A 54624-nucleotide genomic window follows, 5' to 3' on the forward strand; every position below is an offset into this window, starting at 1 on the left:
GGGAGCCGGGCTGCTGCAGCAGGGCCACCAGCCGCTGCAGTGCGGTCAGCGTCTCCCGTCCGGTGCGGGCCGCGAAGTCCCGGGCCTCGGCGACGAGCTCCGGCCGGGCGGCGCCGACCCGCTGCGCGGCCGAGGCGATGACCACGATCGAGGTCAGGTGGTGGGCGGTGACGTCGTGCAGCTCCCGGGCGAGCCGGTGACGTTCGGTGTCGGCGGCCCGCGCCCGGCGTTCCTCGGCCTCGGCGAGCCGGGTGGCCGCGTCGGCGCGGTCGGCGTACCAGCGGTGCCGCGCGCGTCCCAGCGCCACCACCGCCACGTAGAACACCACCATGACGGCGAGCGCGGCCGGATAGTCGCCGTCGAGCTCGTCGTCGTTGAGGACCAGCCCGGACTGCCAGACGATCAGCGCGGCGGCCGCGATCAGCGCGGTGCGCTGCGGGCGGCGTACGGCGACGCCGTACAGCATGACGATGTCGGCGACGGTGATCGCGGTGAGCGCGTCGGGCGGCAGCCCCAGCTCGGCGACGGTCAGCGCGGCGACCACCACCCCGGTCGCCGCGATCGGCGCGGTACGCCGCCACAACAGCGCCACCGCCACGGTCACGGTCACCGCCACCGCCGTGGCGGCCGCCGTCGCGGTCACGTGCTCGCCGGTCGCGTACGGCGCGCCGGGCCACGCCGCCAGCTGCAGGACGGCGAGCGCGGCGGGCAGCAGCCAGACCGGTGTGCGTTCCATGACGCCCCAGACCCTAGGGGGCGCGCGCATCCCCGCACATCCGCCCGGAGGTCGGCCGGAGCCTCTATCGCAGGTTGGAGCCGCGCGCAGGCGATCTCGGTAATTCTCAGCTTCGACCCGCCCGCGCCGACTGGAATTCCGCCAGGACCGTACAGATATCTCGGGCAAGGACCACGCCACCATGACCGCACCAGCCACGCGGGTCGGCCGCCGGCGAGCACAGAAGCAGGCCCGCCCGGGCCCGCTTCCGCTCGCCGCGGCGGTGCTCGCCGTGCTGGGGGTGCTCGGGTGGCTGTTGGCGCAGGAGGGAAGCTCACTCCGGCCCGGGTACGCCGGCGGCCCGCTCGCCATGCTCGGCGCGTTCCTCGCCTGCCGCCGCATCGGGGGCCTGATCGTGGTGGCGCGCCCGGTGCGAGCCTTCTGGCGGTGGTTCGCCAACGCGGCCATCTGCCTGGGCCTCGGCGCCGCCGTCAGCTTCGGGCTCGCCAACAACCAGCCCGGCATCTCGCCGTACGTGGCCGCGCTGATCCTGCTCGGCGTGGCCATGGCGATGATCGGCTTCATCCAGCTGCCCCGCGAACGCCGGTCGGCGCTGCGGTGGACGCAACTCGTCCTCGACGGCGCCACCGTGGCCGTCTCCGGCGCCCTGATCTTCTGGTACGTCGTCTTCCAGCTCGCCGACGACGCCACCTCGCCGGCCACGCTGCAGGGGGCCGCGGTGGTGGGCGTCGGCGGGTTGATCGCGCTCGTCGTCATCGGGCGCGCGGCGATGAGCCCGGCCAGCGCCGTGGACTCCATGTCGCTGCGGATGCTCGCGATGGCGCCGCTGACCGGCGTGGTGGCCTCGGTGCTGCTGATCGCGGGCGGTGCCACCGCGCGACTGTGGCTGTCGGTGCTCGCCGTACCGCTGGTCGGGCTGGCGATGTGCCTGGCCGCGTACCGTCAGCAGCTGGTCCTGAGCCGGCCGGCCGCGGCGGCGAAGGCGCCCGCGCGCCGCAGCGTCTACAACGCCCTTCCGCTGCTCTCGGTGATCGCGACCGCGGCGCTGGTGATCACCGTGTCGGCCCGCCAGCTCGACTCGCACCAGCGCGTCGTCATCGTCGGCGCGGTGCTCATCGCCGCGTTCGTGGTCGCCCGGCAGCTGCTGGGCCTGCGCGCCAACGAACGGATGCTCGGCGGGATCCGCCGCCAGCAGGCCGAGCTGGAGCGGCTGGCGATGCACGACCCGCTGACCGGGCTGGCCAACCGGGCCCGGTTCGGCACCGTCCTCGGCGAGCGCCTGGACGCCCACCGCGCGGCCAGCGTCCTGCTCGTGGACATCGACGACTTCAAGATGGTCAACGACACGATGGGGCACGCGGTCGGCGACCAGCTGCTCTACGAGGTGGCGCAGCGGCTGCGGCACCACAGCGCGGTCACCCACCTGCCGGCCCGCCTGGGCGGCGACGAGTTCGCGGTCCTGCTGGACACCGACCAGCCGGTGCAGGCCGAGGCCGCCGCCGCGCGCATCCTGGCCGCGCTCGCGGTGCCGTTCCGCGTCGGCGAGCACCAGCTGCTCGCCCACGCCAGCATCGGCGTCGCCCTGGCCGGCCCCGGCGACAGCGCCGACGAGATGCTGCGCAACGCCGACATCGCCATGTACGCCGCCAAGGCCGCCGGCAAGGCGTCCTGGGCGCGGTTCGAGCCGCGGATGCGCAACGAGGTCGTCAACCACGCCCGCCTCGGCAGCGAGCTGCACAACGCGATCATCCGGCACGAGCTGTACCTGATGTACCAGCCGGTCTTCGACATCACGACCGGCCGCATGTCCGGGGCGGAGGCGCTGGTGCGCTGGCGGCACCCGGTGCGCGGCAACGTGTCGCCGGGCGACTTCATCCCGGTGGCCGAGCGCTCCGGCCTGATCGTGCCGCTCGGCTCATGGGTGCTGCGCGAGGCGTGCGAGCAGCTCGCCCGCTGGCACGCCGAGTACGGCCCCGCCGCCATCCGTTCCGTCAACGTCAACGTGGCGGCCCGCCAGCTGCGCGAGTCCGGCTTCGTCAACGAGGTCGCGGCCGTGCTCAGCGACACCGGTCTGGTCCCGGCGAACCTGGTGCTGGAGGTGACCGAGTCCTCCGTGGTCGACGGCCGGCAGGTGCGCGACACCCTCGAGGCGCTGCACGAGCTGGGCGTACGCCTGGCCCTCGACGACTTCGGCACCGGCCAGTCCAGCCTCAGCCTGCTGCGGGCGTTCCCGGTGGACGTGCTGAAGCTGGACAAGTCCTTCGTCGACGGCATCTGCGACGGCGAGGACCGCGGCCGGCTGGCGGTCGCCGCGGCCGTTGCGCAGCTCGCCGAGTACCTCGACCTGTACGCCGTGGCCGAGGGGATAGAGACCGCCGCGCAGCTGGACCGGCTGCGGCAGATGGGTTACCGGCTCGGCCAGGGCTACTACATGGCCAAGCCGCTCCCGCCGGCGGAGATGGCGGCCCTGATGGTCCGGACCGCCACCGCCGTTCCGGTCTAGGCCGACACCTCGTTGCGCTCGGCGCCCCACATCGTGTGGAACGAGCCCTCCTTGTCGACCCGCTGGTACGTGTGCGCGCCGAAGAAGTCGCGCTGGCCCTGGATCAGGGCGGCCGGGAGGCGTTCGGCGCGCAGCCCGTCGTAGTACGCGAGCGCGGACGCGAAGCCCGGCGCCGGGATGCCCTGGGCCGCGGCGAGCGCGACGACCCGCCGCCACGCGTCCTGCGCGCCGCTGACGGCCTCGAGGAAGTAGTCGTCGACGAGCAGGGTCTGCAGGTTCGCGTCCTTGTCGTACGCCTGCTTGATGTAGTCGAGGAACTTGGCCCGGATGATGCAGCCGGCCCGCCAGATCTTCGCCATCGCGCCCGGGTCGATGCTCCAGCCGTACTCGGCGCTGGCCGCCTGGATCTGCTGGAAGCCCTGCGCGTACGCCACGATCTTGGAGGCGAACAGCGCCTGCTCGACGTCGGCCTGCAGGTCCGCGCCGCCCGCACCGGCGGCGGCCGACGGGCCGGGCAGCTTGCCCGCGGCGGCCGCGCGCACGTCCGCGCCGCCGGACAGGGCCCGGGCGAACACCGCCTCGGCGATGCCGCTGACCGGGACGCCGAGGTCGAGCGCCGACTGCACGGTCCAGCGGCCGGTGCCCTTCTGCTCCGCGCGGTCCACCACCACGTCGACGAACGGCTTGCCGCTCTCCGCGTCGACCTGCTTGAGCACCTCGGCGGTGATCTCGATGAGGTACGAGCCGAGCCGTCCCTCGTTCCAGCCCTTGAAGATCTCCGCGATCTCGGCCGGCGAGTGGCCCCCGGCCTGCCGGAGCAGGTCGTACGCCTCGGCGATCAGCTGCATGTCGGCGTACTCGATGCCGTTGTGCACCATCTTGACGAAGTGTCCGGCGCCGTCCGGGCCGACGTGCACGCAGCACGGCTCCCCGTCCACCTTCGCCGAGATGTCCTCCAGCAGCGGGCCGAGCGACTCGTACGACTCTGGCGAGCCGCCGGGCATGATGCTCGGGCCGTGCAGGGCGCCCTCCTCGCCGCCGGACACGCCGGTGCCGACGAAGTGCAGGCCCATCTCCTTGAGGGCCGCCTCGCGCCGCCGGGTGTCGGCGAAGTGCGCGTTGCCGGCGTCGATGAGCATGTCGCCCGGCTCGAGCAGCGGGGCGAACTCGTCGATGACCGCGTCGGTGGCCTTGCCGGCCTTGACCATGATCACCACGCGGCGGGGCCGTTCGAGGCTCGCCACGAAGTCCTCGGCGCTCTCCGACGGGATGAACGTGCCCTCGTGCCCGAACTCCTCGACGAGCTCCTTCGTCCGGCCGTAACTGCGGTTGTGCACCGCGACCGTGTGCCCGTGGCGGGCGAAGTTACGGGCGAGGTTGCGCCCCATCACCGCCAAACCGGTCACGCCGATCTGAGCCTTCTGCGTCATGAACGTCCTTCCTCCACGCGAGAGGGGCGGGGTGCATCCCGTCCGTCGCAAGCCGTCACGGCCATTGTTACGGATCGGCAACGCCGGGGGTTCGACCGGTCGCGAACCAGGTTCACCCTGCGGGACGCGGCGCGCCGGACGCGCGCGCCCGGGAAGATCCGGCCGACGGTACGCTCGGCGCGTGAAGCGCGGCGAGATCTGGACCATCGGCAGCCGCACCGACCTGCGCTACCGGGTCCTCGTGCTCTCGGCCGACAGCTACAACGAGCGGTCGAACGCGTCCCCGTTCTGCGCACCCATCGTGCGCCAGCGCGGCGTGACCGAGCTGCCGCCGTACGCGGTGGCCCTCACCGAGCAGGATCCGATCACCGGCGTCGTGGTGATCAACCGGATGCGCCGGCTGCCCGCCGCCGTCGGCGCGGAACGCATCGGCATGGCGACGGGCGCCAGCATGGCCCGGGTCACCGAGGCCATGCGCGGCCTCTTCGAGCTCTGACCGGCGGCGCCCGCACGATCGCGGTAGCCCGTCCGGGTGACCCGGGCCGCCTCGCACCGCAGGTGGGATGGGGGTGGGGGTGTTCGGGGGATGACGATCTCGGCCGCGCTGGCGTATTCAGGAGGGCATCGAAGTCCGGCGTGGAAGGGGCAGTGACCTGGATGGGCGGCCGTCAGGCGTACGTGGAGGCGGTGGACGGCCTGCGCCCGTCCCACCATCCCGGCGCTGACCGGGCCGCGGACGACGCCGGGCGCGCGCTCGTCGACCGGGCCGTCGGGCTGCTCGCCGGGCGTACCCGCTGCCGGCTGGCCGACGCGCACCGGCACCTGCTGCAGATGGCCGCCGACCAGGGCCGCGACCTCGTCGACGTGGCCGCCGGGGTGATCACGCTGTTCGACGTCGCCGACCCGCCGGCCGGGAACCCCCGGCTCCCGGGCAGACATCCGCGCCTGCCCGCGGTCGGCGTCGCGCCGGTCCGGCGCCCCGAGCACTCGCTGGGCATCGCACAGGCGCTCCTGGACGGCATTCCGGGCCACGCCGCGCTGTTCGTGCCGATCCGCGACGGCGGCCGCCTCGTCGACCTGGAGTTCGCCGCGGTCACCCCGCAGGCGGAGGTCGCCGAGGGCCTGCACGGCCGGACGCTGATCGGCACCCGGCTCGGCGAGCACCTGCCGGAGAGCCTGCTCAGCGACCGTTGGCAGCACTACGAGCGGGTCCTGGAGACCGGCCGGCCCGCCGAGGTCGGCCCGTTCGTGCTCGGCGGCGAGCGGTACACCGTACGGGCCCACCGGGTCGGCTCGGAGCTGCTGATGACTTGGGAACGGCACGGCCGCACCCCGGGGGAGAGCGAGCGCATCGCCGGCACCGAGCGGCTGGGCAACCTCGGCTGGGGCGAGTGGGACCTGGTCAGCGGGGAGGTGCGCTGGTCGGCGCAGATCTTCCGGATCTACGAACGCGATCCCGCGCTGGGGCCGATGTCGCGCGAGGAGAGCGAAGCGCTGACCCTGCCCGAGGACCTGCCGCTGCTCCTGGCGGCCGTGGAGGCGTTCCAGCGCGGCGAGCAGATCGACGTGACCCTGCGTGTACGGCTCAACAACCGGATCAAGTACCTGCGGACGGTCGCCGACGCGATCCGGGACGCGTCCGGGGCGCCGTTGCGGGTCTACGGGATCGTGCAGGACGTCACCGCGCGCGAGGCCAGCGCCCAGCGGCTGGCCGAGGTCGAGCACCAGCTCGCCGAGCAGCGCCGCTCGCTGGCCGCCGAGCACGCTCTGGCGGCCGAGCTGCAACGGGCCATCCTGCCGATCCCCGAGGGCCCGCTGGTGCTGCCCGGCCTCAAGGTCGCCGTCCGTTACCTGCCGGCCGGGCAGGAGGGCATGGTCGGCGGCGACTGGTATCACGCGACGACGCTGTCCGACGGGTCGGTCCTGCTCGCGGTCGGCGACGTGGCGGGGCACGGCACCCAGGCGGCCACCACCATGGCCCAGCTGCGCCACTCGCTGCGGGCGCTGGCCGTCACGACCTGCGACCCGGCCGAGCTGCTGGGCCACCTCAACCGGCTCACCTGCGACCTCGACGCGGAGAACCCGGAGATCGCCGCGACCGCCGTCGTGGCCCGGTTCGACCCCGCCCGGCGGCGGCTCACCTGGGCGCAGGCCGGGCACCCCCCGCCGCTGCTGTCGCGCGGCGGGCGTACCGCGCCGCTGCCGCGCCCGTCGGGGCCGATGCTCGGTGTCGTCGACGACGCGGTGTACGAGTGCGCGGTGCTGGACATGGCGGTCGGCGACCTGCTGCTGTGCTACACCGACGGGCTGGTCGAGCACCGCCACCGCAGCCTCGACGACGGCCTCGAGGCCGTCATCCGCGCGGTCGACGAGTCGGTGCGCGCCTCGCCCCGCCAGCCCCTCGGGGAGCTCCTGGCCCGGCTGCGCCAGGCCAACCCGGACGACGACACGTGCATCCTCGCCGCGCGCCCGATCACCGGGGAGACCCAGGACCTGCGCCGTTACCTCGCCGGGCGGTGACTTCCGCCGCCGCCCGGGTACCCGTGAGGTCGTGGATCTCAGCCGGCCCCTCGCCCCGGACGTGCCCGCGGCGCCGCACAGCGCCGGCGGCGAACGCGTCGCCCTGCACGACCTGGCCGGTGTCGCGCCGCCCGGGCGCCCAGCTCAGCGGTGGACCCGCGCCGGCACCGCTCGCGTCGCGCGGGTGCAGGTGCACCGCTCCGGCCGCCACCGCGGCGGCGGCCGCGGCGGCCAGCTGGCCGGGCGTCACGGGCACGCCCTCGTGTTCCTCCGGCCGCCGGCCGCCGTTCAGACACACCTTGATCCGCCTGATCACGCCCCACCCTGACACGGCGGGCATGATGACGCCATGACACGAGAACCCCGGGTGTCCTGTGTGTTCGTCTGCCACGACGGCAACGGCAGGATCCTGCTCGCGAAACGCTCGGCCGCCGCCCGCGACGAACCGGGAGCCTGGGACACCGGCGCGGGCGCGCTCGAGTTCGGCGAGACCTTCGACGAGGCGGTCACCCGCGAGGTCCGCGAGGAGTACACCGCCGCGCCGCAGGAGATCACGATGCTGGGCGTGCGCAACGTGGTCCGGCCGGGGTCGCACTGGGTCGCGCTCGTCTTCGCCGTACGCGTGGATCCCGCGGCCGTGCGGATCGGCGAGCCGCACAAGTTCGACGACCTGGCCTGGTTCGCCCCGCACGCCCTCCCGCAGCCGCTGCACTCGCAGCTGCCGGCCACCCTCGACCTGTTCGCCACGGAAACCGCCCAGGGTCTGTCCTAGCCTTCGCGCAGCGCCGAGGCGGCGTCGCGGGTGAGCGGGTGCTCCTCCCCGAGCACGCGCCGGCGGTCGGCGGCGACGTGAGCGAACAGATCGGTCGCCTCGCCGACCCAACCCCGGTCGAGTTCGTCACGGTGACGGTGAACGTGTCACCGCGCACCGGCGCGGCCGCGACCATCGCCGCGATCTCCCCGGTCAGCTCGGGATCCTCCGCCAGCGCGCGCTTGACCGAGCTCGCCCACCTCGATCATCGTCACGCCCTCCTCGCCGGCCGCGACGTCACATAGACCAGACAGTCACCACTCGGGGCCGGGTCGTGCCACGGCGGCCGCCGGCACGGGATGCGGCACCGGCGAGAGGGAGCCGACGACGCGGGCGGCCTCGAGCGTGAGGAACTCGTCGACGACGTGGGCGGGGAACTGCACGCCACGGCAGCGGCGCAGCTCGGCGCGGGCCCGGTCGACCGGCAGCGCGAGCCCGTCGGCGCCGTCCGCGCGCATGAAGGCCCAGGCGGCGCAGACACCTTCCACCGCGCCGGCCGGGACCGGTACGGCGTCGGGGCGCCGGTGCGCGGCCCGGCCGAGGACCCTGGCCCACTCGCCGATCTGCTGGTCGGCCCGGGTGAGCTCGTCCGGGACCGTGTCGGTCATCGGCGGCCCTGGGCGGTCCGCGGGATCGGTGATCACCACGCGGTCGCGGCCGGCGCGCTTGGCCGCGTACAGGGCCGCGTCGGCGACCTTGACCAGGGTGTCCGGGGTCACCTGGTGCGGCGGCACGGCGGCGGTGCCGCCCACCGAGATGGTGACCGTGACCGGCGTACGGCCGTCGACCAGCACCGGCTCCTCGCTCATCCGGGTGCGGATGCGCTCGGCCAGCCCGGCCAGATCCTGCGGACCGGTCGCGCCGGCGAGGACCGCGAACTCCTCGCCACCGAAGCGGGCCACCACGTCCCCCGCGCGGCAGGTGCCGCGCAGCCGCCGGGCCACCTCCACGAGGACCTGGTCACCTGCCGGATGGCCGTACGTGTCGTTGACGTTCTTGAAGTGGTCGACGTCGATGAGTAGCAGCGCGAACGGATCGCCGTGCCGGACCGCCCGCTCGCTCTCCATCCGCAGCTGTTCCGTCAGGAACCGGCGGGTGTGCAGACCGGTGAGGGCGTCGGTGATGGCCAGCCGCCGCTGCGCCGCCGTGAGCCCGGCCATCCGCACCAGGACGAGCAGGAACAGCACGGCCGACGCGCCGACCACGACGAGATCGGAGCTTCCTTCGCCGCGCAGGCTCTGCACCACCAGGACCGCCGGGGCCATCGCGGTGGCGAAACCGAGCAGCAGCAACCGGTACGGGGTGGCGCCCGACCTCGGCTCGGCCGGGTCGGCGATGCGCCGCATCGACGGGTGCAGCCCGGCCGCCCCGAGCGCCACATAGCTGAGCAGCCAGACCGCGTCCGGCCAGCCGCCGTCGGCGAACGAGCCGTTGAGGGTCAGCAGGCCGTACGTGGTGTCGCCGAGCAGGGTGAGGCCGAGGAACGCCAGCAGCAGGTGGTACGCCGGCTGCCGGGCCCCGCCGCTGAGCATCAGGCGGACGGCCACGGTCAGCACGCACAGGTCCATCACCGGGTAGGCGGTGGCCGCTACGCGGTCCAGCGCGTCGATGCCGGGGGTGGTGACCGTCGGCAGGATGAGGAACACCCACCACAGCACGGCGGCGCCCACCGCGAGGATCGCGGTGTCGACCAGCGCGGCGGTGTTGCGTTGCGGGGTGCGCCGCAGGGTGAGCCGCACCAGCGCCGCGGCGACGAGGATGTACTGGGTCAGGTAGAGGACGTTCGCCAGCGGCGGATAGCTCGCGTCGTCCTGCGAGGCGAAATAGTAGGTGAGGTCCCCGCCGGTGTACATCACCTGGCCGGCGGCGAACAGCCACCAGACCGACGCGAGCTGCGGCCGGTGCCGGCGGATGCCCACCACCAGCGCGATCGACGTGGCGCCGCTGAGCAGGCAGTAGAGGACCGTCTGGATCCCGGCCGAGCCGAGGACGGCCGGGAGCACGAAGTAGCCGGCAAGCGGCAGCAGCGCGCCGATCGACCACACGATCCACGCCCGCTCCCGCGGGCGCGCCGCGGTCATAGATGTCACCCGTCCATGAGAGCCCCGTCCGGTTCACCGGCCGGGTGTATCCCGGTTGCCCGACAGGAGCCGCCCGTCAGCTCCGCAGGCCGTCGAGATCCCAGCGGGGGACCGGCAGGCCGGCCGGCACCCGCGCCTCCCGCGGCGAGTACGCCATGACCTCATCGGTCGCCCACCGCATGTACGCCGCCAGCGCACTCCGCACGGCGGGATCGGGCGCGATCCCCGCCCCGTCCACCGCGGCCACGAAACAGGCGACGAACCGGTCCCCGAGGTCGTCCTCGGCGCCCTGGTTGGCATGGATGCCGAGCATCGCCGAGTGCCCGCCGTAGGAGCCGGAGTAGACCGCGGGCCCGCCGAACACCTCGCCCCAGTAGTCGGCGAGGCGTTGCACGTGCTCGGGGTTGCCGGTGTGCGAGAAGGGATGCTCGAGGACGGGATCGGCCAGGCAGCGCGCATGGAAATCCGCGGCGAGGGCCAGGAGCGAGGGCGCCCCGCCGACGGCCTCGTAAAGGGTCACGCCCCCACGATGCCAGAGCCGCGGCGCCGCCGGGACGCCCTCGCGGTCGTCCCGGCGGGGACCGATCAGCCGCAGTTCGCCCACGAGCTGGTGTAGTTGCTGCCTCCGGAGTAGCCGAAGTAGCGGACACACTTGCCCTTGCTCCGCTGCTTCACCGGCCCGGCGTAGTACCGGTAGGCGCCGGTGTCGTACGCCCACGAGCCGCCCTGCACCCGCAGGCCGGCGGTGACCTTCGTGGCCTTGTTCAGCGCGGTCGTCTTCAGGGTCACCACGCAGGTCGTCGTGCCGTTGTAGAGCTGGTAGACGGTCGCTCCGGGCAACTTGTGCGAGCGCTGGACGGCGTAGCCGCTGCCGCACACGCCCTTCGCGGTGTAGGGATTCGCGGCGTAGGCCGGCGCGGACACTCCCGCGACCACCGTGGTGCCGGCGGCAACGACGGCGGCCGCGCCGAAGACCCGGCGGGACCGCAGAAGGTTCGAAATGGTGCGCATGTCTTCCTCTCGCATACGGCGTCGGACGGGGAGACACTACCCCTAACGTCCGATTTGTATCCCTATGCGCAGGAGATGCAGAAGCGGGCGAAGGGCCGCGCGGTGAGCCGTTCCTCGGCGATCGACCGTCCGCACTTCTCGCAGACGCCGTACGTCCCCGCCTCCACCCGGTTCAGCGCGTCGTCGACCTCGGCGACCCGCTTGCGCGCGGCGCCCAGTAGCGCGGTCAGCTGGGCGCGCTCGAAGCCGATGGTGGCACCCTCGGGATCGTGCTCGTCGTCGGCGTTGGAGTCGCGGGAGGCGGCGAACAGGGCGTCCAGGTCGCGGGCCAGGGTCGTGGCCTCGGCTTCCGCGCCCGCGCGCAGCCGCAGCAGCTCATCGCGGACCATCCCCGCAGCCTACCGACCGGTGCCCGGCCCGGCCGCCCGCGCCGCCTGTTCGATCGTCGCCCGGTACGCCGCGCGGGCCGCGGCGTCGTTGTCCTCCTCGTACTCCGCCGTCACGCCGGTGCGGCCGTCGAGCTGCTCGCGCAGGATGTCGGCGTGACCGGCATGCCGGGTGGTGTCCTGCAGGACGTGGACCATGACGGTGAACAGCTTGACCTCGGGCCGCGGCCACCATGGCACGTGGCCGGGCGCGTCGAGGGGCAGCTCGGTGATCGTCGCGTCCGCGTGCTCCCCCGCGCGGCGGTAGAAGTCCGTGATCTCGTCGCGGGTCTCCTCCGCGCTCGCCCACAGGTCGCTGTTGTCCGCGTCCCGCCAGTCCGGCAGCGGCTGCGGGAACGGGCGGCCGAAGACGTCACCGAAATACCAGGCCTCGCAGGTCGCCATGTGCTTCACCAGGCCCAAGAGGTTGGTGCCGGTCGGGGTCAGGGGGCGCCGGACGTCGTACTCGGGCAGCCCGTCGAGCTTCCAGACCAGCGCCTCCCGGATAACCCGGAGCTGCCGGTGCAGGACGCCCTTGGCCAGATCGTCGATCACGCTCACGAGCCTGCCACGCGGCAGCAAGGCGGCCCGGTGATGAGTTCTCGCGCCCGTGGCCGTCTCACCTGTGACGGGCCACGACGAGGCGGAAGGATGACGGGATGAGGACGGACACGCGGCTGGAGGACCTGGGCGTGAGTGGTCTGGCGGACATCGGCGAGCCGGAGTTCGAGAGCCTGGCGCAGCGTCACCGGCGGGAGCTGCATGTGCACTGCTACCGGATGCTCGGCTCGTTCGAGGATGCCGAGGACACGGTGCAGGAGACGTTCCTGCGGGCCTGGCGGCGGCGGGAGACGTACGAGGGCCGGTCCTCGTTCCGGGCGTGGCTGTACCGGATCGCCACCAACGCCTGCCTCGACCTGCTGGCCAAGCGGCGCCCCGAGCCTGCCACGGGTGGCGAGGTGCGGTGGCTGCAGCCGTACCCGGATCGGTTCCTGGACGAGCTGCCCGCCGGCGACGCCGACGGGCCGGAGGCTGTCGCGGTCGCCCGGGAGACGATCGAGCTGGCGTACCTGGTGGCGGTCCAGCATCTCGCGCCGCGGCCGCGGGCCGTGCTGATCCTGCGGGACGTGCTCGGGTGGCCGGCGAAGGACGTCGCGGAGCTGCTCGGGGATTCCGTGAACTCGGTGAACAGCGCGTTGCAGCGGGCCCGCGCCGGGATGCGGGATCATCTGCCGGCGCAGCGGCAGGACTGGACCGGTGGCGAGGAGGACGCCGGGACGCGGGAGCTGGTACGCCGCTTCACCGAGGCCAGCGTGGCCAAGGACCTCGACGCGGTCGCGGCGATGCTGCGCGAGGACGTGCGGTCCTCGATGCCGCCCACGCCGGGGCTGAGCATCGGCCGCGACGCGGTGGTGAGCGATTGGGCCGCGGACGGTTTCGAGAGCCTCGGGCGTCTGCGAGCCGTCTCGGCCTCTGTGAACCGTCAGCCGGCCGTCGGCTTCTACCTGTGGAACGAGGAGGCGGGCGCGTACCTGCCGCTGACGATCGACGTCCTGCGGATCAGTGGCGGGGCGGTCACCGAGGTCGTCATCTTCCACGCCGATCAGTTTCCGCGGCTGGGGCTGCCCGCGAGCCTGTCCGCCGGGGAGACGGCATGAGCCGCCGGTTCCGCGGGCTCGTCGTCGCCGCGCCCGTCGCGGTGGCGGTCACCACTCTCGCCGCCGCGCTCGCCCGGGCCGTCGGCGTCGACTTCGAGATTCCCGACGGCGGGGAGGTGATCCCGTTGTCCGGCTTCGCGGTGGTGACCGGGTTCTTCTCCGTCGTGGGCGTCGTCATCGCCGCCGTCCTGCTCCGGTGGAGCGCGCGTCCCGCCGAGCGCTTCCTGTGGACCGCGGTGGCGCTGACCGCGCTCTCGCTGGTCCCGCCGTTCCTCACCGGGGCGAACGCCGCCACCGTCGTCGCCCTGGTCGGGCTGCATCTCGTCGCGGCGGCGGTGATGATTCCCGGCGTGGCGCGGGCACTCTCACCGTCCCGGCAGGACGGCGTCGACGAGGTCCCGCGCGGCGGCATCCACGCCGTCGGCGTCCAGCGGCGTCGTGGCGTTGGCCCCGGCGATGTTGTCGAAGAGGATGCCGTCGATGCAGGCGACCAGCCAGCGGGCCTGGCGGGGCGGGTCGCCTGCGCCGAGCCCGGCGAGAACCGCGGCGATGCGTTCGCGTAGGGCGCTGCCGGAGCGGTGGAGCTGCGCGGCCACCTCGGGCCGGCGTACGGATTCCAGGGTGAGCTCGTAGCGGGCCAGGTGGCGTTGCCGGCCGGTGGTCAGCCAGCGGTGCAGGATCTCGGCGAGGGACCGGGCCAGGGTGGTCCGGTCCGTCGCCGTGATCAGGGGCGTCAGGGCGTCGAGCTCGCTGTGGTCGTCCTCCACCAGGCGCTGGACGCACGCACTCAGCAGGGCCGCGCGGGACCGGTAGTAGTACGACGTGGAGCCGGCCGGGAGGCCGGCGGCGGTGTCCACCGCGCGATGCGTCAGGCCCCGGGAACCGTCGCGGGCCAGCACGTCGAGGGCGGCGTCGGCGAGCAGTCGGTGCCGCGCAGAGATCATGACCACACTCTACCGACGTAGAGCCTCTACAGCTGTAGTGTCGCCTCTATGGATGTAGAGGAACGATCGGCCGTCGTGGTCGGGGCCGGCATCGGCGGGCTCGCCGCGGCCCTGGCCCTGCGGCGCGCCGGCTGGACGGTCGTGGTCCACGAGCGGTCCCCGGGCCGGGAGAAGACCGGCGCGGCACTGACCCTGTGGCCGAACGCGGTGCGAGCCCTGCACGCCCTGGGACTCGCCGACGGGTTGCGGGCGCGGGCGTCGGCGCTCGATGGTTCGGGCGTACGCCGCCCCGACGGACGGTGGCTGTCGCGGACGAGCGGCGAGCAGGTGATCGCCCGCCACGGCCTCCCGCAGGTGGCGATCGTCCGGGCGGACCTGATCGACCTGCTCGCCTCCGCCCTGCCGTCCGGTTGCGTACGGTGGGGCGCGGCCGTCACCGACGTCGACCCCGGCGGCCCCGACCGGCGGGCCGGCGTCCGCTGCGGCGACCGGCTCGCCGAAGCCGATCTCGTCGTCGCGGCCGACGGCGTCCATTCCCGCGTACGCCGGACGCTCTGGCCGGACCACCCACCGGCGGAGCGCCGCGGGTACGTCGCGTGGCGCGCCCTGGTCCACGCCTCGACCGGCCCGGCCAGTGAGACGTGGGGGCGAGGGGAGCGCTTCGGCATCGTGCCGGTCGGCGAGAACCTCGTGTACGTCTACGCGACCGCGAACACCGCGGCGCTCGAGCCGAGCGTGGACGAACTGCGCAGCCGGTTCGGCAACTGGCACGCCCCGATCCCGGCGCTGCTCGACGCCATCACGCCCGGGGACCTGATGCGCCACGACATCATGGCGCTGCACCCGCCGCTGCGGCGCCTTTTCCACGGCCGGGTGACGTTGCTCGGCGATGCCGCGCACGCCATGGAACCCAATCTCGGTCAGGGCGCCGGCCTGGCGGTCGAGGACGCGGTGGTCCTGGCGTACGCGGTGACCGGCGCGTCGTCCGTCGCCGCCGGCCTCGCCGCCTACGACCGGGCCCGGGCCGTACGCGTCGCCCGGCTCGCCCGGCAGTCGCGCCTGCTGGGCCGGCTCACGCAGAGCCCTTCCGCAGCCGTCACGACGCTGCGCGACGCCACCACCCGGCTGATCCCGGACCGCTTCGCGCTGCGCGGCTTCGACGCCGCCGCCGGCTGGCATCCCCCCGTACCCGTCCTACAGGAGCCCCGATGAACCCCCGAGCCTGCGCCGTCGGCGCCTGGTCCTTGATCGTCACCGGCGCTGCCCATGCCGCGGCGATGGCGGCGGGCGCCGCCACGTCCCCGCCGCCGGCCGAAGAGGCCGCCCGCCGCACGATGGCCGCCACCCACGTCACCATCGCGGGACTCGACCGGACCCTGTGGCAACTGTTCACCGGCTTCAGCCTGGCGATGGCACTCTTCATCGCCGGCCTCGGAGCCCTCAACCTGCTCGCGCTGAGGCGGGCACCGGAACTCTTCCTCCGGAGCCGGGCTGCGGGCGTGCTCAACCTGTGTGTCGTGCTCCCGGCTCTCGCCCTGTCGGTGCTGCTCTTCCCGCCGCCACCGATCCTCTTCCTCGGCGTCAGCTGCGCGGCCTTCGGCTACGCGCTGACCCGCCCGGCCTCGCGGACGCCTTGCAGCGATGGTTGATCATTGATCGGTGACGACGTTCTCGCTGGCGACTCCGCCGCTGTTCGCGACCCTGGCCCCGGCCCGCAGCGTCCTGATCGCCGGCGCCGGCGGCGGTTTCGACGTGTACGCCGGCCTGCCGCTGGCCGTCTCCCTGTGGCGCAGCGGCGTCCAGGTGCATCTGGCCAGCCTCTCGTTCTCCGAGCTCGTGCTCATCGACCGCGCATCCTGGGTGGCGGAGCACGTCGTCGAGGTGACACCGGCGACGGCGACCACCGACTGGTACTTCCCGGAGGGTGCGCTCGCCCGGTGGCTGGCGGCGCACGACCTGCCGTCGACCGTGTACGCCTTCCCACCTCTGGGCGTACAGCTGTTGCGCGAGGCCTACCGGTACGTCGTCGACCGCCACCGCATCGACGCGGTGGTGCTGGTCGACGGGGGCACGGACATCCTGCTGCGCGGCGACGAGAGCAACCTCGGCACGCCGGTGGAGGACATCACCAGCCTCGGCGCCGTCGCCGGCCTCGACGTGCCGGTGAAGCTGGTCAGCTCGCTCGGCTTCGGCATCGACGCGTACGACGGGGTCAACCACGTAGAGGTGCTGGAGAATCTCGCCGCGCTCGACCGCGAGGGTGGTTACCTCGGCGCGCTGTCCATCCCGGGCTCCAGCGAGGAGGCCGCCCTCTATCGCGACGCGGTCGCCGCGGCCCAGGCCGCCACTCCCGACCGGCCGAGCATCGTGCACGGCCAGATCGCCGCCGCCACCCGCGGCGCGTTCGGCGACGTCCAGTTCACCCGGCGTACGACGGGCAGCCCGCTGTTCGTGAATCCCTTGATGGCGATGTACTTCACGGTCGACCTCGACAAGCTCGCCGCCCGGTGCCTGTACCTGGACCGTATCGAGCACACCCTGGGCAGGCGCCAGGTGACCAGCCGGATCGAGGCGTTCCGCGACGAGGTCTCGCCCCGCATTCCGCGCGCGTTCCCGCACTGACGGCGAGCCCCGGGGGGCTACCTTGTCTCGCATGCATCTGGCACCACCCGTGCCGCCGAGGTCGCCGGCCGGCGTACGGTTCTCGTCCGCGCTGCTGTTCGGCGTCGGAGGGCTCTCCCTGCTGTCCGCCGTCGTCGAGCTGGTTTTCGTCAACACCGATCTGAGCGTCTATCGCGACGCGTACACCGGCGGCACCGGCTCGGGCTTCGGAAGCCTGGTCAGCGCGACCTTCGACATCCTCTTCGCCGGAGGCGCCGCGGTCCTGGCCGTGCTCAACGGGCTGGGCCGCAAGAACGCCCGGGTGACGACGTACGTGCTCGGCGGCATCTTCCTCGTCTGCGGCGGCCTCGGCACGCTGCGGGACCCCTTCCACCGGCCGGCCGCGCCCGCCGGCGGCGGGGCGTTCGAGCACGCCATGCCCTTCGTGTACGGCATCAGCACGGGCGCCCTCGACGCGCTGACGGTCCTGGCCGCGCTGGTCGCCCTGGTGCTGCTCGCGGTGCCCTCCGCGAACCGGTTCTTCGAGCTCTGCCACCGCAACCGGTACGTCCTCATCGCGGCACCGCCACCGGCACCGCACCCCTCCTTCGGCGTCCCGGCGCAGCGCGAGCAGCCGCCCCCGCACACGACCAGCATCCCGGCGATCGACCCCTGGGCCGGGCGGGAGGGCGATTAGCCGGGGCGCTCGAGCATGGTGCGGCGCTCGGCGCTCTCCGCGCTCGCTCGGCGCATGAGCGCCAGTTCCTCCGGGGGGTCGATGGCGTTCAGGCCGTAGGCGAGCTTCGGCCGGGGCCCCGGGATGTCGGTCACCGCGCGGTCGCCCGTACCCGCGAGAATGCCGGCGGCGCGCATGCCGGCCTGCCCGGCCAGGGGTGGGGCGACCATTCCGGCCGCCAGGAAACCGAGGAAAACCGCGCCCGCGGCCGGCACTTTCCACGCCATTTCCCGGTAGTAGGCGGTCTTGTCGGCCTTGTGGGCTTTCAGCGAGGCGTCGTGGGACGCGCGAATGGTTTCCCGGCGGGCGCGCCGGGCGACCATGGCCCGCCCCGTCGCGCTGTAGTCGCGGGAGAACAATTCCGGCGGGAACAACTGCACCCCGAGCGCCGGGAATCGCTCGGTGCACAGATAGGCTTCCCGCAATGCCAGGCGGGTCTCGCCGTTCATCATGAAATAGCTGAAGTTGCCGGCGTGACCGATGGCGGCCACCTGCTCCGCGGTCAGGTCCTGCTCACCCGGGCGGGACATCGACGCGGCCGGCCGCTTGGTCATCTCCACGAATTTGCCGCGCGCGAGGCTGAGCTCGTGGCGGCGGAAATCAGCGTTCACCGCCCGGTCGGCGGTGGCCAGATGTTCGAAGGCAGCCATCACGCTGATGTCGAGGATCCGGTCGATCCGCGCGCCGAGGGCCTCGACCGTCGACTCGATCCGGGCGATCTGATCGCGTACCTGTTTGTCGTCGTAGGCCCTCTTCATCGCGCCGAGGGCGCTCAACGCCGTCGTCAAAGGTTCCACGATGGTGAAGTCTTCGCCCCTGCCACCGCGGTGACAGCGCAATGTCCAAGGTCTTACATCGCGGAGTTGCCTCAACGTCGGCTACCTGCTCCGCGTTTCCCCAGTCGACAAGGTCGGTGCGGCCTTCGATTTCGCGGCTAATCATCGGACGTATGCCGGGCCGTGCGGCGGGTATGCGGGCACGCATGTCACGCTACGGCGACGAGGTCGCCTCGCTGGCCGTCGAGCTCGCCGGCCCCGGCGACCTGGACGCGCTGATCGACCGGGCCTCGGCGGCGCGGGTGGTCATGCTCGGCGAGGCGAGCCACGGTACGCACGAGTTCTACGCCTGGCGCGCCGCCGTCACCCGGCGGCTGATCGAGGAGCTCGGGTTCTCCTTCGTGGCCGTCGAGGGGGACTGGCCGGACTGCGAGCGGGTGGACGGCAGCGTGCGAGGGCTGCCCGGCGCGCCGGAGGACCCGCGGGACGCGCTGGACGCGTACGACCGGTGGCCGACGTGGATGTGGGCGAACGAGGAGGTCGTCGACTTCTGCCGGTGGCTGCGCGGGTACAACTCGGCGCACGAGGCGAGGGTCGGCTTCCACGGGCTCGACGTGTACTCGCTGTGGGAGTCGTTACGGGAGATCCTCGTGTATCTGCGCGAGCACGACCCCGATCAGGTGCCCGGCGCGCTGGCCGCGTACCGGTGCTTCGAGCCGTACGCGGAAGACCCGCAGTCCTATGCCTGGGCGACCCGTTTCGTGCATGCGACCTGCGAGCCGCAGGTGGTCGCCCTGCTCGCGGACCTGCGGGCGCGCGCCGCCGGCCGGGCCGGCGAGTTCGCCGCCTGGCAGAACGCCGAGGTGGTGGCCGGCGCGGAGCACTATTACCGGGCGATGGTGCACGGCGGTCCGGGGTCGTGGAACGTCCGCGACCGGCACATGGACGAGACACTCGCCCGGCTGCTCGACCATTACGGCAGCGGCGCCAAGGCCGTGGTGTGGGCACACAACACGCATGTCGGGGACGCCCGGGCGACCGATCAGTCGGCGCACGGCGAGGTGACGATCGGCGAGCTGGCACGCGAACGGTACGGCGACGACCGGGTGGTGCTCGTGGGCTTCGGCTCGCATCGCGGCACCGTCGTGGCCGGGCCGGTCTGGGGCGCCCGGATGGAGGTCATGCGGGTGCCGCCGGGCCGCCCCGACTCGCTGGAGGACGTGCTGCACGCGACCGCGCCGCCGCAGGCGCTGTTCGTGTTCCCCGTGCGCGGGGCGCGGCCGCCGCTGCTGGACGACGTCGTGGCACATCGGGCCATCGGGGTCGTCTACCGGCCCGAGCGGGAGCGCTGGGCCAACTACGTGCCCACGGTGCTCGGGGACCGCTACGACGCCTTCCTCTGGTTCGACGACACGCAGGCCGTGCGCCCGCTGCACGAGGCGTCCGGCCATAGACGAGAGGCGTTCCCTTCCAATGTCTGAGCACTGCTTCACCGACCGCGAGGCGGCGGGACGGCGGCTGGGCGTGATGGTGGCCCGGCACCTCGGCAATTACCGGGTGGACGGTCGTCCGCTCGTGCTCGCCCTGCCGCGCGGCGGCGTGCCGGTGGCGGCGAAGGTCGCCGGCGTGATCGACGGGGACCTGGACGTGGTGATCGCCCGCAAGATCGGCGCGCCGGGCCGGCCGGAGCTGGGCGTCGGCGCGGTCGCGGAGGACGGCGAGCCGGTGTTCGACCCGTTCCTGCCGGCCGACCTCGGAATAAGCCCGGAGGATCTGGCCGGTGCCGTGACTCGGGAGCGCGCCGAGCTGGCGCGGCGGATACGTGCGTACCGCGGTGACCGGCCGGCGCCGGAGGTGACCGGCCGGCTGGTGGTGCTGGTCGACGACGGCGTGGCCACCGGCGTCACGGCCCGGGCGGCGCTGCGCTCGTTGCGGGCCCGGGGCGCGCGGCCGCTCGTGCTGGCCGCGCCGGTGTGCTCGCGCGAGGCCGACCGTTTCCTGGGCGCCGAGGCGGACCTCGTGATCTGTCTGGAGCGGCCGGTGCGGTTCCGCGCGGTCGGCCGGTACTACGAGGACTTCGCCCAGCTCAGCGACGAGGACGTGCGTCGGGCCCTCGACCCCGGGCGGTCGCCGGCGGCGCTGCACCGGCCGGTCGGATGACGGCACACCGGCACGGCACGGCACGCCGTGCGGCGGCCCGGGAGGTGGTCTAGTGTCGATCACATGGGCGTCCGTACCTGGATCAACCACTGGCCGGTGTACCGGCAGCTGACCGGCACCGATCCGCTGGGCCGGGGCGAGGCGGCGAAGTCGCAGCGCTCGCGTGAGCTCACTGCGCGGACCGAGACGGCCGACTCGGTGGCCCGGTCCGTGTGCCCGTACTGCGCGGTCGGGTGCGGCCAGCGGATCTTCGTCAAGGACGGCGAGGTCGTCCAGATCGAGGGCGACCCGGACAGCCCGATCTCGAAGGGCCGGCTGTGCCCGAAGGGGTCGGCGAGCAAGAGCCTGGTCACCAGCGACCGGCGCCAGCAGAAGGTCCTCTACCGCCGCCCGTACGGCACGCGGTGGGAGGAGCTCGACCTCGACACGGCGATGAGCATGATCGCCGACCGGGTGCTCGCGGCGCGCGACGAGACGTGGGAGGACGCCGACGAGGACGGGCGGCCGCTCAACCGGACGCTCGGCATCTCCAGCCTGGGCGGCGCGACGCTGGACAACGAAGAGAACTACCTGATCAAGAAGCTTTTCACCGCCGTCGGGGCCATTCAGATCGAGAACCAGGCGCGTATTTGACACTCCGCCACCGTCCCCGGTCTGGGGACCAGCTTCGGCCGTGGCGGGGCCACCGGATTCCTCCAGGATCTGGCGAACGCCGACTGCATCATCATCCAGGGCTCCAACATGGCGGAGGCCCACCCGGTGGGCTTCCAGTACGTGGTGGAGGCGAAGAACCGCGGCGCCAAGGTGATCCACATCGACCCCCGGTTCACCCGGACCAGCGCGCTGGCGCACACCTACGTGCCCGTGCGCGCCGGGGCCGACATCGCGTTCCTGGGTGGAGTGATCAACTACATCCTCGGCAACGAGAAGGACTTCCGGGAGTACGTGCTCGCGTACACCAACGCGTCCATGCTCGTCAGTGAGGACTTCAAGGACACCGAGGAGCTCGGCGGGCTGTTCTCCGGCTACGACCCCGAGACCAACGCGTACGACCAGAGCACCTGGCAGTACGCCGGTCAGCAGGAGCACGGCCAGGAGGAGGGCGGCTCGCACGTCGACCGGGAGACCGCCTCCGGGCTGGAGCAGGAGTCGCACGGCCCGCCGGTGCCCGCCGACGTGCCCCGCGACCCGACGCTGCAGGACCCGCGCTGCGTCTACCAGGTCCTCAAGCGGCACTACGCCCGCTACACGCCGGAGGTCGTCGAGCGGCTGTGCGGCGTGCCGCAGGACAAGTTCCTCGAGGTCTGCGAGGCGTGGACGGCCAACTCCGGCCGCGAGCGCACCACCGCGCTCGTCTACTCGGTGGGCTGGACCCAGCACAGCGTCGGCGTGCAGTACATCCGCGCCGGCGCGATCATCCAGCTGCTGCTGGGCAACATGGGCCGGCCGGGTGGCGGCGTGATGGCGCTGCGCGGGCACGCCAGCATCCAGGGCTCCACCGACATCCCGACGCTGTTCAACCTGCTGCCCGGCTACCTGCCGATGCCGCACCACAGCCGGCACGAGACGTACCGGCAGTGGATCGACGCCATCCGGCACCCGGAACAGCAGGGCTTCTGGGCGAACGCGGAGTCGTACGCGGTCAGCCTGCTCAAGTCCTACTACGGCGACAACGCGACGAAGGACAACGACTTCGGGTACGGCTGGCTGCCCCGCCTCACCGGCGACCACGGCACGTACCAGCAGGTCCTGAACATGATCGACGGCAAGGTCAAGGGCTACTTCCTGCTCGGGCAGAACCCGGCGGTGGGCTCGGCGCACGGCCGCGCCCAGCGGCTGGGCATGGCCAACCTGGACTGGCTCGTGGTCCGCGACCTGTTCATGATCGAGAGCGCCACGTTCTGGAAGGACGGCCCCGAGGTCGCCACCGGCGAGATCGTGCCGGAGCAGTGCAAGACCGAGGTGTTCTTCATGCCCGCCGCCTCGCACGCCGAGAAGGAGGGCACGTTCACCCAGACCCAGCGGATGCTGCAGTGGCGCGAGAAGGCGGTCGAGCCGCCGGGCGACTGCCGCTCGGAGCTGTGGTTCTTCTACCACCTGGGCCGGATCATGCGCGAGCGCCGGGCCGGCTCCACCGACCGCCGCGACCAGGGCCTGCTCAACATCTCCTGGGACTACCCGCTGCACGGCGAACGCGGCGACGAGCCCAGCGCCGAGGCGGTGCTCAAGGAGATCAACGGTGTCGAGGTGGCCACCGGGCGGCCGCTGTCGTCGTACACCGAGATGAAGCCGGACGGGTCCACCACCGGCGGCTGCTGGATCTACACCGGCGTCTACCAGGACGGCGTCAACCAGGCCGCCCGGCGCAAGCCGCGTACCGAGCAGGACTGGGTGGCGCGCGAATGGGGCTGGGCGTGGCCCTCGGACCGCCGTACGCTCTACAACCGCGCCTCCGCCGACCCCGACGGCCGGCCCTGGTCGGAGCGGAAGAAGTACGTCTGGTGGGACGAGGACGCGGGGGAGTGGACCGGGTACGACACGCCTGACTTCGAGAAGACGAAGCCGCCGTCGTACCGCCCGCCGGAGGGCGCGACCGGCGTCGAGGCGATCAGCGGCGACGACGCCTTCATCATGCAGGGCGACGGGAAGGGCTGGCTGTACGCGCCCAGCGGCCTCATCGACGGCCCGATGCCGACGCACTACGAGCCCGCCGAGTCGCTGTTCCGCAACCCGCTCTACGACCAGCAGGCCAACCCCACCCGCAAGGTGTACGAGCGCTCGGACAACCTGACCAACCCGAGCCCGCCCGAGCGGCACAGCGAGGTCTACCCGTACGTGTTCAGCACGAGCCGGCTCACCGAGCACCACACCGCCGGCGGCATGAGCCGGCAGCTCGCGTACCTGTCGGAGCTGCAGCCGGAGATGTTCGTCGAGGTGTCGCCGGAGCTCGCGGCCGAACGCGGGCTGGAGCACCTGGGCTGGGCGCACATCGTCACGGCCCGCGCGGCCATCGAGGCGCGGGTGCTGGTCACCGACCGGCTCACGCCGCTGCGCATCGAGGACCGGGTCGTGCACCAGATCTGGATGCCGTACCACTGGGGCGGCGAGGGCCTGGTGACCGGCGACTCGGCGAACGACCTGATCGGCATCACGCTCGACCCGAACGTGCTGATCCAGGAGAGCAAGGTGGGCACGTGCGACATCCAGCCGGGCCGGCGCCCCACCGGGCCGGAGCTGCTGGCGTACGTGCAGGGCTACCGGGACCGGGCCGGCCTCACCCCGGGCCACCACACACCGATCCTCACCACCGGGGTCGAAGAGCCGGAGGACAGCTGACGTGGCGGGACCGAACAGCCTCTACGGGCCGCTGGACCCGGCGCCCGACGCCGGGTACGTGGACGCGCCGCCGCGGATGGGCTTCTTCACCGACACCAGCGTCTGCATCGGGTGCAAGGCGTGCGAGGTGGCGTGCAAGGAGTGGAACCTCGTCCCGGACGACGGCTTCAACCTGCTCGGCACCTCGTACGACAACACCGGCGGCCTGACCGCGAACTCCTGGCGCCACGTCGCGTTCATCGAGCAGCCGGCCGCGCGCAGCGGCCACGGCACGGACACCCCCGGCGCGTTCGCCGGGATGCCCACCGGGCCGTCCGCGAGCGCGCACACTGCCGTCGTCGCGGCCGGCACCGCCCAGGACACGGGTACGTCCCCCGGCGTCCCGGCCGCTCCCGACGCCCTCGCCGCGGCGGCCACGATCAAGGCCCCCGGCACCGGTACGCAATTCCTCGGCATGCCGGGGTCGGACCTGCCCGGGCGCACGATGGACGCGCCGCGCAGCGACTTCCGCTGGCTGATGATGTCCAACGTGTGCAAGCACTGCACCCACGCCGGCTGCCTCGACGTGTGCCCGACGGGAGCCCTGTTCCGCACCGAGTTCGGCACGGTCGTCGTGCAGGAGGACGTCTGCAACGGCTGCGGCTACTGCATCCCGGCCTGCCCGTACGGTGTCATCGACCAGCGCAAGGACGACGGCCGCGCGTGGAAGTGCACGCTCTGCTACGACCGGATCGGCGACGGCCTCACCCCGGCCTGCGCCAAGGCCTGCCCGACCGAGTCCATCCAGTTCGGCGAGCTCGACGAGCTGCGCGCCCGGGCCGCGCACCGCCTCGAGAAGCTGCACGAGCAGGGCGTCGAGGAGGCCCGCCTCTACGGCCACGACCCGGACGACGGCGTCGGCGGCGACGGCGCGTTCTTCCTGCTCCTCGACGAACCCGAGGTGTACGGCCTGCCTCCGGACCCGGTGGTGACCACCCGCGACCTGCCGGCCATGTGGAAGCGGGCCGGCGTCGCGGCGCTCGCCATGGCCGCGACCATCGTCGTGTCGTTCGCGGGACGGCGGCGATGAGGCCCCGCGAGGAGCGGGACAATCCCCGCGACGAGAAGCTCAGCCCGCCCCCGGCCGGCCACGAGGGCAGCGGCCTGACCCGCGACGCGGGTGGTGGCTCCCGCGCGCCACGCCGTGGCGGCAAGGGCGGCGGCCGCGGCGACCGCTCGATGGTGCCCCCGGCGGACTTCCGCTCGTACTACGGCCGGCCCATCGTCAAACCGCCGGTCTGGCACCACGACATCGCCGCGTACCTGTTCACCGGCGGCCTCGCGGCGGGCTCGTCGCTGCTCGCGGCGGGCGGCGACGCCACCGGCCGCCCCGCGCTGCGCCGCGCCGGCCGGATCACCGCGCTGGGCGCCCTGACCGCCAGCACCTACTTCCTGATCAACGACCTGGGCCGTCCCGAACGCTTCGTCAACATGCTGCGGGTCGCGAAGCCCACCTCCCCGATGTCCATGGGTACGTGGATCCTCAGCGCGTTCGGGGCTGCCGCGGGTGCCGCAGCGGTCGCCGAGGCCGCCCCGATCCTCCCCGGCCGCGGGGTGCTCGGGCTCGCCCGCCGCCTTCTCCCACCGGTCGGCACCGCGGGCCAGTACGCCGCCGCGGCCGTGGCTCCGGCGCTGGCCACGTACACGGCGGTCCTGCTCGCCGACACGGCGACGCCCAGCTGGCACGCCGCGTACCCGGAACTGCCGTTCGTCTTCGCCGGCAGCGCCCTGGCCAGCGGCGCCGGCGTCGGCCTCCTGGCCGCACCCTGCGACCAGGCCGGCCCGGCCCGCCGCATGGCGGTGTGCGGCGCCGCCCTCGAGCTGTACGGCGCGCACCGCGTCGAGACCACCAAGGGCATCCTCAGCGAGCCCTACCGCGACGGCCGCGCCGGCCGCCTCCTGCGCGCCGGCCGGGCACTGACGGCCATCGGAGTGGCCGGGGCCCTGCTCGGCCGCCGCAGCCGGGTGGTGTCGGCGCTGTCGGGACTGTCACTGCTGACGGCATCGGTGGCCACCCGCTTCGGCATCTTCGACGGCGGCGTGGCCTCGGCGAAGGATCCGAAGTACACGGTCCTCCCGCAGCGCGAACGCCTCGCCGCCCGGGCTGCGGCCGCTGCGAACGGTGGCGCCTCCGGCACCGATGCGAAGACGACGGACGTTCCGGAGGGCAGCGGCTCGGGCGGCATCGGCGTCTGACCTGGGCGCTCATCGGCCGGGACCGGCCGCTGGATGCCGCCAATCTCACGCAGGGCGTCAGCGAATCGCCGAACCTCCCGGACGGCAGCAACATCCTCGATCACATACCTGAGTATGCGAGTTCAACGATCATCGCCGGACGCCGCCCACGAACGCAGCGTTCCTTCACGAAGATCGCGTCAGAGCCGGCTGTTCGTCAGCTGACGGCAGCGGCGGCGAGCAGGGCGGCGGTGGGTAGTGCGAGCCGGCCGTCGTCGTCGCGGTAGGTCCCGGTGTGCTGGTCGTACTGCTCCCGGATGCGGGCGATCGTGCGGGTGTCTTGGCGTTGCATCACCAGGCCGGGTGCGCCGATGCCGTTGGCCGGCCCGTTCCACCATGATTCGGGGTCGGTGCGGTGGGTCCAGGCGATGGTGTCGCAGCCGACGCCGGTGAGTCCCGCCTGACGTAGGAGGGTCGACAGGCCGACACAGGTGCGGGGAAAGTCCTTGTCCGGCGCGAGCCGGGGCAAGTCGGTCGGGCGCTCGACGCCCGCGGCGTCGAAGATCGTGGTCCAGAGCCGTTGCGCTGGTGGTGGCGGGTACGGCCAGATCGTCACGGCGATGCGGCCGCCGGGTCGTACGACTCGCTGCAGTTCGCCCATGGCGGCCGCAGGGTCGCCGACGTGGTTGATGACGAAGTTCGCCACGGCTGCGTCGAACGAGTGGTCGGGAAACGGTAGCCGGGGTAGGGCCGCCTGGTGAACGTCGGCGGCGGGGACCCGGCGGCGGGTCAGGGCGACCATGCTGGGCTCGGCGTCGACGGCTACGACGTGTGCGCCGCGGGCGTGTGCCAGGGCCGCGACCGTGCCGGTGCCGGTGCCGGCGTCGAGCACCCGGCCGCCGGCCTTGACGTCCGCGGCGTCGAGCAGGGCCGCGGCGGGATGGGCGCACAGGGCGGCGAAGCTGCTCTGGTATGCCGTTGCCCGTCCAGCCCACTGCGATCGTTGATGTTCGTCGAATGCTGTCGTCGTCACCGGCTGCGGGCCCTTCGTCGCTGCGTTGATCGACAACGTAGCTGACGGCGACCGGTGGCCTGGTCAGGCGTCATGTCGGTCGGTGCGTGCACGGGTCATGACATCCGCAGGCAGAACAGCGAACTCCGAGCGCATCTGGCGAGCGTCTGCGGCCCCAACGGCGAGCCGATCTACGAGATCCCCGGCGGCAAGAGCGGCGGTGCCACGGCGAAGGAGAAGATCCCGAGGCAGGACCGAACAAGACACCGGCGTGCAAGCCGTGCAACCGCTCCAAACAGGATAGGTACGTGCCCGAGAACCCGCCCAAGGGCGTACCTCGACGTCGTCGCGCTGGATGCGACCGGCTGGGGCGACGACGAGCCGTTCCGCAACGTGGACGGCGCAGCCGTCGGCGACGGGCGCTGACGACCCGGCCGGGGAGGCGCTGGAACGGCACACGCTGCCGTTCGGCGGGGATCCGTTTTCGTCCTGCGGCCGGCTGGCCTCCGGTTCGGGCTCGATCGCGGTCGTACCTTCGATGCGTCGCCGCTAGCTGGCCCGCCGTGCCGGTTGAATGCCGAGCATTATCACCGGCTGTTGAGCACAGCTATTCCCACGAGGAAACCGTCGTCGCGTTGACGATCTCGTGGAGCGCGGCGACATGCCCCTGGTACGCCTTGCGTCCCTGACGTGTCATCGAGAGCCACACGCGCCGCGTGTCCGCGCCGAGACGCTCCTGCTTGACGTAGCCCGCATCGACGAGGGCGGCGACTTGTTTGCTCAGTGCCGACGGGCTCAGATCCAGATGTTCTTTGATGACCGACAGCTCCAGAGTACCGCCGGCGATGAGCATCGCGCAGATGCGCAGCCGGTGCGCCGGGTGGATGACCGGATCGAGGTCTGCGGTCACCGGGGCGCCCCTGTCGAGCGTCGGTGCGCTACGCCGCCCGCCAGGTAGAAGGCGGCCGCCACGACGGCGAGGACGACGATCGGCCATGGCTGCGTGGTGAGCTCGGCGACGATGAACGCGGCGAGCACGCACGCGACCGAGGCGCCGACCGCGGCGAGGAAGACGCGGCTGGTGGGCAGGGCGAACGGCGTACCCATCCGGTATCCGGCCAGCATGTTGACCGCGGTGAGCGCTGCGCTGGTGCCGAGGAGGAAGACGTGGCCGTCGTCGCCCAGCGCGAAGGTCAGCGTCATGGCGCCGATCAGAAGGGCGTTGACCAGGTAGATCCATGTGGGCCATGGCGTGTCGCGCACGGCGCGCTGGGCGGTGTCGATGTTCGCCAGCGCCTCGCGGGCCTCGGCCGGGTTCGGCACGTGCGGATTGTTTTCCATGCCGGAAACTATCTCAGATGTTTTCCGACATGGCAACTTTCAACCACTCGGAAACCATGTGGCGGCCACCGGTGGCGGAGCCCCTGCCGAGGGTCCGACACCGGCAAGAGTTCGCCGTGCTCAGCTTGTCCGCCCCCGCGGCGAGGGTCGTAGCGGTGGTTTGGCGGGTGGCAGAGCCGCGGCCGGGTGGGCCCTGCGGGCGGTGGCGCCTATCCGGCGGTAGACGCCGGTGCGGCGCACGATGCGGTCGTCGACGAGCTCGCCGAGGTACCTGCCGTCCAGAGTGAACACCTCGTTGCCGTCGCGGTGGCCGAGGTGCTCACCACGTGGGGAGAAGATGTCGTCATCGACCAGGAAGCAGGCGGGCGTGCCGTCGGCGTTCCAGTACCGGTGACGGTCATCCGGCATGGGGGATCAACGCTTCGATGAACGTCTCGGCCGGGATGCTCGTGGGGCGGTCGCTGACCTGGCCGTCGCCCAGCTCGATGACCCGCCACCGGTCGTCGTCGCGCAACGCCAGGTCGACGGTGACGAACGGCAGGCCGAGGCCCCGGACCGCCGCGGCCAGGCCACCGGCGTCCAGGCTTGCGGCACCGGCCGGGTCGAGGTCCGCCGGCGGGAGGGCGCCGGGGGAGTCCGGGTGTGCGGTGACCAGGCGGCACCCGCCGTCCACCCACCAGGTGCGCACCTCGGCCCCGGTGAACGACTCGAAGCGGCGGAGGACGAAGCCGCCGGTGAAGTCGTCGCCGCGCAGCTCGCGGAAGCGGCTCGCGACCCGCCAGGCGGCGTCACCGTCGGCGACGTCCGGGACGTACGCGGCCTCGTGCCAGTAGTGCTTCATCGACTTCGTGTAGTCGCGGAGCACGGCCGGGCCTTCACCCAGCTGGGCGCGAGCCTTGTCGAAGGCGTCGCGTTCGTCGCCCACCGTCCACACCGATTCCGGGGTGATCGCGGCGAGCGCCTCGTACCAGCCGGGGAGTTCGTGCGCCTGGCGGTACTGGTCGGCGGCGGTGCGGAGGACGACACCGCGGTCGGCCAGGGATCGTTCCAGGGCGGCGTAGCGGTCCGCGTGGAGCATCCAGCCCCGGTAGATGGCGGGGCCCTGGACCCGTACGTTCGAAACGGCCAGGTCGGCACCGCCGGCACGCGCGGCAGCGTCGTGGTCGATCACCGTGACCGCGATGCCCGCCTCGCGGGCCGCAGCCGCCTCCGCGGCGAAATGCTCGTCCGGGCGGCGCGGCCGCAAAGGATCCGACGGTACGAGCAGCAGCGGCGTCACCGGATCTCCAGGGTCTTGCCGTCCGGCCGGGCCGGCAGCAGCTCGCCGATCACCGGGTAGCCGGGCACCTCGCCGGCGACGAGCAGCCCGCCGGAGGTCTGGGCGTCGGCGAGGAGTAGCAGCTCGTCGGCGCCGACGCTGCCGGTGTCGGCGTGCGGCATCACCCAGTCCAGGTTGCGCCGGGTGCCGCCGCTGACGTACCCGTCCCGGAGCGCCTCCCGCGCGCCGTCCAGGTAGGGGACGGCGCGCGCGTCGACCCGGGCGGTGACGCCGCTGGCCCGGGCGAGCTTGTGCAGGTGGCCGAGGAGCCCGAAGCCGGTGACGTCGGTGGCGCAGACCGCTCCGGCCTTCACCGCGGCCTCGGCGGCGGCCCGGTTGAGCTGCGTCATCGTGGCGACGGCCTGCGCGAAGACCTCGCCGGTGGACTTGTGGCGGCTGTTCAGGACGCCGATGCCCAGGGGCTTGGTGAGGGTGAGCGGCGTGCCGGCGACGCCCGCGTCGTTGCGCATGAGGTAAGCCGGATCGGCCACACCGGTGACCGCCATGCCGTACTTCGGCTCCGGGTCGTCGACGCTGTGACCGCCGGCCACGTGGCAGCCGGCCTCGCGGGCGATCTCCAGGCCGCCGCGGAGGACCTCGCCGGCCAGTTCCATGGGGAGCAGGTCGCGCGGCCACGCGAGAAGGTTGACGGCCACCACCGGGCTGCCACCCATCGCGTAGACGTCGGAGAGGGCGTTGGCGGCGGCGATGCGGCCCCAGTCGTACGCATCGTCGACGACGGGGGTGAAGAAGTCGGCGGTGGCCACGACGGCCATCCCCCCGCTGAGCTTGACCACCGCGGCGTCGTCACCGTCGTCGAGGCCGACGAGAAGCTCTCCCGGGCCCTGCGGGGCGGCGTCGCCGACGAGGTTGGACACGACGGCTTCGAGCTCGCCCGGCGGGATCTTGCAGGCGCACCCGCCGCCGTGGGCGTACTGGGTCAGGCGCTGAGGCTGCGTCATCGTCACCCTGAAACTCTTGCACGACGGCTTCGAGTTCGCCCGTCGGTGGCGGCGGGCTGTGGATAACGCCGAGGGCCTCGAAGCCGCGCCGTCCCGCTGAGCATGGCGGGTTCTGGACCGCGCTGTCCCACTGCGCGCGGCGGCCCGCACCCGGGCCACGCCGGCCGGCGGTTGTCGTGCGGTGCGGGTCGCGCGGCGGGCGTGCCGGGCTGCGGCTAGGGTGATCGACGGAGGCGTTCAGGTGGCTGGTGCCCCTCCCGGTCTTCAAAACCGGTGTGGCCCGGTATCCGGGCCAGGCGAGTTCGATTCCCGTCCGCCTCCGCTCATCACTAAGTCACGATTCGGCTCGACGGCCGAGCCGCACGTGCAGCAGGTGGTCGCCGTCAGCGTGCAGCAGGCCGGCTTCCTCCGCGTACGCCAGAGCGCCGCGCAGGTCCCGTTGGTCGACCATGAGCCGTTCTGCCAGATCGCCCATCGGAATTTCCAGCGACGGCGGGGGCGTCCATCGGAGTATTGCTTCGAGGTCGTGAGCAAGCCCGTAGTAGTTGTCGCCGGGGCCGGCTGCGGGCTGGCTGCGGGCCAGGAAGACCGGTGGCTCGAGCGCTGACGCGGGCCAGAAGCGAAGGAGCCAGGTGTACAGGTTCCCGGCGTCGCGCCGCTGGAGCGCGATGCGTACCCGGAACCATTCGTTGTCTCCCAGGGTGAGGTCCACGCGCTCACCGGGACCGTCGGTCAGCCAGGCCAGCGACACGCCTCCGGAAGCGGCCCGATACGGCGTTTCCAGCACGTCGTCGAAGTCGTCGTGGTCGGCCGGCGGCGGACAGTCGTGCAATTCGAGGCGGACCGTATGGTCGGCCAGGTCGTCGGCCTGAGCGGTGATCCAGCCGCCACCCGACCCGGCGAATGTGCCGGTTGGTTTGTCTCCGCGGTCGCGGTATCGCGGCACCTCGGGATCCTCAGGTCCCCAGGTGACGTCCGGGTCGAGGAGGACGAGGGTGCTGTAGTCCGGGAGGTACTCGTGGTCGTCGAACGCTCGGACAAGGGCCACGAGGTGAAGGTAGCAACGCAGCGACGGCCGGCGGACGACGGCGACGCTCTAGCCTGGCTCCATGACTGTGGACCTTTTCGCAGGAATTCCGGTCCGCGACTACGCCACGGCGGTCGCCTGGTACGAGCGGCTCCTCGGCGCCGGGCCGTCGTTCCTGCCCAACGACGTCGAAGCGGTGTGGGAGCTTGCCGACCATCGTTTCGTCTTCATCGAGGTGCGGCCGCAGGACGCCGGGCATGCCGTGCACACGGTGTTCGTCAGCGACTTCGACGCCCGTGTCGCCGGGATCGCCGCGCGCGGTCTCACACCGGCGAAGAGCGAGACTTACGACAACGGCGTACGCAAGGCGACCTTTCGAGACCCGGACGGCAACGAGATCGGATTCGGTGGTTCGCCGGTGTAGGCGGCCCGCCGGAACGCCGGGCGCCGGCCGCGTGAGGCGGTGTGGCGACTCCGGCTGCGGGGACATCGTGTGCAGGCCAGACTGTGGTAGGTCGTGACGGCTTGATGATTCCCGGCCGTTGTGCCGGGTTAAAGGTGTGACAAGGGGCTGCGGTGGGCGGTCCGTCGAGGCAGGTCGTTTGTCCGGAGGTGGGTCGTGACTCTGCAACTGGCGGCGCGGGCCGGCAGGGCTTGCACGGTGGTGGAGGTCGGCGGTCAGGTGGACATGGACACCGGCCCCGAGTTGGACGCGTTCCTCCAGACGACTACCGCCGGCAAACGTGACCTGCAGATGGTGCTGGACCTGGCCGACGTGTCCTTCCTGGATTCCAGCGGACTGGGTGTGTTGCTGGTGTGGTTCAAGGAGTTACAGGGTGCGGGCGGCAAGTTGTGCGTCGCCCGGATGCAGGAGCCTGTCGCGTACGTGCTGCGGCTGTCAGCGGTGGACCAGGTGCTGGACGTGTACGACACGGTGGAGGCGGCCGAGGCGGACATGCCGCCGGCGGCATCCTGACCGCCGCCGAGCGGTCAGCGGTAGTCGGCTGAGGTGGGCGCGGAGACGTCGGCACCCGCGCTGGAGCGACGAGGCCGGTCGTGGTGCCCGTGCCAGTCGATGATCAAGAGGGTGGCGTCGTCCTGGAGGACGGGGCCGGCGACGGCGAGGACCGCGTCGGCCAGGCTGCGAGCGGCCTCGCGAGGATGCAGGGCCGCGAGCGATCGTAGCCGGGCCGTGAGGTCGAGGGCGGCGGCGTTGCGTTCTCGCATGCCGTCGGTGACGACGACCATGCGGTCGCCGGGTCGCAGCTTCACCGAGCCGGCGCGAGCCGGTGTCTCGGGGAACATGCCGAGGGCGAAGTTCCGCGGCAGGGCGAGCTCGCGCGGATCGCCGTCACGGATCAGGATCGGCGGCACGTGGCCGGCGTTGATCAGCGCGCAGGTCCCCGTGTGCAGATCCAGGCGGCCCAGGATCGCGGTGAGGAAGGCGCCCTTGGCCGGGGCGTGTTCGGCCACGGCGGCGCCGGCGCGGTCGGCCTGTTCGGTGAGGCTGTGCCCGGCACGGCGGGAGTTGCGTAGGCTCGCCACGCCGAGGGTGGCGATCAGCGCGCTGGTCACGCCGTGGCCCATGGCGTCGGTGACGCTGAAGTGCAAGGTGTCACGAGCGAGGCTGTAGTCGAAGGTGTCCCCGCCGATGCTCGCCGACGGCTCGAGCCAGCCGGACAGGGTCAGCGAGCCGCCCTCGCAGGTGAAGGCGCTGGGCAGCAGCCGGCGTTGAATCTCGGCGGACAGGTTGAACGGGGTGGTGCGCTGTCCCCACTCGAACAGGTCGGTGTGGCGCCGATTGGCGATCACGACGAACGCGAGCGCATGCGCGGTGCGCGCGATCTCAGCGAGTGCCGCCGGTGCCGGCTCGGCACCGAGGAGGATCTCCAGCAGCCCGATCACCTCGCCGCGCTCGGTGACCGGGGCAAGGATCGTCCATCCGGAGTCGCCCTTGACCACCTGTACGGCCTGGGTCCGTAAGGCGTCTTCCTGGGGGCCGCCGTCGAAGGGCATCACGGTCGCCAGCTCGTCGCCGTCGCGGCGGCCGTCCGGGGCCGGGCCGAACGGGACATGCGCCAGCCGGACCAGTGCCCGGCCGCTGAGGTCGGCGATGAGGAAGGAGACGCTGTCGGCGTGCAATGCCACGCCCAGCTCCCGGGTGACAGCCTCCACGGCGTTCACGGGCGTAGCGTCCTCGGCGGCCGCCAGCATCCCGGACAGTGCCGCCTCGACCGATGGATCCATCCCGGCAGCATACGGTCGTCCGGGCAACCACCGCGTCAGCCAGGGCCGTACGCCGGAAGAACGAGGTAGTGCGGCGCGCGGCCTTCCCGTTCGATGGATCTGTATCTCGGCATCGGCGAGCGACGATACGCTCCGGAGTCAGCTGACTGCGGAAAGGAAGGTCTGGTGCCATGGCGTGGGTCGGCGCGAACAAGGACATTCTCAGCCTGTTGATCGCCCTTCTCGCGATCCTGGTGTCGCTCTCGACCGCTTTGATCAATCTACGGAATCTCCGCACGAGCAACTTCATTGCGATTCAGAACGTGATGCTCAACGGCGACATGCAGCGCGGCCGGCTGCTGGTGTACCGGGCGATCGCGACGGGTGACGTGCCGGCTCGTGACTCCGAGGAGGAGTACCTGATGGTCAGATCCCTCGCGGTCTTCGACCAGCTCGGCATGCTGTCACGGCAGTGGATCGTGCCGCGCAGGTGGGTGCTGAGATTCTGGCACCCGCGCCTCCAATTGATGAGTCACGGGTTCGGGATGGAGCCGGACCCGGCTCGGCCGTACATTCTGCAGGGACGCCCGAACCTTCAATACCTCATCGACTGCGCCGGGCGTTATCAGTGCGCTGATTCCTGCTGCGCGGACGGGCAGAAACAGAATCGCCTGAGGGATCCCAAAACCGCGCGCGGCGCGACGCAGGACGGCGAAGGGCCGACACCCGAGGGCGGCCGGGCGGGGTGAAGGCCGATCAGCTGTCGAACTCCCCGGTCTTCACGCCGGTGATGAATGCTCGCCACTGACCGGGGGTGAAGACGAGGGCCGGTCCGTCCGGCGCTTTCGAGTCCCGCACCGCGACGACGCCCGGCAGGTTGCCGGCGACCTCGACGCAGTCGCCGCCGTTGCCGCTGCTACGCGAACTCTTGTGCCACTGGGCGCCGGTCAGGTCCATCGGTTCGCGGCCTCCGAGATCAAGGCGAGGGTCTGCTGCCGCGGCAGCGCCTCGGCACGCACAGCCTCCCACGCCTCGTGGAGCATTGCCACCTCCTCGGGGGCGTCGAGAACAGTGCCCTTGATCTGGTTGTCGAGGTACGCGATGTCCCTGCCCTCGAACGGGGATGCGAGGACGAAGGGACCGCTCAGCCCGGTGTAGCCGCCGACGGTCTTGGGGACGACGTGGATGTGGATGTTGGGCCGCTCGGCCAACTCGATCAACCGGAGCAGTTGCGCGCGCATCGTGGACGGGCCACCGATCGGACGTTCAAGGACCGTCTGGTCGACGACGGCGACGATGAGCGGCGGCGGCGTTCGGTCCAGCACCCGTTGTCGTTCGATCCGGCCGGCGACGATCTGCTCGACCTGGTCCGGCGGGAGGGGACTGCCGGTGGCGCAGAGAGCGTGCGCATACGCCGGAGTCTGGAACAGGCCGGGCAGGACGAGCGGCTGGAATGACCGAAGGGCGCGGGCGTCGCGTTCGATGGCTGCCCACTCACGGAACCAAGGACCCCGGGGCAACGGTTCAGGAGCGGGTGAAGGGGCTCACTACCCTGGCGCGATGATCACGCGAGCCCGGGCAGTGCTGGCCCTCGTCCTCGGCCTGGCCGCACCGGCAGGCATCTGGGTGCTCTGGTTCTTCGCGTTGACGGCCTTCGGTAGTGAAGGCGCCCTCCCGCCGAAGTCGCGCATCCCCGACCCGCCGCCCGGCGCGAGCGTCGTCGAGGAGAGCGAGCAGTGCGGGTCCGGTGGATGCTGGTGGCAGGTCACCCTGGCGCCCGCGGCCGGGCAGTCGCCGGCCGAGCTGGCCCGGCGGATGGGGCTCACCGAGGAGCGGAGTCTGCCGCCGAGGCTGCTCGATCCCGGGTACGTGTACGTGGGATCCGAGGCCCGCGGCGACCACCTGGTCGTCCACGTCGGGTACCAGTGACAGCGTGCCTGGCTTGCGCCGGACGCTGCGGGGCTGTGAGGTACCAGGATGAGCAATCCCGGCACCGCCGTCACGTACCTCCTGATCGACGGGGAGAACATAGATTCCACTCTCGGCCAGCAGATCCTCGATCATCGTCCCAATCCGGACGAGCGGCCGCGGTGGGAGCGGTTGCGGCAGTTCGCGGAGGAGACGTGGGGGCAGGGTGTGACCGCGTTGTTCTTCCTGAACGCCTCGTCGGGGGCGTTGCCGACGTCGTTCATCCGGGCGCTGCAGTCGATGGATTACCGGCCGATCCCGTTGTCCGGCGGGCCCGGGCAGAAGGTGGTGGACATCGGCATCCAGCGGACACTGGACGCGATCGGCAAGCGCCGCGGTGACGTGCTGCTGGCCAGCCACGACGGGGATTTCCTCCCGCACATCGGCCGGTTGCTGCGCAACGGCGGGCGGCGGGTGGGGGTCGTCGGGTTCACCGAGTTCTTCAACGCCGGGTTCGATCACCTGGTGGATGAGGGGCTCGCGTTGTTCGACCTGGAGTCCGACGCCGGGTGTTTCACGAGCGTGCTGCCGCGGGTCCGGATCCTGCCGATCGACACCTTCGATCCTGAACCGTTTTTGTAGGAAAGGGCAAAGCCTGGTGCCTGCCGTTCCGTGGGGTGGCGCGCGTCGCCCAGGATGGGGCGGCAGGGATCGAGCCCAACCGGTCGCCAGGGCCGTGAGCCCGAGGCGGGGCAGATCCAGACCGTTCAGGAGACTTCCGTGCCAACCCCCTCCCGTTCGATCCGCATCGTCATGGTCGCGGGCGCCGCGCTCGCCATGGCAGCCGGCGCTTCCTACGCGATGGCCGACGACACCGCGCAGCCCAAAGCCGGCCAACAGAAGGCCGGCCAGCCCGAAGCCGGCCGACAGAAGGCCGGCCAGCCCAAAGCCGGCCAGCAGAGCAGCCTGCAGGCGAGAAGCGTCAAGGCGTTCCCGGCGAACGCCAAGTTCGACTACCAGATCGGGTCCGCGTACACCCCGCCGTCGGGGGTGAAGGTCGTCAGCCGCGACGTCGGCGCGGCGCCCGCCGCCGGCCTCTACAACGTCTGCTACATCAACGGCTTCCAGACGCAGCCCGACGACAGCGCCGGCAGCGAGGGCACCAGCCGGTGGTTCGCCGGCGACGCCACGCGGCGCAAGCTGCTGCTGCCCAACCCCACGCCGAGCGTGCCGACCGCCGACGACGGTGGGAAGTACTCGCGGGACTTCTACGTCGATCCCGGGTGGCCCGACGAGATCATGTTCGACGTGCGGACCGCGGCGAACCGGGACGCGCTCGCGCAGATCATCGGCAAGCAGATCACGACGTGCGCCGGCAAGGGGTTCGACGCGGTCGAGGTGGACAACCTCGACACGTTCACCCGGGCGTACGCGGATGTCGCGGACCGCGAGCGGGCCCGGACCGACCCCGATTTCGACGGTACGGACGCACCGAAGCTGATGACCTCGGCGAACGCGCTCGCGTACGCGAAGCTGCTCATCGATCGCGCGCACGCGGCCGGTCTCGCGATCGCCCAGAAGAACACCGCGGAGCTGGAGGGCGACGGCAAGGCCGCCGGATTCGACTTCGCCGTCGTCGAGGAGTGCGGGAGCACCGGGGAGTGCGCGGACTACGCCGGCGTCTACGGCGGCAAGTGGGTGGACGTCGAGTACTCGTCGTCCGGGTTCACGAAGGCGTGCCGCAGCGTCAAGAGCAAGATCTCGGTGGTACGCCGGGATCAGATGGTCACCGCCCCCGGCTCGCGGACGTACGTCTACGACGAGTGCTGACCCGCCGGCGGGTACGGTGAACCCGGCGGCACGTCGAGGAGGCGCGGGTTGGGTGACACCACGGTGGATCCGAGGCGCCGGATCCCGCGTACCGATGCCGTGCTCGCCGACCCTCGGGTGGCCGCCGCCATCCCGCGTCTCGGCCGCGGGCCGGTCAAGGCCGCGGTCGTCGCGGCCCAGCAGCGCGCCCGCGCCGGGGAGATCACACCCGACGACGTGACCGTGGCCGCCCTGGAGGCTCTGCCGAGCACCCCGGGCGGCCTGCGGCCGGTGCTGAACGCGACCGGCGTGGTGCTGCACACCAACCTGGGCCGGGCCGCCCTGTCCGCGGCGGCGGTCGCGGCGGTCGCCGCGGCGAGCGGGCACACCGACGTCGAGCTGGACCTGGCCACCGGCCGGCGGGCCCGGCGAGGGCGCGGCGCGCTGGCGGCGCTGGCCGCCGCGTTGCCCGACGCGGGCGGCGTGCACGTGGTCAACAACGGGGCGGCCGCGCTCGTGCTGGCCGCGACGGCACTCGCCGCGGGCCGCGAGATCGTGGTGAGCCGCGGCGAACTCGTCGAGATCGGCGACGGGTTCCGGCTCCCCGACCTGCTGGCGTCGACCGGCGCGCGGCTGCGCGAGGTGGGCACCACGAATCGCACCTCGATCGCCGACTACGCGGAGGCGGTGGGGCCGCAGACCGGCTTCGTCCTCAAGGTGCATCCGTCCAACTTCGTCGTCCGCGGCTTCACCCGGGCCGTCGAGGTGACCGAGCTGGGCGGCCTCGGCGTACCCGTGGTCGCCGACATCGGGTCCGGTCTGCTGGCGCCCGATCCGCTGCTGCCCGGCGAGCCGGACGCAGCGAGCACGCTGCGGGCCGGCGCCGACCTCGTCATCGCCAGCGGCGACAAGCTGCTGGGCGGCCCGCAGGCCGGGCTGCTGCTCGGCGAGGCCGGGCTGGTGGAACGGCTGCGGCGGCATCCGCTCGCCCGGGCGCTGCGGGTCGACAAGCTGACCCTAGCCGCGCTGCAGGCCACCGTGGCGGGGCCCGAGACGCCGACCTGGCAGGCGTTGCGCGCCGACCCGGACGCCCTGCGGGCGCGCACCGAGGAGGTGGCGGCGCGGCTCAAAGCCGAGGTGGTGCCGTCGGTCGCGGTGGTCGGTGGCGGCGGAGCCCCGGAGCTGGAGCTGGCGTCGTGGGCGGTCGCGCTACCGGAGGCGTACGCGGAGCCGCTGCGCCTGGGCGAGCCGCCCGTCGTCGGCCGGGTGGTCCGGGGCCGGCTCCTGCTGGACCTTCGCTGCATCGCCCCGGAACACGACGCGACGGTCGTTGCAGCGGTGGCCGCCGTGGGTATGCGCTGACCGTGCACGTCATCGCCACCGCCGGTCACGTCGACCACGGCAAGTCCACGCTGGTCCGCGCGCTCACCGGGATGGAACCCGACCGCTGGGCCGAGGAGCGCCGCCGCGGCATGACCATCGACCTCGGGTTCGCCTGGACCACGCTGGACCCGGGCGGCACCGTCGCGTTCGTGGACGTGCCCGGCCACGAGCGGTTCGTGCCGAACATGCTGGCCGGGGTGGGGCCCGTACCCGCCGCCATGATCGTCGTCGCCGCGGACGAGGGCTGGATGCCGCAGTCGGCGGAGCACCTGGCGGCGCTCGACGCGCTCGGCGTACGGCACGGGCTGCTGGTGGTGACGCGCGCCGACCTCGCCGATCCGGCCGCCGCGGCCGAGCTGGCAGGGGGCGAGATCGCCGCCACCTCGCTGGGCGCCGTGGAGACCGTCGCCGTCAGCGCGGTCACCGGGGCCGGGATGGCGGACCTGCGGGCGGCCCTCGGACGGGTCGTCGCGGGCCTGCCCCCGCCCGGTGCGGGACCGGTGCGGCTGTGGATCGACCGCGCGTTCACCATCAAGGGCGCCGGCACGGTCGTCACCGGCACGCTCGGTGCGGGCACGCTGCGGGCCGGTGACGAGCTGGAGCTGACCGGTGCGGGACGGCCCGTGCGGGTACGCGGGCTGCAGAGCCTGGGGGAGACGGTCACCGAGGTCGCCGGGCCGGCCCGGGTCGCGGTGAACCTGCGCGGGGTGGACCGCGACGCCGTCACCCGCGGGGCCGCGCTGCTCACGCCGGGGGCGTACCACTTCACGGATCTGGTGGACGTGCGCGTGCACGGGGACCCGGCCGCCGACCTGCCCGGCACGCTCACCCTGCACGCGGGCTCGGCGGCGGTGCCCGCCCGGGTACGGCCGCTCGGCGCGGACACCGCACGGCTGCGGCTCGGCCGGGCGCTGCCGCTGCGCATCGGGGACCGGGCGCTGCTACGCGACCCCGGCCGGCACCACGTGGCGGGCGGGGTGACCGTGCTGGACGTCGTACCCCCGGGTCTGCACCGGCGGGGCGCGGCCGCTGCACGCGCCGCCGTGCTGGCCGGGATGGACGGCGTCGCGGACCTGGCCGATGAGCTGCGCCGCCGCCTGCTGGTCCGGCGCGGGGACCTGGAACGCATGGGGGTGGGCGCCGGCGGTGCCGCGGTCGCGGGGGACTGGCTGGCCGATCCGGATCACTGGGCGCAGCTGCGGGACCGGGTCGCGCACGAGGTGGACCGGCACGCGCGGGAGCGTCCGCTCGAGCCCGGAATGCCGGTGGAGGCCTTGCGGCACCGGCTCGGGCTGCCCGACCGTTCCCTGGTGGAAGCCCTGGTCACGCCGCCGCTGGTGATCCGGTCCGGGCGGGTGTCGGCCGGCGGTCCGAGCGTGCCGGCCGAGCTGGTGGCCGCCGTGGACAAGGCGTTCGGCGACCTCGCGGACCGGCCGTTCGCGGCGCCGGAGGCGTACCGGCTGGCCGAGCTGGGTCTGGGGCCGCGCCAGCTCGGCGCGGCGGTCCGCGCGGGGCTCGTGGTCCAGCTCGCCGAGCACGTCGTGCTGCGCGCCGGAGCGCCGGAACAAGCCGCGAAGGTGCTGGCGGGGCTGCCGCAGCCGTTCACGCTAAGCCAGGCCCGCCAGGCCCTGGACACCAGCCGGCGGGTCGCGGTGCCGCTGCTCGGGCTGCTCGACCGTACGGGAGCCACCCGGCGCCTGCCCGACGACCGCCGCAGCGTGATCCCTCCCGGTTAGGACGCCTGGTGCACGGGCGTGTCGGCCGACCACACGTCGGCCAGGTCGCTCAGCGGCACGTCGAGGGCCCGGCTGAGCCCGACCACGGTGCCGAACGCCGGCGCGGGCAGCCGGCCCGCCTCGATCTTGCGCAGCGTCTCGGGGGAGATGCCGGCCGCCAGCGCCACCTCGACGAGGCCCCGATCGCCCCGCGCGGCGCGGAGGGCGGCTCCGAGGCGCTGGCCCGCGGCGATCTGGTCGGCGGTGAGTGGTTGGCGAACCATGCCAGCAGGATAGCCCTCCGGATGCCGTGGTATAAAAATACCGGTATAGAAATACCGCCCGTCGAGAGGAACATTGTCGTGATCGAGCTCAAGTCCGCCGAGGAGATCGGCCGGATGGCGGTGGCCGGCCAGTTCGTCGGCGAGCTGCTCGCCGAGCTGAGCGGCGTCGCCGCGGTCGGCGTCAACCTGCTCGACCTCGAGCACCACGCCCGCCGCCGGATCAAGGAACGCGGCGCCGAGTCGTGCTATTGGGACTACGCGCCCTCGTTCGGCCGCGGCCCGTTCCGCAACGTGCTGTGCCTGTCGGTCAACGACGCGGTGCTGCACGGCCTGCCTCACGACTACGTGCTGCGCGACGGCGACCTGCTGAGCATCGACATGGCGCTGGGCATCGACGGCTGGAACGCGGACTCCGCGCTCTCCTTCGTCGTGGGCATCCCGGACCCGGAGGACCTCAAGCTCATCGAGGCCACCGAGGTCGCCCTGCGGGCCGGCATAGCCGCCGCCCAGCCCGGCGGCCGCCTCGGCGACATCTCCGCCGCGATCGGCGAGGTCGCCACCTCCTACGGGTACGGCGTCAACGCCGAGTTCGGCGGTCACGGCATCGGACGCACGATGCACGAGGCCCCGCACATCTCCAACACCGGCCGCGCCCGCCGGGGCATGCGACTCGACCCGGGCCTCACGATCGCCATCGAGCCCTGGTTCTGCCGCTCCACCGACAAGATCACGTACGACGAGGACGGGTGGACGATCCGCTCGGCCGACGGGTCGCGTACCGCGCACTCGGAGCACACGGTCGCCGTCACCGCCGCCGGGCCGCAGGTGCTGACCGGCCGTCCGTGATACGTTCTCGCCAGCCGTGCGAGAGACCGAGGAGGTGGTACCCGTGAACGTTTCGACATGGGTGCTCCCCTCAGGGGTCACGGTCGGGCGATAGGTCGTCGTCCGGGAGCGCCGTTTCTACCGCACTCCCGAAAGGCACGACCATGGAATTCACCGTTGAACAGCGCCTCGGCGACGGTGTCCTCGAGCGCCGGTTCTCCCTCGGCGACATCCCCGGCATCTTGTGGACGCCCGGATCGCCGTCCGCACCGGTCCCGCTGGTCCTGCTCGGCCACCCCGGCGGCCTGGACCGGATGTACCCCCGGCTGGCGGCCCGGGCCCGGCACACCGTGGCGGAGGGTTTCGCCGCGGCCACCATCGAGCTGCCCGGCAGCGGTGACCGGCCCCGGTCCGCCGCCGCCGACCAGGCCCGCGCCGACCTGCGCCGGGCGGTCCAGGCCGGCGAGCGGGTCGGCGACGACATCGTCGACCGGCTCGTCCTGCCGCTGGTCGACAAAGCGGTCCCGGAGTGCCGGGCGGCCCTGGACGTCCTGCTGTCGCTGCCCGGGATCACCGGCCCGGCCGGGTACGCCGGAGGGGTGATCTCGATCGGCGTGCGGCTGGCGGCGGTCGAGCCGCGCATCGCGGCCGCCCTGCTGTTCGCCGGGAGCTACGTGCCCCGGTCCATCCTCGAGGAGGCCCGGCGGGTCACCGTTCCGCTGCACGTCCTGCTGCAGTGGGACGACGAGGGCAACGACCGGCAGATGGCCCTTGACCTGTTCGACGCCTTCGGTTCCGAGGAGAAGACGCTGCACGCCAACATGGGCGGGCACACCGGCGTCCCGGCGTTCGAGGCGGATGCCGGCAACCGGTTCTTCAGCCGGCATCTCGTCGCGACCCGCTAGCCGGGCCGTGACTCCGCGGCCGCCGTTCCGCCGTGCCCATGACGCGAAACGGCGGCCGGTCGGACCAAGGACAGAACGCTGGAAGCCGATCGCCGCGCGGCGTAGGTCTGGCCGTACGCAACGGCCGGCCCGTACGGGCAGACGACATTGGAGGTCATCGATGGCCGAGTTCCAGCATTCCGTGTCCGACTTCGCGGATCGACAGGCCGCGTTCATCAAGGGGGTCGCCGAGACGATCGAGCGGCGCCGCACGGAGGCCGAACGCCGGGGTGAGCTGTTCACCGCGGTCACGCCGGAACAACTGCAGCGCAAGCTCAAGCGCGCCAACAGCCCGATGATCGTGTACCAGGGCTGGAGCGGTGGCGCGCCGGTCGGTGGGAACGTGAGCTACAGCGTGGGGATCAGCAACCCGGACCCGATCGACTACACGTGGCTGTTCGTCCACCTGTTCGTGGGCCCGGCGAACCTGGCCCCGGACGTCAGCGAGGCGGTGACCGCGGTGGACGAGCGGTTCGTGCGCCTGACCCAGCCGGAGTTCGCCGGGCTGACGGTCAAGGCGGGCACCACCGAGCAGCTCGACTTCACCATCCCGGTTCCCGCCGTCGAGACGACCAACTACCTCGGCAACTCGTTCCTGTTCCAGTCGACGTGGCACGACCCGGCCACGTACCTCGATCGCAGCCTGTTCGTCTTCAACGTCACCTGAAACGGGCGGGGATCAGGCAGGCCCGGCACGGCCGCGAACCAGGGGGAGGTAGACCTCGTCGACGATCTCGACGAGGACCTCGTCCGGTGCGGACGGCACGCCCCGCGTCACGAATTCGTTGCGCAGCAACACGATCGCGGTCGTCGCGACGCGGGGGTGCAGGGCCGCCGCCGGGGCCTCCCCGCGGGCGACCGCGCGCTCCAGGACGGACAGCCACAGCTGTGAGCCGGCGTCCGCGGAGCGTTCGTGGATCGCCGCCAGCAGCTCGGGGTCGTCGCCGGCGCCCGCGAGGAGGCTGCGCATCACCGCGCCGAGCGGCGACGCCATGTGGCGGTTGGCGCCGCGCAGCAGCGCCAGGGCGTCCTCCCGCAGGGAGCCCGTGTCCGGTACGGCCGTCGCGGTGTCGGCGAGGTGCCGGTACGCCGCCACCCCCAGCGCCGCGCGGCTCGGCCAGCGCCGGTAGATGGCGTTCTTGTTCGTGCCCGCGCGGCGTGCCACGGCGTCCATGGTCAGGCCCGGGTAGCCGGATTCGGTGAGCTCCTGCGCGGCGGCCCGGAGGATCGCCTCCTCGAGCACCGCCCCTCGTCGTCGTCGCACCCGCCGATTATAGGGTACGTGCAGTACCCTATGCGCATGAGACGCAGAGGTATCACGTACGACACGGGGTTCCGGCACGGCGACGGGCCCAGCACACACGAGCCGTTCGACGCGGCGGCCGTACGCCGGGACCTGCGGGTGATCGCCGAGGAGCTGCGCTGCACCGCCGTACGCGTGACGGGCAGTGACCCGGACCGCCTGGAGCTCGCCGCGCGGGCCGCCGCCGACGCGGGACTGGAGGTGTGGTTCTCACCGTTCACCAGCGACCTGAGCACCGGGGAGCTGCTCGACGTGCTCGCCGGCTGCGCCGACCGGGCCGAGCGGCTGCGCACCGGGGGCGCGGAGGTCGTCATGGTGACCGGCGCGGAGCACACGCTGTTCACGAAGGGCTTCCTGCCCGGTGAGACCCTCGAGGAACGGCTGGCCCTGCTCGCACGCGGGGGCCTGCGGACGGAGGAGATCCGGCCGCGCCTCAACGCGTTCCTCGCCGAGGCCGTCGCCGTCGTACGGGCGCGGTTCGGCGGCCGGGTCACCTACGCGGCGCTGCCGTCGGAGCAGGTCGACTGGACGCCGTTCGACGTCGTGGGCGTGGACCTGTACCGGTCGGAGGAGACCGCCGACGTCTATCCGTACGCGGTCCAGGTGCTCGGGACGCACGGCAAGCCGGTGGCGATCACCGAGTTCGGCTGCACCACGTTCCGCGGCGCGGCGGACCTCGGCGCGCGAGGCATGTTCGTCGTGGAGTGGGACGGCTCCACGCCCCGCGCCCTCAAGGGCGACATCGTGCGGGACGAGGAGGAGCAGGCCCGTTACCTGCGCGAGCTGCTCGACGTGTTCGAGGAGAACGGCGTGGACACCGCGTTCTGGTGCACCTTCGCGTCGTACAACCTGCGGGGCCGCTTCGACGCCGCGTCGTACGGGCTGGTCGCGGTGGCCGGCGACGGCACGTGGGAGCGCAAGGCGGCCTTCGCGGCCTACGCGAAGGCGAACTCGGCGATCGCGGCGAGCGACGGGCGATAGCCGTCGGTCGTGTCCACCACCAGCGTGGGAACGTCCATGGTGATCGGCTCCCACGACGGCGGCCGGGCGAGCAGGCCGGCGTCGTCGTGGGCCGCGTCCGTGGCCATCCGGGCGGCGATCCGCGCGCGGACCACCTCGGGCGGCGGCGCGCAGCGGATGATCCGTACGGGTGCCAGGGCCGCGAGCGGTTGCAGCCGGGGCCGCCACAGCCGGTCCTGGAACGCCGCCTCCGCGACCGCCGTGACGCCGCTGCGGGCGAGCACGCCGAGGACGTCGAAGAACGTCTCGAGCGTGTGCAGGAAGCGGTCGTCCGGCGTGCCCGCGTGCACCACGCCGACGCGGATCTCGTCCCGGCAGACCGCCGGGCAGCCGATCGTGGCGGCCAGCGCGCGGGCCAGCGTCGACTTGCCCGTGCCGGGCGGCCCGCTGACGATGACCAGCGTCATGCGCGGCCGGCGACGTCAGAAGGCATAGCGGATCCGGCAGTACGGCGTGACCCGGTTGATCACCTCGGTGAGCGCCGCCACGTGCCGGCCCTTCTCACCGGTACGGTACCGCACGTTGAGCGCGCCGTTCTGCGAGCGTTTGACCTGCTGCAGCTCGGGGCGCCAGAGCAGCTCCTCGGCCTTCGGGTGCCAGCCGAGGTTGACCTCGTGCAGGTCGCGGTTGTGGGTCAGGAAGATGACCTCCGCGGCGAGCTGCGCCTTCGCGGCGGGGCCCAGGCCGGCGTCCAGCTCCGCCAGCATCGCCGCCCAGTCCTCGAGCCAGCCGTCGCGCACCACGACCGGGCTGAAGTTGACGTGCACCTCGTACCCGGCCGCGACGAAGTCGTCGACGGCGGCGATCCGCTCGGCGATCGGGCTGGTGCGGATGTCGAGCAACTTGGCGTCGCGGTGCGGCATCAGCGAGAAGCGGATCCGCGTACGGCCCTGCGGGTCCCACTCCAGCAGCCCGCGGTTGACGTGCTTGGTGGCGAAGCTGGCCTTGGCATTGGGCAGCCGGCGGAACAGCTCGACCAGGTCGCGCACGTTGTCGCTGATCCGGGCGTCGAGCGAGCAGTCCGAGTTCTCGCCGATGTCGTAGACCCAGGCCTTCGGGTCGCACTCGTTCGGCGCAGGCTTCACGCCCTGGCGGCCGGCGTGGCGCTGCACGTACCCGAGGATCTTGTCGATGTTGGCGAAGACCGTCACGGGGTTGGAGTAGCCCTTGCGGCGGGGCACGTAGCAGTAGGCGCAGGCCATCGCGCATCCGTTGGCCGTGGACGGGGCGATGAAGTCCGCGGAGCGGCCGTTGGGGCGGGCGGTCAGGGACTTCTTCACGCCGAGCACCAGGGCCTCGCGCTTGATGCGTACCCATCGGTTGACGTTGGTCTCGTCGCCGTAGAGCTCGGGGATGCGGCTGTGGCTCTCCACCTCGACCAGCTCGGCGCCGGGGAAGCGGCTCAGCACCTCGCGGCCGCGCGGGAGGGCGGCCGCCTCGGGCTCGACGTAGATGCGGCGGATGTCCAGGAGGTCCGTCATGCCGGTACAACCTCGAGCAGGTCGGCACCGGCACGCTCGGCGGTGGCCCGGGCGCGGCGGCCGGTGGTCAGCACGCCGAGGAGCAGCACGACCAGCCCGCAGGCCACCATGATCCACCAGCCGGACCGGGAGGCCTCGGCGAGCCGGGCCGCGGCCGTGCCACCGAGGCCCGAGACGACGACCGCGCCGATCACGGCCACGCCGAGCGCCGCGCCGACCTGCCGGCTGGTGGAGGCGATCGCGGCCGCCACGCCGGCCTGGGCACGGGGGAGACCGGAGACGGCGGTGTTGGTGATGGGCGCGTTCACCATCCCGAAGCCGAAGCCGAAGACCGCGTAGCACGCGGCGAGAAGCCACACCGGCGTGCCCGCGTTGAGCCGGGTCAGTGGCAGCATCGCCACGGCGATCGCCGCGCCGGCCAGGATCAGCGGCAGCCGCGGGCCGTGGGCGCCGACGATGCGCCCGGACAGCGGCGCCACGACCGCGGTGACCAGCGCCATCGGCAGCGTGTAGAGGCCCGCCTGCAGCGCGGACAGGCCGCGGACCTCCTGCAGGTACAGCGAGTTGAGGAACAGGAAGCCGCCCAGCGTGCCGAACGCGCAGACGGCGATCACCGCGGCTCCGGAGAACGGGACGCTGCGGAAGACGCGCAGATCCAGCAGCGGCTCGTGCCGCCGGGTCTCGTACCGGATCAGCGTGGCGAGGGCCGCCGCGCCCGCGACGAAGCAGCCGATGATGACCGGGTCCGTCCATCCGGCCGACGGGCCCTCGATGATGCCGAAGACGACCGTGGCCAGGACCGTGAGGACCAGGAGCTGGCCGATCGGGTCGAGCCGGCGCGGACGCGCGGCGCGGGACTCGGGGACGAACACCGCAGCGAGCACGATCGCGGCGACCCCGACCGGCACGTTGATCCAGAAGATCGACCGCCAGCCCAGCCCGGCCACCAGGGCGCCGCCGAGCACCGGCCCGAGCGCCATGCTCAGGCCCACCACGCCGCCCCACACGCCGATCGCCCGGGCCCGCTCGCGCGGCTCGGTGAAGGTGTTCGTGATGATCGACATCGCGACCGGGTTGAGCATCGAGCCACCGACGGCCTGCACCGTGCGGAACGCGACCAGCCAGCCCAGGTCGGGGGCGATGCTGCACAGCAGCGAGCCGGCGGTGAACAGGGCCAGGCCGGTCTGGAAGGTGCGCCGCCGGCCCACCCGGTCGGCGGTCGAGCCGGCCAGCACCAGCAGGCTGGCCAGCACCAGCGTGTACGCGTCGATCACCCACTGCAGCCCGGACACCGACGCGCCCAGGTCGGCGCGCAGCGAGGGCAGCGCGATGTTCACGATGGTGCTGTCGAGCCCCACGATGAACAGGCTCAGACAGCAGATCGCGAGAACCAGCAGGCGGCGGCGGGGGGTGAGCTCGGGCATCGGTTCATTTGTACCGCCGGGAGACGTGCATGATGCAGCGATCTGCGGGGTAGCTGCGTCACATGACCACCGACGATGCCGGTACGGTGCGCACGAACGTGCCCGCCCGCCTCGACCGGCTGCCCTGGGCCCGCTGGCATTGGATGATCGTCATCGGTCTCGGCACCGTCTGGATCCTGGACGGGCTCGAGGTGACGATCGTCGGCAACCTCTCCGGCCGGCTGGCGGAGCCCGGCAGCGGCCTGGACATCACGCAGAGCCAGGTCACCGGTCTCGGCGCGGCGACGTACGTGCTCGGCGCCTGCTTCGGCGCGCTCTTCTTCGGCTGGCTCACCGACCGCTTCGGCCGCAAGAAGCTGTTCATGCTGACGCTCGGCGTCTACCTGTTCGGTACGGCGATGACCGCGCTCAGCTTCGACCCGTGGTGGTTCTTCGTCTTCCGGTTCATCACCGGCGCCGGCATCGGCGGCGAGTACGCGGCGATCAACTCCGCGATCGACGAGCTGATCCCGGCCCGGCACCGCGGCCGCATCGACATCGTCATCAACGGCACGTTCTGGGCCGGCGCGGCGGTGGGGGCGCTGGTGACCGTACCGATCCTGACGCAGCTGCCGGTCGCCTGGGGCTGGCGCGCGGCCTTCGGGCTCGGCGTGGTGCTCGGCCTGGTCATCCTGCTGGTGCGCCGGCACGTCCCGGAGAGCCCGCGCTGGCTGTTCATCCACGGCCGCGGCGAGGAGGCGGAGACGCTCGTGCGCGACGTCGAGGAGACCGTCGAGCGCGAGGACAAGGTCACCCTGAAGCCGGCCGAGCACTACATCACCATCCGGCAGCGGCGGTCGATCGGCTTCGGCGAGATCGCGAAGACGCTCGTGCGGCAGTACCCGAGACGGGCCGCGCTGGGCCTCGCCCTGTTCGTCGGGCAGGCGTTCCTCTACAACGCGATCACCTTCGGGTACGCGCAGATCCTGCAGACCTTCTTCGACGTGCCGTCGGGCAGCACGGGCTACTACTTCGCGGTGATCGCCGTGGGCAACCTGATCGGCCCGCTGGTGCTCGCGCCGCTCTTCGACTCGGTCGGCCGGAAGATCATGATCACCGGCACGTACGTCGTCTCGGGCCTGCTCCTGCTGGTGACCGCGTGGTTGTTCTCGACCGGTGCGCTCAACGCCGTGACGATGACCGTGTGCTGGTGCGTGGTGCTGTTCTTCGCCTCGGCGGGCGCCAGCTCGGCGTACCTGACGGTCAGCGAGATCTTCCCGATGGAGACCCGCGCGCTGGCGATCGCGTTCTTCTACGCCGTCGGCACCGCGGTCGGCGGCGTCTCCGGCCCGCTGCTCTTCGCCGAGCTGGTCGGCACGGGCCAGGTCGGCGACACCGTGCTCGCGTTCGTCATCGGCGCCGCGCTGATGATCGCCGCGGGCCTCGTCGAGGCGGTCCTCGGGGTCAAGGCCGAGCGGCAGAGCCTGGAGCAGCTGGCGACGCCGCTGAGCGCCGCCGAGCCGGCCGCCTCGGCCGCGCGCACCTGATCGCAAGCGCATCGACCGGCGTCCCGCGGCCGCACCGCGGGGCGCCGGCTGCGGGCAGACTCACCGCCGGCGGGGGATTCAGCGGGGCCGGAACAGGGAAGTCGACCGGCAAGCCGTCGACCCCGCAAGGAGCAACCCCATGAAGATCTGGCCGGGCAACCCGTATCCGCTCGGCGCCACCTACGACGGCGGCGGCACCAACTTCGCGCTCTTCTCCGAGGTCGCCGAGCGGGTCGAGCTGTGCCTGTTCGACGACGACGGCAAGGAGACCCGGATCGACCTGCCGGAGCGTGAGGCCCTGGTGTGGCACGGATACCTGCCACGGATCGTGCCCGGTCAGCGGTACGGCTACCGCGTGCACGGCCCGTACGACCCGTCGCGGGGGCTGCGCTGCAACCCCACGAAGCTGCTGCTCGACCCGTACGCGAAGGCGATCGACGGGCACAACGAGTGGGACAACGCGCTGTTCTCGTACCACTTCGGGGACCCGGGAAGGCTCAACGACGCCGACTCCGCCCCGTACGCGATGCGCTCGGTGGTGGTGAACCCGTACTTCGACTGGGCCAACGACCGGCCGCTGCGCATCCCGTGGCACCAGACGGTGATCTACGAGGCGCACGTCAAGGGCATGACCGCGCGCAACCCGAAGATCCCCGAGGACGTCCGCGGCACCTACTCCGGCCTCGCCCACCCGGCGATGATCAAGCATTTCAAGGACCTCGGCGTCACCGCGGTCGAGCTCATGCCGGTGCACCAGTTCGTGCACGACAGCGGGCTCACCGAGCGGGGCCTGCGCAACTACTGGGGCTACAACACCATCGGCTTCTTCGCCCCGCACAACGACTACGCGTCCTTCGGCGGCCGGGGCAACCAGGTCCAGGAGTTCAAGTCGATGGTCAAGGCCCTGCACGCGGCCGGCATCGAGGTCATCCTGGACGTCGTCTACAACCACACCGCCGAGGGCAACCACCTCGGGCCCACGCTGTCGTTCCGGGGCATCGACAACCCGGCGTACTACCGGCTCGTCGACGAGGACAAGCAGTACTACTACGACACCACCGGCACCGGGAACAGCCTCAACGTCCGGCACCACGAGTCGCTGCGGCTCATCATGGACTCGCTGCGGTACTGGGTGACCGAGATGCACGTCGACGGGTTCCGCTTCGACCTCGCCGCCTCGCTGGCCCGCGAGTTCCACGAGGTCAACCGGCTGGCCGCGTTCTTCGACCTGGTCAACCAGGACCCGGTGGTGAGCCAGGTGAAGCTCATCGCCGAGCCGTGGGACGTCGGCGACGGCGGCTACCAGGTCGGCGGCTTCCCGCCGCTGTGGACCGAGTGGAACGGCAAGTACCGCGACAGCGTCCGCGACTTCTGGCGCGGCGAGCCGTCCAGCCTGGGCGAGTTCGCGTCCCGTTTCACCGGCTCCTCCGACCTGTACGAGATCGACGGGCGCCGCCCGATAGCGTCCATCAACTTCGTCATCGCGCACGACGGGTTCACGCTGACCGACCTGGTGTCGTACAACGAGAAGCACAACGACGCCAACGGCGAGGAGAACCGCGACGGCGAGAGCCACAACCGCTCGTGGAACTGCGGCGTCGAGGGCCCCACCGACGATCCCGAGGTCACCGCGCTGCGCGAGCGGCAGAAGCGCAACTTCCTGGCCACGCTGCTGCTGTCGCAGGGCGTGCCGATGATCGCCCACGGCGACGAGCTGGGCCGCACCCAGCAGGGCAACAACAACGTGTACGCCCAGGACAACGAGCTCAGCTGGATCGACTGGGAGGACGCCCGGCACCACGACGTGCTGACGCTGTTCACCCAGAAGCTGACCGCGCTGCGCGCCGAGCACCCGATTTTCCGCCGCCGCCGCTTCTTCACCGGCCGGCCGGCCGGCGACTCGAAGCTGCCGGACATCGCCTGGCTGCGCCGCGACGGCGAGCCGATGACCGCGCAGGACTGGACGCAGCAGTTCGGCATGACGATGACGGTCTTCCTCAACGGCCACGGCATCCCCGAGCAGGACGCCCTCGGCGAGACCATCACGGACTCGTCGTTCCTGGTGCTGTTCAACCCGCTGCCCGACGCGGTCGCGTTCACCGTGCCGCCCCGCGAGTACGGCCGCACCTGGGAACCGGTCATCGACACGGCCGACCCGCTGCTGGCCCACCGCAAGAAGACGGTCAAGGCATCGGGGCGGATGGAGGTCGGCGGGCACACCATGATGGTGCTGCGCTGCCGTTACTGAAATCGTTTGCGCCCGGGCGCGACCGGCCGTCAGGGTGACGGTCGTGCCCGGACTCGATCTCGCCCGCCGCTTCTACGAGCAGGCGGTGCGTCCGCTGCTCGGCGCCACGCCGCACGCCGCCGCGCTGCTCGGGCCCGGCTCGGAGGTGCTCGGCCTCGACGACGGGGTGTCACCCGACCACGACTTCGGCCCGCGCGTGCAGCTCTTCCTGCCGCCGGGTGCTCCCGCGCCGGACCTGACCGGGCTGCCCGCCGGCTTCGACGGGCACCCGGTGGCTTTCGCGTACAACGGAACGCACGGGCAGCACGTCGAGGTCACGACGGCCGCGGCGTACTTCACGGCCCGGCTCGGCGCCGACCCTGCGGGCGGCCTGAGCCTGGCCGACTGGCTGCTGGCCCCGACGCAGACCCTGGGCATGCTCACCGCCGGGGCGGTCTTCCACGACCCGGACGGCGAGCTGGCCCGCCGCCGCGCCGCCCTGGCCTGGTATCCGCACGACATCTGGCGCTACGCCCTCGCGGCGGGCTGGCTCCGGGTGGCCCAGGAGGAGGCTTTCCCGGGCCGCGCCGGGGCCGCCGGGGACGACCTGGGCTCCCGCGTCGTCACCGCCCGCCTCGTACGCGAGCTGATGCGCCTCGCGTTCCTGATCGAGCGGCGCTGGGCCCCGTACGCGAAATGGCTCGGCACCGCCTTCGCCCGCCTGGACCTCGCCGCGCGGGCCGGCCCGTCGCTGGCCGGAGCCCTGGCCGCGACCGGCTGGCGCGAGCGGGAGGACGCGCTGGTGCGGGCCGCGAGCGTGCTCGCCGCCGCGACCAACGGCCTGGGCCTGGCCCCGGCCGTGGACCCGCGCCCCCGCCCGTTCCACACCCGGGACATCCGCGTGCTCGACGCCGACCGCCTCGTGGTGGCGCTGACCTCGGCGGTCGAGGATCCCGAGGTGCGTGCCCTGCTCGGCCGGCTCGGCGGTCGCCGTGGCGGGCCGGTCGGCACCCTGCCCGGCACGATCGACCAGGCGGTGGACTCGACCGAGATCCTCATGGACCCCGCGCGCTGCCGACGGGCGGCGGCGATGCTCGGGCTGCCCGGCACGACCGGCGTGGCACGATGATCGGCATGTCGGATCTGGAACGGTTCGTGCAGGCGCAGGACACGACCTACGACCGGGCGCTCGCGGAGCTTCGCGCCGGGCAGAAGCGCAGCCACTGGATGTGGTTCGTGTTCCCGCAGATCGCCGGGCTGGGCTCCAGCCCGACGGCGCAGCGGTACGCGATCCGCGACCTCGCCGAGGCCCGGGCCTACCTGGCCCATCCGGTGCTGGGCCCGCGCCTGACCGAGTGCGCCGAGGCGTTGCTGGCGGTCGAGGGCCGGTCCGCGGCGCAGATCCTCGGCCACCCCGACGACCTGAAGCTGCGCTCGTCGATGACCCTGTTCGCCGAGGCCGCCGGCGAGGGGCAGCCGGGCGTCTTCCGGCAGGTGCTCGACCGCTACTACGACGGCGAACCGGACCCGGCCACGCTGCAGAGGCTCTAGCCGGCCACCCGGTACGGGTCGTGCTCGGCGAGCAGCTTGTCCACCCGGGCCTGGTCGACGCGGCGAACCACCGAGCCCGCCTCCTGGGCGTCGCGTACGCACTTGGCCAGCGTGAACGCCGAGGTCACGACGTAGAGCAGGCCGACGGCGAGGAACGCGCGGATCCAGGCGCCGACGGGCAGGTAGACGATGCCCGCGACCGTGGCGGTCAGGGACAGGCCGAACGAGGCGATCGACTGCACGTAGAAGGCGGACGTGGTCTTCGGCTGCGGGGTGTTCTCCATGACGGGGAGCCTGCCGGGATTCGGGCCGCCACGACTGAGCTGCGGTACTCAGGAACGGGTTGCAGGAGGATGAGGAGGATGACGGACGTCATCGTGCTGGGCGGCGGGATCATCGGGCTGACAGCGGCGACGCGGCTGCTCGAGCGCGGGGCGGAGGTGACCCTGTGGAGCCCGGCCGGGCCGCTCGACACCGTGTCGGCCGTCGCCGCGGCGGTCTGGTACCCGACCCGCACCGACTTCGACCCGCGGGTGCTGCGGTGGGCCGGGGCGACCTACGAGCACTTCCGGCGCGAGGCCCGCGACGGCGTGCCGGGTGTGCTCCTCCGCGAGACCCGCAACCTGGAACGCGACGGGTCCAGCGGCGAGCCCTGGTGGGCCCCGGCCGCCGGGCGCGTGACGTACCGGGACGCCGCGGCTCCCTGGACGCGGGAGGTGCGCTTCGAGGCGCCGCTGGTGGAGATGGACGTCTATCTGCCCTGGCTGCGTGACCGCTTCGAGCGCGGTGGCGGGCGCGTGGTGCGGCGCGGGGCGCGGCGGCTGGAGGAGGCGCTGGCCGAGGCGCCGGTCGTGGTCAACGCCACGGGGCTGGCCGCCGGCAAGCTCTGCGACGACCCCGCCGTGCACCCGGTCCGCGGCCAGATCGTCCTGGTCGCCAACCCCGGCATCACCGTGTCCGTCCGCGACCAGAGCGAGCCCAGCACGTACATCCACCCACGCACCCGCGACGTGGTGCTCGGCGGCACGTTCGAGCCGGACCAGTGGTCGACCACACCGGACCCGGCGACCCGCGACGCCATCATCGCCCGGTGCGTCGCCCTTGTGCCCGAGCTCGCCGGCGCGCCCGTCGTGGGGGAGAAGGTGGGGTTGCGCCCGGCGCGTCACGGCGGCCCGCGGGTCGAGGCGGAGCGGCGTCCCGAGGGGACGGTGGTGCACGCGTACGGGCACGGCGGCGCCGGCATGACGCTGTGCTGGGGCTGCGCCGACGAGGTCGCCGGGCTGGCCGGGGCCTGAGCCGTTCATGCGGCGTTCACCTTGTGTCGGGTTGCGACTCATCCCGGGCTCCTAGCGTCCGAGCCAGCGTCCGTGACGGGTGCTGACCCAGCCTGCGAGGA

The 54624-nt window shown here is 72.5% G+C and carries 59 protein-coding genes, 1 tRNA gene and 1 pseudogene (1 of these 61 running past the window's edge); 35 read left to right on the forward strand and 26 right to left on the reverse strand.

Annotated elements, in window-relative coordinates; translation table 11 throughout:
• Positions 1-736: the 5' end (the start) of a histidine kinase gene (locus tag AB0K03_RS14125; RefSeq protein ID WP_364684216.1), read on the reverse strand. It extends 1634 nt beyond the left edge of the window; only the first 736 of its 2370 coding nucleotides appear in the window; the start codon lies at positions 734-736; its stop codon lies beyond the left edge, outside the window.
• A 181-nt stretch (positions 737-917) separates the two neighbouring features.
• Here AB0K03_RS14125 and AB0K03_RS14130 point away from each other — a divergent pair, with 181 nt between their 5' ends.
• The gene (locus tag AB0K03_RS14130; RefSeq protein WP_364684218.1) at positions 918-3239 is read left to right on the forward strand and encodes a bifunctional diguanylate cyclase/phosphodiesterase; all 2322 of its coding nucleotides are present in this window, start codon (positions 918-920) and stop codon (positions 3237-3239) included.
• Here the strand turns inward: AB0K03_RS14130 and gndA are convergent.
• Positions 3236-4669 (reverse strand): NADP-dependent phosphogluconate dehydrogenase, encoded by a 1434-nt coding sequence (gene gndA, locus AB0K03_RS14135; RefSeq protein WP_364684220.1) that lies wholly within the window; start codon positions 4667-4669, stop codon positions 3236-3238. The two genes, AB0K03_RS14130 and gndA, sit on opposite strands and share 4 nt — an antisense overlap.
• A gap of 181 nt (positions 4670-4850) precedes the next feature.
• Here gndA and AB0K03_RS14140 point away from each other — a divergent pair, with 181 nt between their 5' ends.
• Both AB0K03_RS14140 and AB0K03_RS14145 read left to right on the forward strand, forming a co-directional pair.
• Entirely contained in the window at positions 4851-5165 is a 315-nt protein-coding gene (locus AB0K03_RS14140; RefSeq protein WP_364684222.1) for a type II toxin-antitoxin system PemK/MazF family toxin, read from the forward strand.
• Between the two features lie 140 nt (positions 5166-5305).
• Entirely contained in the window at positions 5306-7189 is a 1884-nt protein-coding gene (locus AB0K03_RS14145) for a SpoIIE family protein phosphatase (protein WP_364684224.1), read from the forward strand.
• Here AB0K03_RS14145 and AB0K03_RS14150 read toward each other — a convergent pair.
• Positions 7143-7505 carry a 3-keto-5-aminohexanoate cleavage protein gene (locus AB0K03_RS14150; RefSeq protein ID WP_364684226.1) on the reverse strand — a complete coding sequence of 121 codons (363 nt, stop codon included), beginning with the start codon at positions 7503-7505 and terminating at the stop codon, positions 7143-7145. The genes AB0K03_RS14145 and AB0K03_RS14150 overlap by 47 nt on opposite strands.
• Positions 7506-7538: 33 nt before the next feature.
• On the opposite strand from AB0K03_RS14150, the gene AB0K03_RS14155 reads away from it, so the two are divergent.
• Both AB0K03_RS14155 and AB0K03_RS14160 read left to right on the forward strand, forming a co-directional pair.
• On the forward strand, positions 7539-7961 hold the full coding sequence (locus tag AB0K03_RS14155; protein ID WP_364684228.1) for an NUDIX domain-containing protein: 423 nt from the start codon (positions 7539-7541) through the stop codon (positions 7959-7961).
• A 38-nt stretch (positions 7962-7999) separates the two neighbouring features.
• A complete protein-coding gene (locus AB0K03_RS14160) occupies positions 8000-8245 on the forward strand; it encodes a hypothetical protein (RefSeq protein WP_364684230.1) in 246 nt (81 codons plus the stop codon).
• A 9-nt stretch (positions 8246-8254) separates the two neighbouring features.
• Here AB0K03_RS14160 and AB0K03_RS14165 read toward each other — a convergent pair whose 3' ends face one another.
• The 5 genes from AB0K03_RS14165 to AB0K03_RS14185 all read right to left on the reverse strand — a co-directional run bounded on the left by AB0K03_RS14165 (position 8255) and on the right by AB0K03_RS14185 (position 12072).
• The gene (locus AB0K03_RS14165) at positions 8255-10081 is read right to left on the reverse strand and encodes a GGDEF domain-containing protein (RefSeq protein ID WP_364684232.1); all 1827 of its coding nucleotides are present in this window, start codon (positions 10079-10081) and stop codon (positions 8255-8257) included.
• 76 nt (positions 10082-10157) lie between these two features.
• Entirely contained in the window at positions 10158-10601 is a 444-nt protein-coding gene (locus AB0K03_RS14170; RefSeq protein WP_364684234.1) for a group II truncated hemoglobin, read from the reverse strand.
• A 65-nt stretch (positions 10602-10666) separates the two neighbouring features.
• The gene (locus tag AB0K03_RS14175; protein ID WP_364684236.1) at positions 10667-11092 is read right to left on the reverse strand and encodes a hypothetical protein; all 426 of its coding nucleotides are present in this window, start codon (positions 11090-11092) and stop codon (positions 10667-10669) included.
• A 62-nt stretch (positions 11093-11154) separates the two neighbouring features.
• Complete coding sequence (locus AB0K03_RS14180) at positions 11155-11481, reverse strand: TraR/DksA C4-type zinc finger protein (RefSeq protein ID WP_364684238.1); 327 nt, start codon at positions 11479-11481, stop codon at positions 11155-11157.
• A gap of 9 nt (positions 11482-11490) precedes the next feature.
• Positions 11491-12072, reverse strand: a complete 582-nt coding sequence (locus AB0K03_RS14185) for a DinB family protein (RefSeq protein WP_364684239.1) — start codon at positions 12070-12072, stop codon at positions 11491-11493.
• 104 nt (positions 12073-12176) lie between these two features.
• On the opposite strand from AB0K03_RS14185, the gene AB0K03_RS14190 reads away from it, so the two are divergent.
• Both AB0K03_RS14190 and AB0K03_RS14195 read left to right on the forward strand, forming a co-directional pair.
• The gene (locus AB0K03_RS14190; RefSeq protein ID WP_364684241.1) at positions 12177-13175 is read left to right on the forward strand and encodes an RNA polymerase subunit sigma-70; all 999 of its coding nucleotides are present in this window, start codon (positions 12177-12179) and stop codon (positions 13173-13175) included.
• A pseudogene (locus AB0K03_RS14195) lies at positions 13172-13528 on the forward strand (DUF6069 family protein); the annotation flags it as partial. The gene AB0K03_RS14190 and the pseudogene AB0K03_RS14195, both read left to right, overlap by 4 nt.
• 12 nt (positions 13529-13540) lie before the next feature.
• Here the strand turns inward: AB0K03_RS14195 and AB0K03_RS14200 are convergent.
• On the reverse strand, positions 13541-14119 hold the full coding sequence (locus AB0K03_RS14200; RefSeq protein ID WP_364684243.1) for a TetR family transcriptional regulator C-terminal domain-containing protein: 579 nt from the start codon (positions 14117-14119) through the stop codon (positions 13541-13543).
• Between the two features lie 48 nt (positions 14120-14167).
• Between AB0K03_RS14200 and AB0K03_RS14205 the strand changes: the two genes are divergently transcribed.
• Genes AB0K03_RS14205 through AB0K03_RS14220 form a run of 4 tightly spaced genes read left to right on the forward strand, consistent with a single transcriptional unit; the run spans position 14168 to position 17417 of the window.
• A complete protein-coding gene (locus AB0K03_RS14205; RefSeq protein ID WP_364684245.1) occupies positions 14168-15331 on the forward strand; it encodes an FAD-dependent monooxygenase in 1164 nt (387 codons plus the stop codon).
• Entirely contained in the window at positions 15328-15768 is a 441-nt protein-coding gene (locus tag AB0K03_RS14210; protein ID WP_364684247.1) for an LIC_13387 family protein, read from the forward strand. The genes AB0K03_RS14205 and AB0K03_RS14210 overlap by 4 nt, the downstream gene beginning before the upstream one ends.
• 10 nt (positions 15769-15778) lie before the next feature.
• Complete coding sequence (locus AB0K03_RS14215; protein ID WP_364684248.1) at positions 15779-16741, forward strand: DUF1152 domain-containing protein; 963 nt, start codon at positions 15779-15781, stop codon at positions 16739-16741.
• Between the two features lie 31 nt (positions 16742-16772).
• Entirely contained in the window at positions 16773-17417 is a 645-nt protein-coding gene (locus AB0K03_RS14220) for a hypothetical protein (RefSeq protein ID WP_364684250.1), read from the forward strand.
• Here the strand turns inward: AB0K03_RS14220 and AB0K03_RS14225 are convergent.
• The gene (locus AB0K03_RS14225; protein ID WP_364684251.1) at positions 17414-18244 is read right to left on the reverse strand and encodes a hypothetical protein; all 831 of its coding nucleotides are present in this window, start codon (positions 18242-18244) and stop codon (positions 17414-17416) included. The two genes, AB0K03_RS14220 and AB0K03_RS14225, sit on opposite strands and share 4 nt — an antisense overlap.
• Before the next feature lie 194 nt (positions 18245-18438).
• Between AB0K03_RS14225 and AB0K03_RS14230 the strand changes: the two genes are divergently transcribed.
• The 5 genes from AB0K03_RS14230 (at position 18439) to nrfD (ending at position 25963) form a co-directional block, all read left to right on the forward strand.
• The gene (locus tag AB0K03_RS14230; RefSeq protein ID WP_364684253.1) at positions 18439-19713 is read left to right on the forward strand and encodes an erythromycin esterase family protein; all 1275 of its coding nucleotides are present in this window, start codon (positions 18439-18441) and stop codon (positions 19711-19713) included.
• A complete protein-coding gene (locus tag AB0K03_RS14235) occupies positions 19706-20392 on the forward strand; it encodes a phosphoribosyltransferase family protein (protein WP_364684255.1) in 687 nt (228 codons plus the stop codon). The genes AB0K03_RS14230 and AB0K03_RS14235 overlap by 8 nt, the downstream gene beginning before the upstream one ends.
• Positions 20393-20455: 63 nt before the next feature.
• Positions 20456-23728 carry a formate dehydrogenase gene (gene fdh, locus AB0K03_RS14240; RefSeq protein ID WP_364684257.1) on the forward strand — a complete coding sequence of 1091 codons (3273 nt, stop codon included), beginning with the start codon at positions 20456-20458 and terminating at the stop codon, positions 23726-23728.
• Between the two features lies 1 nt (position 23729).
• Positions 23730-24797 (forward strand): 4Fe-4S dicluster domain-containing protein, encoded by a 1068-nt coding sequence (locus tag AB0K03_RS14245; RefSeq protein ID WP_364684259.1) that lies wholly within the window; start codon positions 23730-23732, stop codon positions 24795-24797.
• A 149-nt stretch (positions 24798-24946) separates the two neighbouring features.
• A complete protein-coding gene (gene nrfD / locus AB0K03_RS14250) occupies positions 24947-25963 on the forward strand; it encodes an NrfD/PsrC family molybdoenzyme membrane anchor subunit (protein ID WP_364684338.1) in 1017 nt (338 codons plus the stop codon).
• Between the two features lie 196 nt (positions 25964-26159).
• Here nrfD and AB0K03_RS14255 read toward each other — a convergent pair whose 3' ends face one another.
• On the reverse strand, positions 26160-26975 hold the full coding sequence (locus AB0K03_RS14255; protein ID WP_364684261.1) for a class I SAM-dependent methyltransferase: 816 nt from the start codon (positions 26973-26975) through the stop codon (positions 26160-26162).
• A gap of 72 nt (positions 26976-27047) precedes the next feature.
• Between AB0K03_RS14255 and AB0K03_RS14260 the strand changes: the two genes are divergently transcribed.
• On the forward strand, positions 27048-27380 hold the full coding sequence (locus AB0K03_RS14260) for a hypothetical protein (RefSeq protein WP_364684263.1): 333 nt from the start codon (positions 27048-27050) through the stop codon (positions 27378-27380).
• A gap of 181 nt (positions 27381-27561) precedes the next feature.
• Here the strand turns inward: AB0K03_RS14260 and AB0K03_RS14265 are convergent, their stop codons facing one another.
• From AB0K03_RS14265 to selD, 5 genes are all read right to left on the reverse strand, one after another.
• On the reverse strand, positions 27562-27864 hold the full coding sequence (locus tag AB0K03_RS14265; protein ID WP_364684265.1) for a transcriptional regulator: 303 nt from the start codon (positions 27862-27864) through the stop codon (positions 27562-27564).
• Positions 27861-28295, reverse strand: a complete 435-nt coding sequence (locus AB0K03_RS14270) for a hypothetical protein (protein ID WP_364684267.1) — start codon at positions 28293-28295, stop codon at positions 27861-27863. Before AB0K03_RS14270 ends, AB0K03_RS14265 begins: the two co-directional genes overlap by 4 nt.
• Positions 28296-28415: 120 nt before the next feature.
• Positions 28416-28703 (reverse strand): 4-fold beta flower protein, encoded by a 288-nt coding sequence (locus AB0K03_RS14275; RefSeq protein ID WP_364684268.1) that lies wholly within the window; start codon positions 28701-28703, stop codon positions 28416-28418.
• Complete coding sequence (locus AB0K03_RS14280) at positions 28693-29574, reverse strand: ATP-grasp domain-containing protein (protein WP_364684270.1); 882 nt, start codon at positions 29572-29574, stop codon at positions 28693-28695. The genes AB0K03_RS14275 and AB0K03_RS14280 overlap by 11 nt, the downstream gene beginning before the upstream one ends.
• On the reverse strand, positions 29571-30575 hold the full coding sequence (gene selD, locus AB0K03_RS14285) for a selenide, water dikinase SelD (protein WP_364684340.1): 1005 nt from the start codon (positions 30573-30575) through the stop codon (positions 29571-29573). The genes AB0K03_RS14280 and selD overlap by 4 nt, the downstream gene beginning before the upstream one ends.
• A gap of 229 nt (positions 30576-30804) precedes the next feature.
• On the opposite strand from selD, the gene AB0K03_RS14290 reads away from it, so the two are divergent.
• Positions 30805-30898, forward strand: a tRNA-Sec gene (locus AB0K03_RS14290).
• 11 nt (positions 30899-30909) lie between these two features.
• Here AB0K03_RS14290 and AB0K03_RS14295 read toward each other — a convergent pair.
• Entirely contained in the window at positions 30910-31623 is a 714-nt protein-coding gene (locus AB0K03_RS14295; protein ID WP_364684272.1) for a hypothetical protein, read from the reverse strand.
• Between the two features lie 61 nt (positions 31624-31684).
• Between AB0K03_RS14295 and AB0K03_RS14300 the strand changes: the two genes are divergently transcribed.
• Positions 31685-32026: a VOC family protein gene (locus tag AB0K03_RS14300; RefSeq protein WP_364684274.1), complete on the forward strand. Its 342-nt coding sequence runs from the start codon at positions 31685-31687 to the stop codon at positions 32024-32026.
• A 195-nt stretch (positions 32027-32221) separates the two neighbouring features.
• Positions 32222-32578: an STAS domain-containing protein gene (locus AB0K03_RS14305; protein ID WP_364684276.1), complete on the forward strand. Its 357-nt coding sequence runs from the start codon at positions 32222-32224 to the stop codon at positions 32576-32578.
• Positions 32579-32592: 14 nt separating this feature from the next.
• Here AB0K03_RS14305 and AB0K03_RS14310 read toward each other — a convergent pair whose 3' ends face one another.
• Positions 32593-33849 carry a PP2C family protein-serine/threonine phosphatase gene (locus AB0K03_RS14310; protein ID WP_364684278.1) on the reverse strand — a complete coding sequence of 419 codons (1257 nt, stop codon included), beginning with the start codon at positions 33847-33849 and terminating at the stop codon, positions 32593-32595.
• A 170-nt stretch (positions 33850-34019) separates the two neighbouring features.
• Between AB0K03_RS14310 and AB0K03_RS14315 the strand changes: the two genes are divergently transcribed.
• A complete protein-coding gene (locus AB0K03_RS14315; RefSeq protein WP_364684280.1) occupies positions 34020-34577 on the forward strand; it encodes a hypothetical protein in 558 nt (185 codons plus the stop codon).
• A gap of 7 nt (positions 34578-34584) precedes the next feature.
• On the opposite strand, the gene AB0K03_RS14320 is transcribed toward AB0K03_RS14315, so the two are convergent.
• Both AB0K03_RS14320 and AB0K03_RS14325 read right to left on the reverse strand, forming a co-directional pair.
• Entirely contained in the window at positions 34585-34785 is a 201-nt protein-coding gene (locus AB0K03_RS14320) for a DUF397 domain-containing protein (RefSeq protein ID WP_364684282.1), read from the reverse strand.
• Positions 34776-35348 carry a DUF5753 domain-containing protein gene (locus tag AB0K03_RS14325; protein WP_364684284.1) on the reverse strand — a complete coding sequence of 191 codons (573 nt, stop codon included), beginning with the start codon at positions 35346-35348 and terminating at the stop codon, positions 34776-34778. The genes AB0K03_RS14320 and AB0K03_RS14325 overlap by 10 nt, the downstream gene beginning before the upstream one ends.
• A 40-nt stretch (positions 35349-35388) precedes the next feature.
• Between AB0K03_RS14325 and AB0K03_RS14330 the strand changes: the two genes are divergently transcribed.
• The 5 genes from AB0K03_RS14330 to selB all read left to right on the forward strand — a co-directional run bounded on the left by AB0K03_RS14330 (position 35389) and on the right by selB (position 40664).
• Positions 35389-35757, forward strand: coding sequence for a hypothetical protein (locus AB0K03_RS14330; protein ID WP_364684286.1), 369 nt, complete (start codon positions 35389-35391; stop codon positions 35755-35757).
• Positions 35758-35805: 48 nt separating this feature from the next.
• Positions 35806-36378, forward strand: coding sequence for an NYN domain-containing protein (locus AB0K03_RS14335; protein WP_364684288.1), 573 nt, complete (start codon positions 35806-35808; stop codon positions 36376-36378).
• A 138-nt stretch (positions 36379-36516) separates the two neighbouring features.
• On the forward strand, positions 36517-37566 hold the full coding sequence (locus tag AB0K03_RS14340; RefSeq protein WP_364684290.1) for an endo alpha-1,4 polygalactosaminidase: 1050 nt from the start codon (positions 36517-36519) through the stop codon (positions 37564-37566).
• Positions 37567-37614: 48 nt separating this feature from the next.
• Positions 37615-38907 carry an L-seryl-tRNA(Sec) selenium transferase gene (gene selA, locus AB0K03_RS14345; protein ID WP_364684292.1) on the forward strand — a complete coding sequence of 431 codons (1293 nt, stop codon included), beginning with the start codon at positions 37615-37617 and terminating at the stop codon, positions 38905-38907.
• Between the two features lie 2 nt (positions 38908-38909).
• Positions 38910-40664 (forward strand): selenocysteine-specific translation elongation factor, encoded by a 1755-nt coding sequence (selB, locus tag AB0K03_RS14350; RefSeq protein ID WP_364684294.1) that lies wholly within the window; start codon positions 38910-38912, stop codon positions 40662-40664.
• On the opposite strand, the gene AB0K03_RS14355 is transcribed toward selB, so the two are convergent.
• Positions 40661-40927 (reverse strand): helix-turn-helix transcriptional regulator, encoded by a 267-nt coding sequence (locus AB0K03_RS14355; protein WP_364684296.1) that lies wholly within the window; start codon positions 40925-40927, stop codon positions 40661-40663. The two genes, selB and AB0K03_RS14355, sit on opposite strands and share 4 nt — an antisense overlap.
• A gap of 78 nt (positions 40928-41005) precedes the next feature.
• Between AB0K03_RS14355 and map the strand changes: the two genes are divergently transcribed.
• From map to AB0K03_RS14370, 3 genes are all read left to right on the forward strand, one after another.
• A complete protein-coding gene (map, locus tag AB0K03_RS14360; RefSeq protein ID WP_364684298.1) occupies positions 41006-41773 on the forward strand; it encodes a type I methionyl aminopeptidase in 768 nt (255 codons plus the stop codon).
• A gap of 143 nt (positions 41774-41916) precedes the next feature.
• Positions 41917-42657: an alpha/beta hydrolase gene (locus AB0K03_RS14365; RefSeq protein ID WP_364684299.1), complete on the forward strand. Its 741-nt coding sequence runs from the start codon at positions 41917-41919 to the stop codon at positions 42655-42657.
• Between the two features lie 160 nt (positions 42658-42817).
• Complete coding sequence (locus tag AB0K03_RS14370; protein ID WP_364684301.1) at positions 42818-43363, forward strand: hypothetical protein; 546 nt, start codon at positions 42818-42820, stop codon at positions 43361-43363.
• A 12-nt stretch (positions 43364-43375) separates the two neighbouring features.
• On the opposite strand, the gene AB0K03_RS14375 is transcribed toward AB0K03_RS14370, so the two are convergent.
• Entirely contained in the window at positions 43376-43960 is a 585-nt protein-coding gene (locus AB0K03_RS14375; protein ID WP_364684303.1) for a TetR/AcrR family transcriptional regulator, read from the reverse strand.
• A 36-nt stretch (positions 43961-43996) separates the two neighbouring features.
• On the opposite strand from AB0K03_RS14375, the gene AB0K03_RS14380 reads away from it, so the two are divergent.
• Entirely contained in the window at positions 43997-44980 is a 984-nt protein-coding gene (locus AB0K03_RS14380; RefSeq protein WP_364684305.1) for a hypothetical protein, read from the forward strand.
• Here the strand turns inward: AB0K03_RS14380 and AB0K03_RS14385 are convergent.
• The 3 genes from AB0K03_RS14385 to AB0K03_RS14395 are packed head-to-tail and all read right to left on the reverse strand — an operon-like array spanning position 44935 to position 47924.
• Positions 44935-45426, reverse strand: a complete 492-nt coding sequence (locus tag AB0K03_RS14385) for an AAA family ATPase (RefSeq protein WP_364684307.1) — start codon at positions 45424-45426, stop codon at positions 44935-44937. The genes AB0K03_RS14380 and AB0K03_RS14385 overlap by 46 nt on opposite strands.
• A gap of 15 nt (positions 45427-45441) precedes the next feature.
• Positions 45442-46500, reverse strand: a complete 1059-nt coding sequence (locus AB0K03_RS14390) for a spore photoproduct lyase family protein (RefSeq protein WP_364684309.1) — start codon at positions 46498-46500, stop codon at positions 45442-45444.
• Positions 46497-47924 (reverse strand): DHA2 family efflux MFS transporter permease subunit, encoded by a 1428-nt coding sequence (locus AB0K03_RS14395; RefSeq protein WP_364684311.1) that lies wholly within the window; start codon positions 47922-47924, stop codon positions 46497-46499. The genes AB0K03_RS14390 and AB0K03_RS14395 overlap by 4 nt, the downstream gene beginning before the upstream one ends.
• Positions 47925-47986: 62 nt before the next feature.
• Between AB0K03_RS14395 and AB0K03_RS14400 the strand changes: the two genes are divergently transcribed.
• The 4 genes from AB0K03_RS14400 to AB0K03_RS14415 all read left to right on the forward strand — a co-directional run bounded on the left by AB0K03_RS14400 (position 47987) and on the right by AB0K03_RS14415 (position 53228).
• Positions 47987-49450 (forward strand): MFS transporter, encoded by a 1464-nt coding sequence (locus tag AB0K03_RS14400; protein WP_364684313.1) that lies wholly within the window; start codon positions 47987-47989, stop codon positions 49448-49450.
• A 139-nt stretch (positions 49451-49589) separates the two neighbouring features.
• Positions 49590-51698 (forward strand): glycogen debranching protein GlgX, encoded by a 2109-nt coding sequence (gene glgX, locus AB0K03_RS14405; protein ID WP_364684314.1) that lies wholly within the window; start codon positions 49590-49592, stop codon positions 51696-51698.
• Positions 51699-51741: 43 nt separating this feature from the next.
• Entirely contained in the window at positions 51742-52806 is a 1065-nt protein-coding gene (locus AB0K03_RS14410; protein WP_364684316.1) for a DUF4037 domain-containing protein, read from the forward strand.
• Positions 52807-52811: 5 nt separating this feature from the next.
• Entirely contained in the window at positions 52812-53228 is a 417-nt protein-coding gene (locus tag AB0K03_RS14415; RefSeq protein WP_364684318.1) for a DUF1810 domain-containing protein, read from the forward strand.
• On the opposite strand, the gene AB0K03_RS14420 is transcribed toward AB0K03_RS14415, so the two are convergent.
• A complete protein-coding gene (locus AB0K03_RS14420; protein WP_364684320.1) occupies positions 53225-53512 on the reverse strand; it encodes a YiaA/YiaB family inner membrane protein in 288 nt (95 codons plus the stop codon). The two genes, AB0K03_RS14415 and AB0K03_RS14420, sit on opposite strands and share 4 nt — an antisense overlap.
• Positions 53513-53590: 78 nt before the next feature.
• Here AB0K03_RS14420 and AB0K03_RS14425 point away from each other — a divergent pair, with 78 nt between their 5' ends.
• Positions 53591-54523, forward strand: a complete 933-nt coding sequence (locus AB0K03_RS14425; protein ID WP_364684321.1) for an FAD-dependent oxidoreductase — start codon at positions 53591-53593, stop codon at positions 54521-54523.
• Positions 54524-54624: the final 101 nt, after the last annotated feature.

It is taken from the genome of Actinoplanes sp. NPDC049316 (assembly GCF_040677315.1).
Taxonomy (GTDB): Bacteria; Actinomycetota; Actinomycetes; order Mycobacteriales; family Micromonosporaceae; genus Actinoplanes.

Bases quoted from the DNA above. Each gene is read 5' to 3' on its own strand.
- AB0K03_RS14235 (WP_364684255.1), top strand. From the start codon at position 19,706: ATGTCTGAGCACTGCTTCACCGACCGCGAGGCGGCGGGACGGCGGCTG.
- gndA (WP_364684220.1), bottom strand. From the start codon at position 4,669: ATGACGCAGAAGGCTCAGATCGGCGTGACCGGTTTGGCGGTGATGGGG.
- AB0K03_RS14395 (WP_364684311.1), bottom strand. From the start codon at position 47,924: ATGCCCGAGCTCACCCCCCGCCGCCGCCTGCTGGTTCTCGCGATCTGC.
- AB0K03_RS14315 (WP_364684280.1), top strand. From the start codon at position 34,020: ATGGCGTGGGTCGGCGCGAACAAGGACATTCTCAGCCTGTTGATCGCC.
- AB0K03_RS14165 (WP_364684232.1), bottom strand. From the start codon at position 10,081: ATGACCGCGGCGCGCCCGCGGGAGCGGGCGTGGATCGTGTGGTCGATC.
- AB0K03_RS14200 (WP_364684243.1), bottom strand. From the start codon at position 14,119: ATGATCTCTGCGCGGCACCGACTGCTCGCCGACGCCGCCCTCGACGTG.
- AB0K03_RS14335 (WP_364684288.1), top strand. From the start codon at position 35,806: ATGAGCAATCCCGGCACCGCCGTCACGTACCTCCTGATCGACGGGGAG.
- AB0K03_RS14230 (WP_364684253.1), top strand. From the start codon at position 18,439: ATGTCACGCTACGGCGACGAGGTCGCCTCGCTGGCCGTCGAGCTCGCC.
- AB0K03_RS14400 (WP_364684313.1), top strand. From the start codon at position 47,987: ATGACCACCGACGATGCCGGTACGGTGCGCACGAACGTGCCCGCCCGC.
- AB0K03_RS14260 (WP_364684263.1), top strand. From the start codon at position 27,048: ATGTCGGTCGGTGCGTGCACGGGTCATGACATCCGCAGGCAGAACAGC.
- AB0K03_RS14310 (WP_364684278.1), bottom strand. From the start codon at position 33,849: ATGGATCCATCGGTCGAGGCGGCACTGTCCGGGATGCTGGCGGCCGCC.
- AB0K03_RS14380 (WP_364684305.1), top strand. From the start codon at position 43,997: ATGAGACGCAGAGGTATCACGTACGACACGGGGTTCCGGCACGGCGAC.
- AB0K03_RS14300 (WP_364684274.1), top strand. From the start codon at position 31,685: ATGACTGTGGACCTTTTCGCAGGAATTCCGGTCCGCGACTACGCCACG.
- AB0K03_RS14390 (WP_364684309.1), bottom strand. From the start codon at position 46,500: ATGACGGACCTCCTGGACATCCGCCGCATCTACGTCGAGCCCGAGGCG.
- AB0K03_RS14330 (WP_364684286.1), top strand. From the start codon at position 35,389: ATGATCACGCGAGCCCGGGCAGTGCTGGCCCTCGTCCTCGGCCTGGCC.
- AB0K03_RS14175 (WP_364684236.1), bottom strand. From the start codon at position 11,092: ATGCGCACCATTTCGAACCTTCTGCGGTCCCGCCGGGTCTTCGGCGCG.
- AB0K03_RS14425 (WP_364684321.1), top strand. From the start codon at position 53,591: ATGACGGACGTCATCGTGCTGGGCGGCGGGATCATCGGGCTGACAGCG.
- AB0K03_RS14415 (WP_364684318.1), top strand. From the start codon at position 52,812: ATGTCGGATCTGGAACGGTTCGTGCAGGCGCAGGACACGACCTACGAC.
- AB0K03_RS14275 (WP_364684268.1), bottom strand. From the start codon at position 28,703: ATGCCGGATGACCGTCACCGGTACTGGAACGCCGACGGCACGCCCGCC.
- glgX (WP_364684314.1), top strand. From the start codon at position 49,590: ATGAAGATCTGGCCGGGCAACCCGTATCCGCTCGGCGCCACCTACGAC.
- AB0K03_RS14210 (WP_364684247.1), top strand. From the start codon at position 15,328: ATGAACCCCCGAGCCTGCGCCGTCGGCGCCTGGTCCTTGATCGTCACC.
- AB0K03_RS14180 (WP_364684238.1), bottom strand. From the start codon at position 11,481: ATGGTCCGCGATGAGCTGCTGCGGCTGCGCGCGGGCGCGGAAGCCGAG.
- AB0K03_RS14355 (WP_364684296.1), bottom strand. From the start codon at position 40,927: ATGGTTCGCCAACCACTCACCGCCGACCAGATCGCCGCGGGCCAGCGC.
- AB0K03_RS14420 (WP_364684320.1), bottom strand. From the start codon at position 53,512: ATGGAGAACACCCCGCAGCCGAAGACCACGTCCGCCTTCTACGTGCAG.
- AB0K03_RS14320 (WP_364684282.1), bottom strand. From the start codon at position 34,785: ATGGACCTGACCGGCGCCCAGTGGCACAAGAGTTCGCGTAGCAGCGGC.
- AB0K03_RS14370 (WP_364684301.1), top strand. From the start codon at position 42,818: ATGGCCGAGTTCCAGCATTCCGTGTCCGACTTCGCGGATCGACAGGCC.
- nrfD (WP_364684338.1), top strand. From the start codon at position 24,947: ATGGTGCCCCCGGCGGACTTCCGCTCGTACTACGGCCGGCCCATCGTC.
- AB0K03_RS14220 (WP_364684250.1), top strand. From the start codon at position 16,773: ATGCATCTGGCACCACCCGTGCCGCCGAGGTCGCCGGCCGGCGTACGG.
- AB0K03_RS14155 (WP_364684228.1), top strand. From the start codon at position 7,539: ATGACACGAGAACCCCGGGTGTCCTGTGTGTTCGTCTGCCACGACGGC.
- selD (WP_364684340.1), bottom strand. From the start codon at position 30,575: ATGACGCAGCCTCAGCGCCTGACCCAGTACGCCCACGGCGGCGGGTGC.
- AB0K03_RS14130 (WP_364684218.1), top strand. From the start codon at position 918: ATGACCGCACCAGCCACGCGGGTCGGCCGCCGGCGAGCACAGAAGCAG.
- AB0K03_RS14270 (WP_364684267.1), bottom strand. From the start codon at position 28,295: ATGGAAAACAATCCGCACGTGCCGAACCCGGCCGAGGCCCGCGAGGCG.
- AB0K03_RS14385 (WP_364684307.1), bottom strand. From the start codon at position 45,426: ATGACGCTGGTCATCGTCAGCGGGCCGCCCGGCACGGGCAAGTCGACG.
- AB0K03_RS14205 (WP_364684245.1), top strand. From the start codon at position 14,168: ATGGATGTAGAGGAACGATCGGCCGTCGTGGTCGGGGCCGGCATCGGC.
- AB0K03_RS14365 (WP_364684299.1), top strand. From the start codon at position 41,917: ATGGAATTCACCGTTGAACAGCGCCTCGGCGACGGTGTCCTCGAGCGC.
- AB0K03_RS14190 (WP_364684241.1), top strand. From the start codon at position 12,177: ATGAGGACGGACACGCGGCTGGAGGACCTGGGCGTGAGTGGTCTGGCG.